Origin of the sequence: Limnobacter humi (assembly GCF_024518835.1) — a bacterium.
Lineage (GTDB): Bacteria > Pseudomonadota > Gammaproteobacteria > Burkholderiales > Burkholderiaceae_B > Limnobacter > Limnobacter humi.
Genome location: NZ_JANIGO010000005.1, coordinates 1 through 54,824, shown reverse-complemented (window position 1 = coordinate 54,824; position 54,824 = coordinate 1). Strand labels below are relative to the sequence as shown.

The 54,824-nt window shown below is 56.2% G+C and carries 63 protein-coding genes and 1 tRNA gene (1 of these 64 running past the window's edge); 44 read left to right on the top strand and 20 right to left on the bottom strand.

The window, feature by feature from the left end; translation table 11 throughout:
- The 7 genes from NQT62_RS13490 to NQT62_RS13460 form a co-directional block, all read left to right on the top strand.
- Positions 1 to 926 carry the 3' portion of a GspE/PulE family protein gene (locus NQT62_RS13490; RefSeq protein WP_256765257.1) on the top strand. The gene continues 49 nt to the left of window position 1, outside the view, so only the last 926 of its 975 coding nucleotides appear in the window; the start codon falls outside the window, past its left edge; its stop codon occupies positions 924 to 926.
- On the top strand, positions 923 to 1,921 hold the full coding sequence (locus NQT62_RS13485) for a type II secretion system F family protein (RefSeq protein WP_256765256.1): 999 nt from the start codon (positions 923 to 925) through the stop codon (positions 1,919 to 1,921). Before NQT62_RS13490 ends, NQT62_RS13485 begins: the two co-directional genes overlap by 4 nt.
- On the top strand, positions 1,918 to 2,811 hold the full coding sequence (locus NQT62_RS13480; protein WP_256765255.1) for a hypothetical protein: 894 nt from the start codon (positions 1,918 to 1,920) through the stop codon (positions 2,809 to 2,811). Before NQT62_RS13485 ends, NQT62_RS13480 begins: the two co-directional genes overlap by 4 nt.
- Positions 2,808 to 3,404, top strand: a complete 597-nt coding sequence (locus NQT62_RS13475) for a hypothetical protein (protein WP_256765254.1) — start codon at positions 2,808 to 2,810, stop codon at positions 3,402 to 3,404. Before NQT62_RS13480 ends, NQT62_RS13475 begins: the two co-directional genes overlap by 4 nt.
- 9 nt (positions 3,405 to 3,413) lie before the next feature.
- Entirely contained in the window at positions 3,414 to 4,571 is a 1,158-nt protein-coding gene (locus NQT62_RS13470) for a hypothetical protein (protein ID WP_256765253.1), read from the top strand.
- The gene (locus NQT62_RS13465) at positions 4,544 to 5,314 is read left to right on the top strand and encodes a type II secretion system protein (protein WP_256765252.1); all 771 of its coding nucleotides are present in this window, start codon (positions 4,544 to 4,546) and stop codon (positions 5,312 to 5,314) included. The genes NQT62_RS13470 and NQT62_RS13465 overlap by 28 nt, the downstream gene beginning before the upstream one ends.
- A gap of 92 nt (positions 5,315 to 5,406) precedes the next feature.
- Entirely contained in the window at positions 5,407 to 6,054 is a 648-nt protein-coding gene (locus NQT62_RS13460) for a type II secretion system protein (protein ID WP_256765251.1), read from the top strand.
- Positions 6,055 to 6,070: 16 nt separating this feature from the next.
- On the opposite strand, the gene NQT62_RS13455 is transcribed toward NQT62_RS13460, so the two are convergent.
- A complete protein-coding gene (locus NQT62_RS13455) occupies positions 6,071 to 8,077 on the bottom strand; it encodes a monovalent cation:proton antiporter-2 (CPA2) family protein (RefSeq protein WP_256765420.1) in 2,007 nt (668 codons plus the stop codon).
- Positions 8,078 to 8,183: 106 nt separating this feature from the next.
- On the opposite strand from NQT62_RS13455, the gene NQT62_RS13450 reads away from it, so the two are divergent.
- The 10 genes from NQT62_RS13450 to rapZ all read left to right on the top strand — a co-directional run bounded on the left by NQT62_RS13450 (position 8,184) and on the right by rapZ (position 15,998).
- A complete protein-coding gene (locus NQT62_RS13450) occupies positions 8,184 to 9,176 on the top strand; it encodes a KpsF/GutQ family sugar-phosphate isomerase (protein WP_256765250.1) in 993 nt (330 codons plus the stop codon).
- 2 nt (positions 9,177 to 9,178) lie between these two features.
- Entirely contained in the window at positions 9,179 to 9,718 is a 540-nt protein-coding gene (locus tag NQT62_RS13445; protein WP_256765249.1) for a KdsC family phosphatase, read from the top strand.
- Positions 9,715 to 10,302: an LPS export ABC transporter periplasmic protein LptC gene (gene lptC / locus NQT62_RS13440; protein ID WP_256765248.1), complete on the top strand. Its 588-nt coding sequence runs from the start codon at positions 9,715 to 9,717 to the stop codon at positions 10,300 to 10,302. The genes NQT62_RS13445 and lptC overlap by 4 nt, the downstream gene beginning before the upstream one ends.
- Positions 10,299 to 10,841: a lipopolysaccharide transport periplasmic protein LptA gene (gene lptA / locus NQT62_RS13435; RefSeq protein ID WP_256765247.1), complete on the top strand. Its 543-nt coding sequence runs from the start codon at positions 10,299 to 10,301 to the stop codon at positions 10,839 to 10,841. The genes lptC and lptA overlap by 4 nt, the downstream gene beginning before the upstream one ends.
- Before the next feature lie 3 nt (positions 10,842 to 10,844).
- Complete coding sequence (lptB, locus tag NQT62_RS13430; RefSeq protein WP_256765246.1) at positions 10,845 to 11,591, top strand: LPS export ABC transporter ATP-binding protein; 747 nt, start codon at positions 10,845 to 10,847, stop codon at positions 11,589 to 11,591.
- Positions 11,592 to 11,608: 17 nt separating this feature from the next.
- Positions 11,609 to 13,144, top strand: coding sequence for an RNA polymerase factor sigma-54 (locus NQT62_RS13425; RefSeq protein ID WP_256765245.1), 1,536 nt, complete (start codon positions 11,609 to 11,611; stop codon positions 13,142 to 13,144).
- Positions 13,145 to 13,187: 43 nt separating this feature from the next.
- On the top strand, positions 13,188 to 13,517 hold the full coding sequence (gene hpf, locus NQT62_RS13420) for a ribosome hibernation-promoting factor, HPF/YfiA family (RefSeq protein WP_256765244.1): 330 nt from the start codon (positions 13,188 to 13,190) through the stop codon (positions 13,515 to 13,517).
- A 147-nt stretch (positions 13,518 to 13,664) separates the two neighbouring features.
- Positions 13,665 to 14,135 (top strand): PTS sugar transporter subunit IIA, encoded by a 471-nt coding sequence (locus NQT62_RS13415; protein WP_256765243.1) that lies wholly within the window; start codon positions 13,665 to 13,667, stop codon positions 14,133 to 14,135.
- Between the two features lie 6 nt (positions 14,136 to 14,141).
- Positions 14,142 to 15,113 (top strand): HPr(Ser) kinase/phosphatase, encoded by a 972-nt coding sequence (gene hprK / locus NQT62_RS13410; RefSeq protein WP_256765242.1) that lies wholly within the window; start codon positions 14,142 to 14,144, stop codon positions 15,111 to 15,113.
- Positions 15,114 to 15,137: 24 nt separating this feature from the next.
- Positions 15,138 to 15,998, top strand: coding sequence for an RNase adapter RapZ (gene rapZ / locus NQT62_RS13405; protein WP_256765241.1), 861 nt, complete (start codon positions 15,138 to 15,140; stop codon positions 15,996 to 15,998).
- On the opposite strand, the gene mutY is transcribed toward rapZ, so the two are convergent.
- Together mutY and mutM are read right to left on the bottom strand one after the other, a co-directional pair.
- Positions 15,933 to 17,069: an A/G-specific adenine glycosylase gene (mutY, locus tag NQT62_RS13400; protein WP_256765240.1), complete on the bottom strand. Its 1,137-nt coding sequence runs from the start codon at positions 17,067 to 17,069 to the stop codon at positions 15,933 to 15,935. The two genes, rapZ and mutY, sit on opposite strands and share 66 nt — an antisense overlap.
- On the bottom strand, positions 17,066 to 17,899 hold the full coding sequence (gene mutM, locus NQT62_RS13395; RefSeq protein ID WP_256765239.1) for a bifunctional DNA-formamidopyrimidine glycosylase/DNA-(apurinic or apyrimidinic site) lyase: 834 nt from the start codon (positions 17,897 to 17,899) through the stop codon (positions 17,066 to 17,068). The genes mutY and mutM overlap by 4 nt, the downstream gene beginning before the upstream one ends.
- A 129-nt stretch (positions 17,900 to 18,028) precedes the next feature.
- Here mutM and NQT62_RS13390 point away from each other — a divergent pair, with 129 nt between their 5' ends.
- From NQT62_RS13390 to NQT62_RS13355, 8 genes are all read left to right on the top strand, one after another.
- Positions 18,029 to 19,807 (top strand): tetratricopeptide repeat protein, encoded by a 1,779-nt coding sequence (locus NQT62_RS13390; protein WP_256765238.1) that lies wholly within the window; start codon positions 18,029 to 18,031, stop codon positions 19,805 to 19,807.
- 3 nt (positions 19,808 to 19,810) lie between these two features.
- Positions 19,811 to 20,404, top strand: coding sequence for a hypothetical protein (locus tag NQT62_RS13385; protein ID WP_256765237.1), 594 nt, complete (start codon positions 19,811 to 19,813; stop codon positions 20,402 to 20,404).
- A complete protein-coding gene (gene ispE / locus NQT62_RS13380) occupies positions 20,391 to 21,326 on the top strand; it encodes a 4-(cytidine 5'-diphospho)-2-C-methyl-D-erythritol kinase (protein WP_256765236.1) in 936 nt (311 codons plus the stop codon). The genes NQT62_RS13385 and ispE overlap by 14 nt, the downstream gene beginning before the upstream one ends.
- A 31-nt stretch (positions 21,327 to 21,357) precedes the next feature.
- Positions 21,358 to 21,434 (top strand) — tRNA-Gln (locus NQT62_RS13375).
- 78 nt (positions 21,435 to 21,512) lie between these two features.
- Complete coding sequence (locus tag NQT62_RS13370; protein ID WP_256765235.1) at positions 21,513 to 22,463, top strand: ribose-phosphate diphosphokinase; 951 nt, start codon at positions 21,513 to 21,515, stop codon at positions 22,461 to 22,463.
- An 83-nt stretch (positions 22,464 to 22,546) separates the two neighbouring features.
- Positions 22,547 to 23,137 carry a 50S ribosomal protein L25/general stress protein Ctc gene (locus NQT62_RS13365; protein ID WP_256765234.1) on the top strand — a complete coding sequence of 197 codons (591 nt, stop codon included), beginning with the start codon at positions 22,547 to 22,549 and terminating at the stop codon, positions 23,135 to 23,137.
- A 144-nt stretch (positions 23,138 to 23,281) separates the two neighbouring features.
- Positions 23,282 to 23,908 carry an aminoacyl-tRNA hydrolase gene (gene pth / locus NQT62_RS13360; RefSeq protein ID WP_256765233.1) on the top strand — a complete coding sequence of 209 codons (627 nt, stop codon included), beginning with the start codon at positions 23,282 to 23,284 and terminating at the stop codon, positions 23,906 to 23,908.
- A complete protein-coding gene (locus NQT62_RS13355) occupies positions 23,905 to 25,014 on the top strand; it encodes a patatin-like phospholipase family protein (RefSeq protein ID WP_256765232.1) in 1,110 nt (369 codons plus the stop codon). Before pth ends, NQT62_RS13355 begins: the two co-directional genes overlap by 4 nt.
- Positions 25,015 to 25,044: 30 nt before the next feature.
- On the opposite strand, the gene NQT62_RS13350 is transcribed toward NQT62_RS13355, so the two are convergent.
- Both NQT62_RS13350 and NQT62_RS13345 read right to left on the bottom strand, forming a co-directional pair.
- Complete coding sequence (locus NQT62_RS13350; RefSeq protein WP_256765231.1) at positions 25,045 to 26,379, bottom strand: hypothetical protein; 1,335 nt, start codon at positions 26,377 to 26,379, stop codon at positions 25,045 to 25,047.
- The gene (locus NQT62_RS13345; RefSeq protein WP_256765230.1) at positions 26,376 to 27,026 is read right to left on the bottom strand and encodes a hypothetical protein; all 651 of its coding nucleotides are present in this window, start codon (positions 27,024 to 27,026) and stop codon (positions 26,376 to 26,378) included. Before NQT62_RS13345 ends, NQT62_RS13350 begins: the two co-directional genes overlap by 4 nt.
- Before the next feature lie 108 nt (positions 27,027 to 27,134).
- Between NQT62_RS13345 and ychF the strand changes: the two genes are divergently transcribed.
- Together ychF and NQT62_RS13335 are read left to right on the top strand one after the other, a co-directional pair.
- Positions 27,135 to 28,226 (top strand): redox-regulated ATPase YchF, encoded by a 1,092-nt coding sequence (gene ychF, locus NQT62_RS13340; RefSeq protein ID WP_256765229.1) that lies wholly within the window; start codon positions 27,135 to 27,137, stop codon positions 28,224 to 28,226.
- Between the two features lie 6 nt (positions 28,227 to 28,232).
- Positions 28,233 to 29,483 (top strand): hypothetical protein, encoded by a 1,251-nt coding sequence (locus NQT62_RS13335; RefSeq protein WP_256765228.1) that lies wholly within the window; start codon positions 28,233 to 28,235, stop codon positions 29,481 to 29,483.
- On the opposite strand, the gene NQT62_RS13330 is transcribed toward NQT62_RS13335, so the two are convergent.
- Genes NQT62_RS13330 through NQT62_RS13310 form a run of 5 tightly spaced genes read right to left on the bottom strand, consistent with a single transcriptional unit; the run spans position 29,460 to position 33,698 of the window.
- Entirely contained in the window at positions 29,460 to 29,741 is a 282-nt protein-coding gene (locus NQT62_RS13330) for a YfhL family 4Fe-4S dicluster ferredoxin (RefSeq protein WP_256765227.1), read from the bottom strand. The two genes, NQT62_RS13335 and NQT62_RS13330, sit on opposite strands and share 24 nt — an antisense overlap.
- Positions 29,742 to 29,749: 8 nt before the next feature.
- Positions 29,750 to 30,250, bottom strand: coding sequence for a pantetheine-phosphate adenylyltransferase (gene coaD, locus NQT62_RS13325; protein WP_256765226.1), 501 nt, complete (start codon positions 30,248 to 30,250; stop codon positions 29,750 to 29,752).
- Positions 30,251 to 30,298: 48 nt separating this feature from the next.
- Complete coding sequence (gene rsmD / locus NQT62_RS13320; RefSeq protein ID WP_256765225.1) at positions 30,299 to 30,925, bottom strand: 16S rRNA (guanine(966)-N(2))-methyltransferase RsmD; 627 nt, start codon at positions 30,923 to 30,925, stop codon at positions 30,299 to 30,301.
- Entirely contained in the window at positions 30,922 to 32,256 is a 1,335-nt protein-coding gene (locus NQT62_RS13315) for a M16 family metallopeptidase (RefSeq protein WP_256765224.1), read from the bottom strand. Before NQT62_RS13315 ends, rsmD begins: the two co-directional genes overlap by 4 nt.
- Before the next feature lie 23 nt (positions 32,257 to 32,279).
- Positions 32,280 to 33,698, bottom strand: coding sequence for a M16 family metallopeptidase (locus NQT62_RS13310; RefSeq protein ID WP_256765223.1), 1,419 nt, complete (start codon positions 33,696 to 33,698; stop codon positions 32,280 to 32,282).
- A gap of 144 nt (positions 33,699 to 33,842) precedes the next feature.
- Here NQT62_RS13310 and ftsY point away from each other — a divergent pair, with 144 nt between their 5' ends.
- From ftsY to NQT62_RS13295, 3 genes are read left to right on the top strand one after another with little or no spacing between them, the layout of a single operon-like run.
- Positions 33,843 to 34,784, top strand: coding sequence for a signal recognition particle-docking protein FtsY (gene ftsY, locus NQT62_RS13305; RefSeq protein ID WP_256765222.1), 942 nt, complete (start codon positions 33,843 to 33,845; stop codon positions 34,782 to 34,784).
- Complete coding sequence (locus tag NQT62_RS13300; protein ID WP_256765221.1) at positions 34,781 to 35,515, top strand: cell division ATP-binding protein FtsE; 735 nt, start codon at positions 34,781 to 34,783, stop codon at positions 35,513 to 35,515. The genes ftsY and NQT62_RS13300 overlap by 4 nt, the downstream gene beginning before the upstream one ends.
- A 41-nt stretch (positions 35,516 to 35,556) precedes the next feature.
- Complete coding sequence (locus NQT62_RS13295) at positions 35,557 to 36,465, top strand: cell division protein FtsX (RefSeq protein ID WP_256765220.1); 909 nt, start codon at positions 35,557 to 35,559, stop codon at positions 36,463 to 36,465.
- A 7-nt stretch (positions 36,466 to 36,472) separates the two neighbouring features.
- On the opposite strand, the gene rfbD is transcribed toward NQT62_RS13295, so the two are convergent.
- Both rfbD and rfbB read right to left on the bottom strand, forming a co-directional pair.
- A complete protein-coding gene (gene rfbD, locus NQT62_RS13290; RefSeq protein WP_256765219.1) occupies positions 36,473 to 37,435 on the bottom strand; it encodes a dTDP-4-dehydrorhamnose reductase in 963 nt (320 codons plus the stop codon).
- 23 nt (positions 37,436 to 37,458) lie between these two features.
- A complete protein-coding gene (rfbB, locus tag NQT62_RS13285) occupies positions 37,459 to 38,493 on the bottom strand; it encodes a dTDP-glucose 4,6-dehydratase (RefSeq protein WP_256765217.1) in 1,035 nt (344 codons plus the stop codon).
- Positions 38,494 to 38,616: 123 nt separating this feature from the next.
- Here rfbB and NQT62_RS13280 point away from each other — a divergent pair, with 123 nt between their 5' ends.
- Positions 38,617 to 39,021, top strand: a complete 405-nt coding sequence (locus NQT62_RS13280; RefSeq protein ID WP_256765216.1) for a hypothetical protein — start codon at positions 38,617 to 38,619, stop codon at positions 39,019 to 39,021.
- A gap of 9 nt (positions 39,022 to 39,030) precedes the next feature.
- On the opposite strand, the gene NQT62_RS13275 is transcribed toward NQT62_RS13280, so the two are convergent.
- The 3 genes from NQT62_RS13275 to gmd are packed head-to-tail and all read right to left on the bottom strand — an operon-like array spanning position 39,031 to position 41,654.
- Positions 39,031 to 39,534, bottom strand: coding sequence for a transcriptional activator RfaH (locus NQT62_RS13275; RefSeq protein WP_256765215.1), 504 nt, complete (start codon positions 39,532 to 39,534; stop codon positions 39,031 to 39,033).
- Between the two features lie 17 nt (positions 39,535 to 39,551).
- Complete coding sequence (gene fcl, locus NQT62_RS13270; protein ID WP_256765214.1) at positions 39,552 to 40,526, bottom strand: GDP-L-fucose synthase; 975 nt, start codon at positions 40,524 to 40,526, stop codon at positions 39,552 to 39,554.
- A gap of 9 nt (positions 40,527 to 40,535) precedes the next feature.
- Positions 40,536 to 41,654 carry a GDP-mannose 4,6-dehydratase gene (gene gmd / locus NQT62_RS13265; RefSeq protein WP_256765213.1) on the bottom strand — a complete coding sequence of 373 codons (1,119 nt, stop codon included), beginning with the start codon at positions 41,652 to 41,654 and terminating at the stop codon, positions 40,536 to 40,538.
- A 147-nt stretch (positions 41,655 to 41,801) separates the two neighbouring features.
- On the opposite strand from gmd, the gene NQT62_RS13260 reads away from it, so the two are divergent.
- From NQT62_RS13260 to NQT62_RS13245, 4 genes are read left to right on the top strand one after another with little or no spacing between them, the layout of a single operon-like run.
- Positions 41,802 to 42,086 (top strand): helix-turn-helix transcriptional regulator, encoded by a 285-nt coding sequence (locus NQT62_RS13260; protein ID WP_256765212.1) that lies wholly within the window; start codon positions 41,802 to 41,804, stop codon positions 42,084 to 42,086.
- Positions 42,083 to 42,865 (top strand): HipA N-terminal domain-containing protein, encoded by a 783-nt coding sequence (locus NQT62_RS13255; RefSeq protein ID WP_256765211.1) that lies wholly within the window; start codon positions 42,083 to 42,085, stop codon positions 42,863 to 42,865. The genes NQT62_RS13260 and NQT62_RS13255 overlap by 4 nt, the downstream gene beginning before the upstream one ends.
- A gap of 51 nt (positions 42,866 to 42,916) precedes the next feature.
- A complete protein-coding gene (locus NQT62_RS13250) occupies positions 42,917 to 43,390 on the top strand; it encodes a helix-turn-helix domain-containing protein (RefSeq protein WP_256765210.1) in 474 nt (157 codons plus the stop codon).
- Positions 43,377 to 44,078, top strand: coding sequence for a nucleotidyl transferase AbiEii/AbiGii toxin family protein (locus NQT62_RS13245; protein WP_256765209.1), 702 nt, complete (start codon positions 43,377 to 43,379; stop codon positions 44,076 to 44,078). The genes NQT62_RS13250 and NQT62_RS13245 overlap by 14 nt, the downstream gene beginning before the upstream one ends.
- Before the next feature lie 44 nt (positions 44,079 to 44,122).
- Here the strand turns inward: NQT62_RS13245 and NQT62_RS13240 are convergent, their stop codons facing one another.
- From NQT62_RS13240 to NQT62_RS13220, 5 genes are all read right to left on the bottom strand, one after another.
- Positions 44,123 to 45,364, bottom strand: coding sequence for an ATP-binding protein (locus NQT62_RS13240; RefSeq protein ID WP_256765208.1), 1,242 nt, complete (start codon positions 45,362 to 45,364; stop codon positions 44,123 to 44,125).
- A 267-nt stretch (positions 45,365 to 45,631) separates the two neighbouring features.
- Positions 45,632 to 46,153 (bottom strand): hypothetical protein, encoded by a 522-nt coding sequence (locus NQT62_RS13235; RefSeq protein ID WP_256765207.1) that lies wholly within the window; start codon positions 46,151 to 46,153, stop codon positions 45,632 to 45,634.
- A complete protein-coding gene (locus NQT62_RS13230; protein WP_256765205.1) occupies positions 46,150 to 46,662 on the bottom strand; it encodes a D-Ala-D-Ala carboxypeptidase family metallohydrolase in 513 nt (170 codons plus the stop codon). The genes NQT62_RS13235 and NQT62_RS13230 overlap by 4 nt, the downstream gene beginning before the upstream one ends.
- Positions 46,663 to 46,665: 3 nt before the next feature.
- Positions 46,666 to 47,004, bottom strand: a complete 339-nt coding sequence (locus NQT62_RS13225; RefSeq protein WP_256765204.1) for a hypothetical protein — start codon at positions 47,002 to 47,004, stop codon at positions 46,666 to 46,668.
- Positions 47,001 to 47,855 (bottom strand): hypothetical protein, encoded by an 855-nt coding sequence (locus tag NQT62_RS13220; protein WP_256765203.1) that lies wholly within the window; start codon positions 47,853 to 47,855, stop codon positions 47,001 to 47,003. Before NQT62_RS13220 ends, NQT62_RS13225 begins: the two co-directional genes overlap by 4 nt.
- 248 nt (positions 47,856 to 48,103) lie before the next feature.
- On the opposite strand from NQT62_RS13220, the gene NQT62_RS13215 reads away from it, so the two are divergent.
- The 9 genes from NQT62_RS13215 to NQT62_RS13185 all read left to right on the top strand — a co-directional run.
- The gene (locus NQT62_RS13215) at positions 48,104 to 48,481 is read left to right on the top strand and encodes a MarR family EPS-associated transcriptional regulator (RefSeq protein WP_256765202.1); all 378 of its coding nucleotides are present in this window, start codon (positions 48,104 to 48,106) and stop codon (positions 48,479 to 48,481) included.
- Positions 48,482 to 48,878: 397 nt separating this feature from the next.
- Entirely contained in the window at positions 48,879 to 49,127 is a 249-nt protein-coding gene (locus NQT62_RS13210; RefSeq protein ID WP_256765201.1) for a helix-turn-helix domain-containing protein, read from the top strand.
- A complete protein-coding gene (locus tag NQT62_RS15545) occupies positions 49,042 to 49,317 on the top strand; it encodes a DDE-type integrase/transposase/recombinase (protein WP_370569188.1) in 276 nt (91 codons plus the stop codon). The genes NQT62_RS13210 and NQT62_RS15545 overlap by 86 nt, the downstream gene beginning before the upstream one ends.
- Before the next feature lie 73 nt (positions 49,318 to 49,390).
- Positions 49,391 to 50,625, top strand: a protein-coding gene (locus NQT62_RS13205) for an IS3 family transposase (protein WP_256765419.1) whose coding sequence is annotated in 2 segments (ribosomal slippage) — positions 49,391 to 49,736 and positions 49,736 to 50,625 — 1,236 coding nt in all. Because the reading frame shifts where the segments join, the coding sequence is not laid out codon by codon here.
- Positions 50,626 to 50,667: 42 nt separating this feature from the next.
- Positions 50,668 to 50,895: an integrase core domain-containing protein gene (locus NQT62_RS15540; RefSeq protein ID WP_370569187.1), complete on the top strand. Its 228-nt coding sequence runs from the start codon at positions 50,668 to 50,670 to the stop codon at positions 50,893 to 50,895.
- A gap of 181 nt (positions 50,896 to 51,076) precedes the next feature.
- A complete protein-coding gene (locus NQT62_RS13200; protein ID WP_256765200.1) occupies positions 51,077 to 52,393 on the top strand; it encodes a lipopolysaccharide biosynthesis protein in 1,317 nt (438 codons plus the stop codon).
- Positions 52,390 to 53,370, top strand: a complete 981-nt coding sequence (locus NQT62_RS13195; protein WP_256765199.1) for an STELLO glycosyltransferase family protein — start codon at positions 52,390 to 52,392, stop codon at positions 53,368 to 53,370. Before NQT62_RS13200 ends, NQT62_RS13195 begins: the two co-directional genes overlap by 4 nt.
- Positions 53,367 to 54,506: a glycosyltransferase family 4 protein gene (locus NQT62_RS13190; protein WP_256765198.1), complete on the top strand. Its 1,140-nt coding sequence runs from the start codon at positions 53,367 to 53,369 to the stop codon at positions 54,504 to 54,506. The genes NQT62_RS13195 and NQT62_RS13190 overlap by 4 nt, the downstream gene beginning before the upstream one ends.
- Positions 54,507 to 54,710: 204 nt before the next feature.
- Positions 54,711 to 54,824 (top strand): transposase (locus NQT62_RS13185; protein ID WP_256765418.1); only part of this gene is annotated, 114 nt, incomplete at its 3' end.

The following is a 54,824-nucleotide window of genomic DNA, read 5'->3' as shown; positions in this document are numbered from 1 at the left end:
CTGACGTGCTGACCTATGCACACGGCGCTGGCGCATCCGACCTGCACTTGACCGCTGGGGACAACCATTACCACGCCAGCCTGCGAATTGCAGGGCATATTGGCCAACGGCAGACACTGCTCCCAACAACGGCCCGGGCGTTGATTCAAACCCTCAAGGCCGCCTGCAACATGAACATTGCTGAAAGTCGTCGCCCCCAGGACGGGCGACTCAGCCATCTTGGCCTTGACATCCGGTTGGCGACCCACCCTGGTCTGCATGGGGAAAGTCTGGTTATTCGGCTGCTCAACACCCATGCCGCACAAGGACTGGGTAACCTGAACTTTCCAGCCCCGCTGGTCCAGAGCCTGCGCAAACTCGCCACGCTCGACCATGGGCTCTTGCTGGTTGCCGGGGCCACCGGTGCGGGAAAGTCCACCACATTGCACGCCATCCTGCATGAGCTCGGCGAACACACTGGGCGGCTGGTGACGCTGGAAGAACCAGTGGAAGTGATTCACCCCAAAGCCCTGCAGACCGACCTCACACGGCTGCCACACCTCGATGTGGCGGCTGGGCTTCGCTCGTTGATGCGCCAAGACCCTGACACCATTCTGATCGGGGAAATCCGGGATGTTGAAACAGCCCAACTCACGTTGCACGCAGCATTGACAGGTCACCGCGTGTTGGCCTCAGTCCACGCGCCGGATTGCACGGGCGCACTGTATCGGTTGATGGAGCTGGGCGTCCCCTTGCCCAGCCTGCTGAATTGTTTGAACGGCGTACTGGCCCAACAGCTTCGCCCCTGCACCCAACGGAACGGTCATCGGCGCCCAGTGGCCGAATTAATGGACTTCACCACTGTGAACAGGGGAGACTTGCTGGATTGCGATCGCTTGTCTGACCTTCACCAACTGCTGCGTAACACGGGGAAGCCAACCCCATGAAGCGGTTTGAGCGACCTATACCGGAGTCCGTCTGGATTGACTGGATGAGCCAATGGGCAGAACTTTGCCACACCGGTCTGAGCGCACTGGAGGCCCTTGAATTGAGCCTGGAATGGATGACCCAACACGGTCAGCACCGCCGCTTGCAAGACCGCCTTGGGCCTTGCATTGAAGCACTTCAAGGCGGTGTTGCACCGGAACAGGTGTTTGGTGCCCAACACAACAACTGGCCGGCGCCGCTTCAATTGGCGGTTCGATGTGCGCAAGTTCATGGCGACTGGAGCCAAGCCTTGACCCGTCAAAGCCAGGAATGGCGACAGGCGCAACAGTTTCGACACAGCCTGCTTCAAAGCTTGAGCTACCCAGCCCTGGTACTGTTCAGTGCCGTGGGCTTGTGGATTTTGCTGGGCTCCACGGTGGGATTCTCCATCCCCCCGCTGTCGCTGGATCTGCCCACCACGCTGATAATGACTGGCGGCGCAATCGCTGTTGTCGGGTTGGTATTGCGCTCACGGGTCAGCCAACACCGTGCGTTGGGCTTTGGTGCATACCTCGGGCGCTGGAAGATTCGTCCGGCACTGCAGGTTCACCAGCATTTTTTCACCATGGCCTGTGAACTTGAAGCAGGCGTGGATCTCCTGAAGGTACTGAACAGACCATTGACGGGTCGATCGGCCATGGAAAAAGCGTTGGCTGAATTCAACCACCATTTGTTAAGAAGCCTGCAGCGGGGCAACCGGTTGTCCAGTGCCCTTGAACAGGCACAGGCACCCGGCTTTCTGGTTAGCCAAGGTCGCCTGGCTGAACACAGCGGCAACCTTCACCAGTGCTTCAACCTGTGCGCCCGTATTTACCTGACCATGGCCCAACAAAGACGCCAACGCCTGAGCACATGGCTCTCGCCCATGGCACTGGGTGTGTCAGGCTTGGTGATCCTGCTGGCGTATCAAACCACCCTGGCACCCCTGTACCAGCAATTGGGGCAATGGCCATGACCAACCCCTCAGCCCCCATGGATTGTTGGTGGATATTCCGCACGGCAGCTCACACTGCTTGGCAAGTGCAGCGGCTTGAGCCGACCAGCCAGGGCTGGCAAGGCCAACCACCTCAGGCATGGGCTGACTTTTCGGGCACAGCAGAGCACATCAACAGCCTGTCCATGCCATCCACGGTGGTGTTGATCAACCTGCCGGACGAACCGTGTGTGGCACAAAACACAGCCCGATGGTGCGCCGTTCGCCAAAGCCCTGTTCGCTGGCATGCGTTGCCCCACACGCCAGAACTGGCTGCGTTGATGGAGTCGCTTCAGCATTACCCGGCGCGCCGACAGGTGGTGTGCGAAGCCCACAGCAAGTCTGGTCCAGACAGTGTGGAGTACCTCTATTTCAAGCGCCATGAACATCGGGTGTTTGAACCATGGGTTCAAGGACTCGATGTGTGGCCACCGTCTCGGTTGGTCCGCCTGCGGTTCAGTATTCAACAAGCCCTGTTTTCCCGCAGGCACTGGCCTGTCCGGCTGCTGCTGGCTTGCGTTGCAGCCAGCGGGGTGATCATGGGCTCCACTTTTCAGACGACATCAAACCAAGCACCCCGTCAACCAACCCAGGCAGCGCCCCCCCAGCGGCTGGACCCGGCATTGACAACCCCTGCAGAAGGCCTCTCGACGGCCCAATGGCAGGCCTGGGGAAACCAGCTTCAACAGTTTGGTGCGCGGGGGAAAAAACACGTTGAGTCGCTGGAATTTGAGTGGCAAGCCGGCGTACCCACCATCAGTGTGTTGCAACTGGACCGCGTTCCGCGTCGCCTTCCCAAAGGATGCACAGCGGCAGGCGATTCAATGGTTGTTTGCACGGCTCCAAACCCAAAAACTGCACCGGCGCAATGACCATGACAACCCGCTCAGCACTGAACAACAGCCTGCGTGAATTTCGATGGTATTCCAAGGCCATCACAGGTCTCAGCACCCTCGGCATGCTTGGGTTGACTGCCTTGTTCACCTTTGATCAAAAACCATCGCCACCTCGCGCATCATCGCCCAGCTTGAATAGCCGGTTTCCGTCGCAGAAGCGGCCCAGCGCCCTGCCACCTGCCGCAGTGTTGATCCATCATGAACAGGTCAACACCGAGCAGGCGGTTTGGTCCGGTGCCTTCCAGTGGATGGCCCAAAACCGATTGGTTTGGGGCCGTTGCACCGTGCAACCTGAGGGCCCCCAGTTCAAGGTGAAGTGCATGTCCAGTGCTTCACCGGGCGGAATGGCCAGCGCGGTGCCGCCGGCTTCCATCCACATCAGCAATGCCTTGTTCAAGCCGTCAACAGTCGTGCAATCCATGGCGGCGAACGCATTGAACGCAACCAACACGACGGATATCGATGTCCACGCACAAGCGCAGCGCAGCGGGTGGATACAAACCCGTGAGGGCCTGCGTCAATACGACGCCCGTCATGAAACATGGCTTGCACCCAAACATCGCCCCTGAACATTCTCCATGAACCTTCTGTCTTCACGCGGTCAAGCCTTGTTGGCAGCCCTGGTCGCCCTGGCCCTGGTCACGGTGTCCAGCACCGGCTTTTGGTCAATGTGGCACAACCAACAACAGGCTCAATTTCAGCGCAGTGCGAATACCCGGCTGCAACTTTGGGCCATGAAACAGACCTTGTTGAACTTCGCTTCACGCCAGGGCATCAACACGTTGACGCAAGCCGGGCATTTGCCCTGTCCTGCCAACACGCCAGGTGGCGCCCCCCGCGTGGTCTGTTCCAATGCGCGCGTGGGCTATTGGCCCGCAACCACCGTGATCAAAACCAATTACCTGGGTAGCGCACTGGGCCCAACCACAGCGCCGGCATCCAGCAAACAACCTGCCCCTGCGTGGTATTACGGCGTCTCATCGCAGTTGGTGCAACCCAATCCGCTGGGCTGGAGCCAGTGGGTGAACTTTGATCTACCCCCACTCACCGTGAATACGCCGGAAGGTATTCAAACCAACATCGCAGCCGTGGCTGCCACAGGAATCCAGGTGCTCGGGCCTGATTATTGGCAAGTAGAGCCACCTTATTTGCTGATTTCTCTGCGTGAACTCCAAAGCGCCGTGCGCTCTGTGGTGCAGCAACAAACCCTGTTCACACTGCAACGCTGGGCGCTTTATGAACAACAGCGCCTGAACAGCGGCCCTGTTGCACCCCAGACCAACGAAAACCTGCAGCCTGCGGGCACCGCAAACCGTTGGCAGGCCATCAACGCGGGTTGCCAATGCCATTGCACAAAAACACGCTGCACCTGCAGTTGCAGTCAAAACGCACACTGGATTTCCCGGGACACCTGCGCAGGGTCGAATGGCTGCTCGGGCTCACAGCTTGAGCCCGATGGAACACCGCTTTTTCATTGTGTTAGCACTGCCTATTCGGCCTGCAGCTTTAAAGGTCCAGCTGGCCTTGATAGCCGGTGGCCAATCAGTCGCTTCAAACCCGAGGCGGGCATCAATCGCCCATGCAACCCCACGGCCGAACCGTTATGCCCCACCAGCCCGGGGGCGGATGCCTGCGACTGTGAGTTTTCCTGGCCATCGGTGGTGTCTGGCCGGTTGAGTCAACTTCAAATTGTTCATGGAGACAGCGGATGGACGGCCACCGTCAACACAGATTAAACGCCCGCAGTGGTTTCACGTTGCTTGAAACCGCATTGGTGCTCATGATTGTGGGTCTGCTTCTGGGCCCATTGATAAAACTCGTGGCCAATCAGCAGGCCAGCGAGCTGGAACTGAAGCGGCAACAGGCCCAACGTGGTCTGCAAGAAGCCCTGGAGGCGTTTGTACTCACCCATGGGCGATTGCCCTGCCCAGCAGATCAGGCCGATGGCTGGGAAGCGCGTCAGGGCGGTACTTGCCTGCAGGCGACAGGCTGGTTTCCATCGCAGAGCCTGGGGTTACCCAAGCCCTACCGCTTACGCATGGCGCTGGCCGATTTGGCCTCCGCCACGGCGCCCGCTGCGGGCGTGCTGCTGCGGGCCCATCCGTTTGAATTGCTGTCACCCCAACAGTTGTCGGAAATTGTATTCAACCCGCCCACCGCCAACCTCGCGGTGGGTCAAGGCCCTTTACCTGCGTTGCACCTCTGCCATCGAACCGGTGCCTCGCCGCCACCGGTGCAGGCTTGGGGCTGTGGCAACCTGCCCACGCTGAGCGAGAGTGCCGTGCTGGTGGCACTGGCGGAACAAGACCTGGCACTGGCGGACAACGGGCAACGCGGTCACCAGTTCATTCTCGACATCGCCGGCAGTTCATCCAACCGAGTGTGGCTGTCTTATGACCGGCTCTTTTGGCTGTGGCTTCAAGGCGGCTGGCTGTCTGGTGGCGCGCCAGCCCCAACAGCGTCCACCCAAACACACTGAACCGATTCCCACACCCGGTTACCCATGCAAAAGGCCTGTGGGCTGACATGCTCCAACTCGATCCAACCACCCACCTACGGAATACACACACCATGAAACACAACACCCGCCCCACCTCGTCTGCCGGATTCTCACTGCTGGAACTGTCCATTGCCATGGCGGTGTTGGCGATTCTGGCCGGGGGGATTCTCAAAGGGCGCGAACTGATCGCCAGTGCCAAAGTACAGTCCGTCATCACCGACCTGGCCAGCCTGGAGACAGCCATGGTCGGTTTCCAAAGCCGGTATGGTGCCCTGCCTGGCGATTTTCCCGCGGCAGATGCAGCGGGGCTGGGCACCACTGGCGGGGATGGCAATGGCCGCATTGAAGGCACAGAAGAAGAAGGCCATGTGTTCACCCAACTTCAGAAAGCTGGCTTCATTCAGGGCGATTACTCGCCACCCGCCACAGCGGATGCCAGCTGCGGACCCAGCAGCTGCATGGCCAGTCGGTTGGGTGGCGTGATGGTGATTAGCAGCACACTGGAGGGACCGAGTACACCAGAAGGTGCGGCTGTGGTGCTGTTTGCAGACCAGGGGCCGGTTCGCCAACTGGCAGAAATTGATCGCAAACTGGACGATGGAAACCCTTTGAAAGGCAGCGTTCAAGTGCTCAACGCCGATGTCGCAGCCTGCACAAGCAACGGCTTCTGGAATGAAAAAGCCGATGTGCAGTGCGGTGCCCTGTATGTGCTGCGTTAAACCCGCCGCCGGGTGCTCACGCGTCCTGTCTGCCTGGTTTTCGTCCCAGTATTTTTGATTCGGCCAGGCTCAAGGCATCGGGCTGCCCTTTCAGCACCAGAATATCGCCACTTTCCAATCGGGTGTCGGGGGACGGGTCTCCACCCCGAATACCCCGACGGCGAATGGCATTGACCTCCACCCCCAAATCCATCAGGCCCAGTTCGGCAAGTGACCGGCCAACACCGGTTGCGCCGGGCTCAATAATGACCGAGTGTAATCGCACCCACTGGTTTTCCGGCGTGTCGGATTCATCATCCACACCGCGGAACACACCCCTGAACATTTGGTAACGGGATTCACGGATATTCCGGATCTGCTTGACCACCCGGGACACCGGTACCCCCAACAACATGAGCGCCTGCGAACCCAGCATCAAACTGCCTTCCAGAATTTCGGGTACCACCTCAGTGGCCCCTGCGGCGGTCAATCGTTCCAGATCACTTTCATCGGTGGTTCGCACAATCACCGGCACAGCGGGTGCCAACTGGCGAACAGCCATCAACACCTTTTCCGCGGTTTTGGTCTCGGCAAAGGTCACCACCACGCAACTGGCCCGTAGCAAGCCAGCGGCCACCAGGGTTTCGCGCTTGGCTGCATCACCAAACACCACAGAATCACCGGCGGCCGTGGCCTCGCGAATTCGGTCTGGGTCCAGGTCCAGGGCCACATAACTCAAGTCTTCCCGGTCCAGCAAACGCGCCAGGTGTTGTCCACTGCGCCCAAACCCGCACACCAGCACATGCTTGCTGGTGGACAGGCTTTTCTGGGCAATCTGGTGCAGCTCCAGGGAACGCTGCAACCATTCCTGACTGGAGAACCGCAACACAATACGGTCTGCATGCTGAATCATGAATGGTGCTGCCAACATCGACAGCACCATGCTGGCCGTGATGGTTTGCAACCACGGGTCGGGTACCAAACCAAACCCGGTTGAACCCGCATTGGACAACAGCACAAACCCAAACTCACCAGCCTGGGCCAGGTAAATACCCGTGCGCATGGCGGTTCCCGTGTTCGCGCCAAATATTTTGGCCAATGCGGCAATCAACACCAGCTTCGCGATCACCGGAACCACAGACAGCAAAATAACCCAGTACCAGTTCGTCACCACCACAGCCGGGTTGAGCAACATGCCCGTGGTTACGAAAAACAGGCCCAGCAACACATCGCGAAATGGCTTGATGTCCTCTTCCACCTGATGCTTGTATTGGGTTTCGGCAATCAGAATGCCGGCCACAAAGGCCCCCAAGGCCAGCGACAATTCAGCAAGTTCCGTTAACCAGGCCAGCCCCAGGGTGATCAACAACACATTGAGCACAAACAGTTCCTGGGACTTGCTGCGGGCGACGAAGGTCATCCACCAGTTCATCATCCGCTGACCAAACACCAGCATCAAACCCAGCACCAATGCAGCTTTCACCATGGCCAAGCTGAGGGTTTGCGGCAAGTGGCTGGCATCCTCCGCCAGGGCTGGAATGATGATCAGCAGTGGCACCACCGCCAAATCCTGAAACAATAAAATGCCCATGATTTGCCGACCGTGGGCTGAATCCAACTCAAGCCGCTCTGCCAACAGTTTGCTGACAATGGCCGTGGACGACATGGCCGCAGCCCCCGCCAGTACAAATGCCGTGGCCATGGACACGTTGAAAATCCAGTTCAACAGCCAGCCCAGGGCCATCACGCCCAAGATGGTGAGCGAGACCTGTGCCAGCCCAAGCCCGAACACCACCCGCCGCATGGCATGCAATTTGGGCAGGCTGAATTCCAGCCCGATGGAAAACATCAAAAACACCACACCGAACTCAGCCAGGTGTCGGGTTTCCGGCACATCGGGAACAAAGCCCAGGGAGAAGGGTCCGATCAGGGTGCCCGCAAACAAATAGCCCAGCATGGCTGGAAGTTTCCAGTGCTTGAACAGCGACACCGCCAAAACGGCGACCAGCATCAGAATCAGAGAGAGCTCGAGAGCGTTGGGCACGTTGAATGCAAAGTTCGGGAAGAGAATTGGCACGGGCTTTGCTATACTGCCGCTAAAACGACACTGTCACAATCCCCCGCCTTGCTTGAGTCTAACAGGGACCACCATGCCAGACCTGCCGAATCCAGCCCATCACACCGATTTTTTGGTCAAAGCCAAAGAGGCGCTGGACATTGAAGCGCAGGCCATTTCGGCGCTGGTGCCCAAACTGAACGGGCAGTTTTCAGCGGCGGTGCAAACCATTCTGGATTGCCGGGGTCGGATCATCCTGATCGGCGTGGGCAAGTCCGGATTGATTGCTCAAAAAATTGCAGCCACATTCGCCAGCACAGGCACACCGTCATTTTTTGTTCACGCCACCGAAGCGTCCCATGGCGACCTGGGCATGATCACCGCCGACGACGTGGTGCTCGCCCTGTCCAATTCCGGGCAGACCGAAGAACTGATTGCAGTCATTCCAGCCATTGCGCGCCGCGGCGCCAAAATTATCGCCATGACCGGCAAGATGGATTCCACGCTGGCCCGCCAAGCCGACGTCGTGCTGGATTGCAGCGTCGAAAAAGAAGCTTGCCCGCTCAACCTGGCCCCCACCGCAAGCACCACGGCCGCGTTGGCCATGGGCGACGCCCTGGCTGTGGTGGTGTTAAAAGCACGAGGGTTCACGGAAGAAGACTTCGCCCTCTCCCACCCCGGTGGCAGCCTGGGTCGAAAGCTGCTGACCCACGTGCGCGATGTCATGCGCCAAGGCGATCGCATTCCGATGGTGTCCCCCAGCGCATCCATTTCCAACGCCATTCTGGAGATCACCAAAAAAGGCCTGGGCATGACCGCCGTGGTGGATTCCAAGCAAACCCTGCTGGGTGTATTCACCGATGGGGACTTGCGCCGTTTGATTGAACAGGGCCTGGACCTGCGCGGCTTGATCGTCTCCGAAGTCATGAGTGCAAACCCCCATTCCATTTCACCCGACAAACTGGCGGTCGAAGCCGTCCGCATGATGGAGGTGAACCACATCAGCCAAGTGGTGGTCACCGATACCGAAGGTCGAGTGGTGGGGGCATTGAACTTTCACGACCTGTTCGAAGCCAAGGTGGTGTAAGCATGGCGACCAACGATTCCCACCAAACAGCCACCGCACAGCGTGCAGCCACCATTCGCCTGCTCGGCCTGGATGTCGACGGCACACTGACCGATGGCGGTTTGTACTTTGGCAACGACGGCGAAGTCATGAAACGGTTTTCCGTGTTTGATGGGCAAGGCCTGCGCCTGCTGATGGACCACGGTGTGAAAGTGGTCTGGATCACCGCCCGGTCCAGTCTCATTGTCGAGAAGCGGGCCAAAGATCTCGGTATTCACGCATTGGTACAAGGCTGCAAAACCAAACTGGAGGCCCTGAACAACATCCGCCAGGAATTGGCACTGGACTGGTCACACTGCGCATTCTTTGGTGACGACTGGCCCGACTACCCCGTGTTGAAAGCTGTGGGTTTGGCCTGCACCACGCCCCACTCGCCTGAACCCATGAAAGCTGTTGCACACTGGATCAACACCCGCCCCACGGGCCAAGGGGCGGTGCGCGAGCTGTGTGACTTCATCCTGAGCCACCAGGCCGGTTACGCCAACCCCTGGATGAACGCATGAGCCTGATCCGTTCCTTCGCTGCTGTGCTGTCGCAGTTCATTCCGCTGCTGCTCACCTTTTTGCTGGCAGCCAGCTCGTATTGGTACGCCATGCAATCTGAACTCAGCCTGTTCAGCTCGCAAGGCAAAAAAGACCCCACCGTGGCGGACTACTACCTGCGCAATTTTTCCGTGCAAAGCCAAGACCTGGTCTTGAACCGCTATTCCCACATTCGGAGCAAATCGGCAGAACACATTCCACAAGGCAATCTGTGGAACATCACCCGCCCGAACATTGAACAGTTTGAGCCACAAGGCACCACGGTGCAGGGTCAAGCGCTGGAAGGGGTCTACGAACTGGACAGCGATCAGCTCACCCTGCGCAAACAAGTGTCCGTGCTGGCCGAACGCGATGGGGTCACCACCCAACTGCGATCGGACAGCCTGGTGATGGACAACCCAAAACAGATGATCCGCAGCCGTGATCAGGTCACCATCGACCGGCCTGGCCAGCACATGGTGGCCAGCGGCGTGGAATTCAACAACAGCACCGGCGAACTCAAATCGGTTGGGCCGGTAAAAATCAGGATTGAGGCCAAACCATGAACCACCCTCCATTGCCCCTGGTGTGGGCGCTGGTGTCACTGCTGATGATCACCACCACGGCATGGTCCCTGGAGTCGGACAAGAAGCAGCCGACCACCATCGACGCCAACCAGATGAATTACAACGAAAAAGCCAGCGTGAACGTGTTCACCGGCAATGTGCTGCTCACCCGCGGCACCTTGGTGGTTCGCGGGGACAAGCTCACCTTGCGGGAGACCAAAGACGGCACACAACACGCCACCATCGAGGGCAGCCCAGCGCGGTTCAAGCAGCAGCGAGACTCCGTCAAACCCGGTGAGGTGTTGCTGATCAACGGCACCGCCAACCTGATTGAACTCGATGGCGCCACCTCGGTGGTCACATTGACAGGCCAGGCCAACCTCCAAAAAAGCGCCAATGGCCAACTGACAGAATCGATCACTGGCAACAAAATTGTGTACCAACAAAATTCCGAAACCCTCAATGTGGTGGGCGACGGCAATGGACCAGGGAAAAGCCGTGTGCAGGCGGTGATCAAACCCCGGGACAAGGCGGAGTAAGCCATGCTTTCAAAAACACTGACCGGTCAAGGGCGTCTTCAGGCCTTGAGTTTGAGAAAAGCCTACCGCAGCAAACGGGTTATTGAGGATGTATCGCTGCATGTGGACACCGGCGAAGTGGTTGGGCTGCTTGGCCCCAACGGCGCTGGTAAAACCACCTGCTTTTACATGATCGTGGGGTTGGTGGCGGCCGATGAGGGTTACATCTGCCTGGAAGGCAGCGACATCACCCTCAAGCCCATTCACGACCGGGCGCGGGCTGGCTTGTCCTATCTGCCGCAAGAAGCATCTGTCTTTCGCAAGCTGACCACCGAAGAAAACATTCGGGCGGTGCTGGAAATCAATCCACCGGCCGATAAAACCGTTGACCAGGCTGTGGAAGACCTGCTCAATGACCTGCAAATTGCCCACATTCGCACGTCGCTGGCGGCATCATTGTCGGGTGGTGAGCGTCGCCGGCTTGAAATTGCGCGCGCCCTGGCCAGCTCCCCCCGTTTTGTGCTGCTGGACGAACCCTTTGCTGGCGTCGACCCAATTGCTGTCTTGGAAATCCAGAAAATAGTGGCCTTCCTGAAATCCAAAGGCATTGGCGTGCTCATCACCGACCACAACGTCCGCGAAACACTGGGCATCTGCGACCGGGCCTACATCATCAGTGCTGGCCGAGTGCTGGCCTCGGGTACACCATCCCAAATCATCGAAAACGACGATGTGCGGCGGGTGTATCTGGGCGAACACTTCCGGATGTAAGGCCGCTTAACCACGCCATGAAACAGTCGCTTCAACTCAAAGTCTCACAAAACCTGACGCTGACACCTCAATTGCAACAGTCCATTCGGCTGCTGCAATTGTCCACGCTGGAACTGCAACAGGAAATTCAGCAAGCCCTGGCCGAAAACCCCTTGCTGGAAGTGTCCGATGAGGACGGCGATGAAAATGGCGCAGACCAAACCGTGAGCCTGGGTGCCAACAGCGAACTGGACGACACACCCACCGACAGCTTTGACCCCGGCGAAACCGAGCCAGCGCGCGCAGAGCCCGTGGCTGAGCAGGTCCAGGAACTGGCGCCCGATGCAGACCGGGACGGCGAAGACCAGGTTCAACGCGACAGCATCGACGCCATTCAGGACAACTGGGAAGGCGATTGGCGTGACAACAGTGGAACCCATCCCGACGGCGATGAAGAAAAACCCGGGTTGCAGCTGGCGGCCCCTGAGAGCAGCCTCTCGCAACACCTCATCGACCAGCTCCGCATGACCAATGCGTCCGAGCGCGACAAAAACCTGGTGCTGTGGCTGATCGACTACCTCAATGACGACGGTTACCTCACCGTCGAGCTGGAAGACCTGTGGGACACCCTGCAGGAAGTGCCCGATCTTGAATTTGAGGAATTGCAGGCAGCCCTCAAATTGCTGCAAAGTTTCGACCCGCCAGGCGTGGGGGCCCGCAACGCATCCGAATGCCTGCTTCTGCAGCTAAAAACCCGGCAACACCTAGCCAACGACACGCAACTGTTCAATACCTGCCGCCTGATCATCTCGGAACACCTGAGCCTTTTGGCCCAACGCGACTACACCAAGCTGAAAAAAGCGCTCAATGTGGATGAAGAGCTGCTCAAGGAATGCCACCAACTCATCCGCTCGCTGGAACCATTTCCCGGGGCCAAATTCCGCCGCGTGGACGACGACCATGTGGTGCCCGATGTCATCGTGCGCAAATCCGGTGGCAAATGGCATGTCCAGTTGAACCCCGATGTGATGCCCCGCATTCGCATCAACGAGGTTTACGCGGCCATTTTGCGTTCCAATCGCGGGCAAAGCGCCCAACTGAGCGCCCAATTGCAGGAAGCCCGGTGGTTATTGAAGAACGTTCAACAGCGATTTGACACGATTTTACGGGTCTCTCAAGCCATTGTTGAACGGCAAATCGGCTACTTCAACCATGGTGAAATCGCCATGCAACCTTTGGTTCTGCGAGAAATAGCGGATCTTTTGGGCCTTCATGAATCGACTGTTTCGCGAGTCACCACGCAAAAATACATGTTGACGCCGCATGGGTTGGTTGAGCTAAAGTATTTCTTCGGCAGCCATGTTTCCACCGACTCGGGCGGACAGGCTTCCAGCACGGCCATCCGTGCGCTCATCAAGCAACTGATTTCCTCGGAGGACCCGAAGCAGCCAATATCCGATAGCCAGATTGCCGAACTACTCGGTCAGCAGGGCATCGTGGTCGCAAGACGCACGGTGGCTAAATACCGGGAATCACTCAAGATACCCCCGGTGAACATGCGCAAATCGCTCTGACTTTTGCACGGGGCCAATGCGCAGCAACGTAAGGAGAGTCTGTATGAACTTGAACATCAATGGTCATCATCTCGAAGTTACCCCAGCCATTCGCCAGTATGTGATTGAAAAACTCGATCGGGTGAAAAGGCACTTTGACCATGTGATTGACGCATCGGTCACGCTGTCGGTGACCAAACTGGTTCAAAAAGCAGAAGTAACCCTGCATGTGCGCGGAAAAGACATTCACGCGGAGTCCAGTGACGAGAACATGTACGCCGCCATTGACTCGCTGGCCGACAAGCTCGACCGACAAGTGCTGCGTCACAAAGACAAACTGACCAGCCACAGCCATGCCCCCATCAAACACTCGGCAGTCGAGGAAGCGGAATAACACACTGCAAACAGAGCCCCATCGGCAAAACACCTAAATCCCTGTATTTTCAGGGAAATCCAAAAGGCGGACCCCGTTCCGCCTTTTTTGTTTTTATGGCGTATAATCGGCCCACAATTTTTGAAGCGGGTATCGGGAATCAATCCGATGAACTTAATCGCAAATCTTCTGCCGTCATCCAACATCGTGTTGGATGCGCAAGTCACCAGCAAAAAGCGCGTATTTGAACAAGCCGGTTTGGTGTTTGAAAACAACCAGGGCATTGCCCGGGCCAAGGTATTCGACAGTCTGTTTGCGCGCGAACGTCTCGGGTCCACAGGCCTGGGGCAGCAAGTGGCAGTACCCCATGGTCGCATCAAAGGCTTGCGCGAACCGGTGGCCTGCCTGGTCCGAGTGCAAGACCCGATTCCCTTCGATGCGCCCGACGGCCAACCCGTCAAGCTGCTGATGTTTTTGCTGGTGCCCGAAAGCGCAAACCAGCACCATCTGGATATACTGTCTGAACTGGCTCAAATGTTGTCTGACCGCGAATTCCGCGAAAAGCTGCTGACAGAATCCAATCCGGAACTGACCCATCAGCTCATCGCCAACTGGGAGCCCTACCAACCGGCGAGTTAAGCACCCGTGAAGCAACTGAGAGAACTCATCGAAGCCAACCGCGACAAACTCAAACTGGAGTGGTTGGCAGGCCTGAATGGTGGCAGCCGGGGCCTGGATCTTCAGTGCTTTGCATCCTCAGACCTGGTCGGTCACCTCAACACCATTCACCCAGGCCGCATTCAGGTGTTTGGCCGGCAGGAAATCGAATACTTCGCCCGAATTTCCGATGACCGCAAGCGCCATCAAATAGAAAAACTGATTGAAGGCAACCCGCCCGCCATCATTGTGGCCGAGTCGTTCAATCCACACCCCTTGCTGTCCGAGGCCTGCAACACGGCCAACATTCCGCTGCTGACAACCCCCTTGCCCGCCGCTGAAATCATCGATTTCCTGCGGGTCTACATCAACAAATGGCTGGCTCCCACCACCATGATGCATGGCGTCTTCATGGACGTGCTGGGCATGGGTGTTCTGATCTGCGGCGAATCGGGTTTGGGCAAAAGTGAACTCGGTCTGGAACTGATTTCCCGTGGGCAAGGTTTGGTGGCCGATGATGTGGTGGAGTTTTCCCGCGTGGCGCCCAATTACATCGAAGGGCGTTGCCCAGAACTCATTCGCAACCTGATGGAAGTGCGCGGGGTGGGCCTGCTGGACATCAAAGCCATTTTTGGTGAAACCGCCGTGCGGCGCAAAATGCGCCTGAAGCTGATTGTTCACCTGGTGCGCAGGGCGTCACTCGAACAACACCAGGATCGTTTGCTGACCGAAACCCAATTCCAGGAAGTGCTGGGCCTTCCCATTCGGAAAGTGATGCTGCCAGTGGCTGCAGGCCGCAACCTGGCCGTGCTGCTGGAAGCCGCCGTGCGCAACACCATTTTGCAAATGCGGGGCATCAATACACTGGACGAATTCATGGTGCGCCAGCAAAAAGCCATGTTGAGCGAATTGGGTGGCGAAGAACCCCCCACCATTCCCGATGCCGATCTGGACCACTGAACGCACCCACCCAAGGAGCAACCCATGAAAGTGGTTTTGGTCACCGGCATGTCAGGCTCCGGCAAATCAGTGGCCATTCGGGCGCTGGAAGATTCCGGCTTTTATTGCGTCGACAACCTGCCACCCAGTTTCATTGCGGATGTTCTGAAGCGACTGGAATCCGAGGGCATTGGCCAAGTGGCCATTGCAGCCGATGCACGCACCGGCAAAGACATTGTGGACGTACCTGAACTGCTGCTGAACCTTCGCAAACAAGGCACCGATGCGCGGCCCATCTTCCTGGATGCCGATGATGAAACACTGGTCACGCGCTACTCCGAAAGCCGTCGCCGCCACCCCATGAGTGCGCGCCTGGGCGAGCAGGCCACCGTGCAGGAATGTGTGGATGCAGAGCGTTTGGCCCTGGCACCGCTGAAAGCCATCTCCAACAGCATCGACACCTCGGGCTTGCTGCCCAACACCTTGCGCCGCTGGGTGCTAGACACCGTGGAAGGCCAGAAAGCCCGCCTTACCCTGGTGTTTGAAACCTTTGGATTCAAAAAAGGGCTGCCCACGGATGCAGACCTGGTGTTTGATGTGCGCTGTTTGTCCAATCCGTATTACGACAAAAACCTGCGCCCGCTGACCGGCAAAGACGCGGAAGTGGTTGCCTTCATTCAAGCCGACAACCGAAGCCATGAACTGGTTGGGGACATTGAGCACTACTTGCGCAAATGGTTGCCTTCCTACCTGGATGAGCACCGTAGCTATGTCACCGTGGCCATCGGCTGCACGGGTGGCCAACACCGCTCGGTGTATGTGGCCGAGACACTGGCCCGCCTATTTCAAAGCCAACCCCTGGCCGACATCGAGAGTATTTTGCTGCGCCACCGCAGCCTCGGTTAACTTGTGAACCACCTTGGGCAAGGGCAGTGCATCGGCCGCTTTGCACAAGTCCAGCACCCCGTCATGACGCAACAACACGGTTTTAAAATGCATCTTGCGGTGCGTCAACTCATGCACCAGCCACGGTTGTGCAGCCGCTGAATTCAATGCTGTGCGCAGTGCATCGGCATTCACTTGCAAACCGGTACTCTGCACCAATGCACGCACAAGCTCATACCATGAGCCTGAATCAGAATTCACGGGAACCGGAATACACGGTGGCATCCACAGGTCTTTCCAGAGCCCGCGTTCGGTCTGCTGTTGCAACCAGACACAACCACGGGCATCCACAAGCCAAATCGCCACAAAATGCAATTCAGGCCTGGGCTTTTTGAGTTTGGGCGATGGCAGTTGCTCAACACGCCCCTGCCGCAAGGCCACGCAGGTGGACATCAACGGGCACTGGCCGCAGCGTGCATTGCGCGGCGTGCATCGCGTAGCGCCCAAATCCATCAAAGCCTGGTTGTATCGCCCAGGCTCTACCGCGGGCACATTGTGCTGGGCGATCTCCCACAGTCGCTTCACCACGGGCGTGGACATCGGGTCACCCTCAATGCCGTAATAGCGGCAAAACACCCGCTTCACATTGCCATCCAGAATCGGCGCCTGCACGCCATGGGCCAGGGAGGCAACCGCGCCCGCGGTGGAACGGCCAATACCAGGCAGCGAGGCCAAGGCCTCCACATCCCGCGGAAACTGTCCACCAAACTGCGCCACCACCGCTTTTGCACACGCATGCAAATTGCGCGCACGGCTGTAATAGCCCAAGCCTGCCCACAAGGTCATCACAGCCTCGCTGGGGGCAGCAGCCAGGTCGGCCACTGTTGGAAAAGCATCCAGAAAACGGGCGTAGTAATTCAGCACCGTGCTGACCTGGGTCTGCTGCAGCATGATCTCGCTCAACCACACTTTGTAGGCATCCCCAGTGTATTGCCAGGGCAAGTGTTGCCGGCCTTCCCGCTTTTGCCACGCCGTCACTGCATCTGCAAAAGCCTTGGCCTGTAGAGGCGCGGGAGTGGCCTGCGCACTCATGCCTGGCACCCAGGGCAGTAAAAGGTGCTGCGCTGGTTCATCACCCGGCGCTTCACGGTGGCCCCGCAGCGTTTGCACGGCTCGCCCTCTCGACCATACACATCGCAATGGGTCTGAAAATGTCCAAGCTCACCATTCACCGCTGAAAAATTGCGCAGGGTTGAACCGCCCCGTTCAATCGCCTCGCCAAGCACCGCCACCACCGCCTGGTGCAATCGGACACAGTCGGCGCGGCTCAACCGGCCTGCTGCACGTCCAGGTCGAATGGCACTTCGAAACAAGGCCTCGCAGGCGTAGATATTGCCCACCCCCACCACAGCATGGCCAGCCAGCAGCAACGCCTTGATGGACACGCGCTTTCCCCGGGTGGCTTTGAACAGCCCCTGCGGCGTGAAGTCTGCGCTGAAAGGCTCGGGGCCCAAGGCGGAAAATCGCTGAAAGCGCGCCTCCCAACCCGCCGTCACCGCCACATGTTCCACACTGCCGAAGCGTCGGGGGTCGTTGTAACGCAAGGCACAGTGGCGGCCATCCGCGGCGCGAAATAACCACTCAATGTGGTCATGTTTTTCCAGGGGTGCCGCAGGGTCTACCACCTTCAGTGAGCCAGACATCCCCAAGTGAACCACCAAAGCCTGTTGGCCAAACTGCATCACCAGGTACTTTGAGCGACGGGTTACCGAATCCAGTGTCCACCCGTTGCACAGGTTGACGGCATCGGGCACCGGCCAGCGAAGTCGTCTTTCCAGCACCGTGGTGCGTTCAAGGAGGTGACCCAACACATGCTGCCCCACACCACGGGCCGTGATTTCCACTTCAGGCAATTCCGGCATGGTGATCAACCTTGAAGAACAGACACATCTGGGGGAGTGGGGTCTTGTGGCCCCAAAGCGATTGGGTCATGTGATAATAATAAGCACTGCATTGGCATTGGCCTTGGCCTACACATCGGGTAGTAAATCATGACATCTCTGAATCGGGTACTGACATGCACGGCCGGCCTGTTAATGGCCAGCATTGTAGCAGGCTGTGCCACCGCACCGCAGTCAGACCAAAATGCGTTCGCCAATACCCCCGATGGCGCCCGCCAAAGCTATCAGCAGCGTGTGGCTCAACTGGTGGAGCAAAATCCGCTGTTTGCGCTGCTCACCGCCGAAATTGCCAGCCAGCGGGGCGATGCCTATTCGGCCACCCTGGCCTACACCGAGGCAGCCAAACTCGAAAAAAATCCCGAACTGGCCAAACGAGCCCTGGAAATTGCCTTGGGCGAAAGCCAATTGGAACCGGCACTGGAAGCCGCCCGCCTGTGGCAACAACTGGCCCCCAGCGACAAACAGGCCAGCCGCTCTGTTCTGGTGTTGCAACTGGGTACCAATCGGGTCGATGAGGCCATGCCAGCCCTCAAGACCTACCTGAACGAGGTCAAGGCCGCCGAGCAATCCCACCCCGGACTCAGCAGCGCCACACCGCAAAAGGTGGCGCTGGAAATGCTGCTGCGCATTCCAGACAAAACCAAGGCATACAACACGGCCATCACCCTGTTCGGCAATCAACCCCAAGACGCTGACACACAACTGTTGTTGTCCCAAATCGCGGAGTCGTCCGATCAATTTGCACTGGCTGCCGACCACCTGAACAAGGTGATTGCAGTATCACCACAGGAACGGTATTACGTTCAACTGGCACAAATCATGGAACGCCGGGACGCAAACCCCGACGCAGCCCTGCAACTGATGGCCACCAAAGCCGACGAGAACCCCCGCTGGTTTGGCGCCCGACTGTACCTGGCCCGCACCTACACCCAGCTTGAGCAATGGCCGCTGGCACGCGACCGCTTTCGGGAAATGATTGCGCTTCAACCCGACAACACACCGCTGTATTCCAGCCTGGGTTTTGTGCTGTCAAAAACAGGCGATCGCCAGGGTGCTGAGGCCAACTTCAACACTTATTTGAAACGCACCCCAACCACCGAGCGCCAGAATGAAACCCTGATTTACCTGACGCTGGCTGAACTGGCGCAAAACGACAAAGACACCGCTGGCGCCTTGCGCTGGCTGGACAAAGCGCCCAACGCCCGAGACGACATCGACATCCAGTTGAAAAAATCGGCGGTGTACGAACAGCAAGGCAACTACCGTGCAGCAGCCCGGGTGCTCAATGCATTCAAACCAGCCAACGAAGACCTGGCGGTGCGCCTAACCCTGGCCAAAAGCCAATTGGCCGAAACGCGGAAAATGCCCGAGCAGGCTGTGGCTGAACTGGACAACAGCCTGAGGGCTTACCCCAACCAACCCGACCTGCTTTATGAACGGGCCATGGTGGCCGAACGGCAAAACGACCTGGCCACCGTCGAACATTACCTCAACGCCCTGATTTCGGTCCGCCCGGACAACCCCCACGGCTACAACGCCCTGGGTTATACCCTGGCCGAGCGCAACCTGCGACTGCCCGAAGCACTGACACTGATCACCAAAGCCGTTGAACTGGCCCCCAACGATCCGTTCATCCTGGACTCCCTGGGCTGGGTGCACTACCGCATGGGCAATCTGGACAAAGCCGTGGAAACCTTGCGCAAAGCCTATGCCCTTCGGCCCGACGAAGAAATTGGTGCCCACCTGGTTGAGGTGCTGTCCAAAAACGGCGAGCAACAGGAAGCCCGCCAGCTGGGCGACAAACTCAAGCAGCGCTTCCCCAACAGCGACAAACTGGGCCGCCTGCTTCAAACCCTGTCAGGCGTATAAACCATGCAGCACGTCCACACACACCAAGCCGGCTGGCTCCGCTGGACGGCCCCAGTTCTTCTGGGTTTTCTGCTGTCGGCCTGCAGCACCCTGGGCAAACCGGCTGGCGGCATCGACTGCACCGCCAGTGATGCCAGCTGTCACTACGGGCGTTTCGGGTTGCTGTGGAAGGCGGTCGACGATCAAGGCCAGGTCAAGGCCGAATCGGTGTCCGGGTCCTATGAATGGCGTTCTGGTATTGCCGTGAAGGGCGATCACCCACCGGTGGAGCTGGCCTACCTGGAAGTGAATTCAACCCTCGGCCCCAGCCTTGGTCAAGCCCAGCGCAACGGCAATTACTACGAGGTGCGTGCGGCCGACGGGCGGGTGTATTTGGCGCAAGACTGGCAAAGCCTGTTTGACCTGATGTTCCCGGTCACACTGCCCGCCGATGCCTTGGTGAACTGGATGAAAAACCCAAATCCAAACCAGCTGCCCACACTGCCCGAACACTGGAAATGGCAAAACAGCGATGGCCATTACCGGGTGTTGTTTGTTCAAAACAATACCTCTGGCCGCATCGACCTGATTCCGCAAGGCAAAATTGGGCGCGAGTAGCCTGCTCGACACCACCCTGGCCTCACCCGCCAAAATCAACCTGTTCCTGCACATCACAGGTCGGCGGGCCGATGGTTATCACCTGCTGCAAAGCGTGTTCTGTCCCATCAGCCTGGCCGACACGATCCAACTGCGCGTGCAACGCTTGGCCACGCCCGCCCTGCACATCGAACGCACCGGCGACCTGCTGCACATTCCACCGGACAAAGACCTCACCGTCCGCGCCCTGCAGGCTGTCTACGCGGCCTGGGCACAACACCAGTCACAGGGCTTGCGCATTTCACTGCACGTGGACAAGCGAATTCCCGAAGAAGCGGGGCTGGGCGGCGGCAGCAGCAACGCAGCCACCGTCCTGAAGGCCCTGAATACCGCGTTGGGCTGCCCGCTTGATGCGGATTTGCTACACCACAGCGCTCTGCAACTGGGGGCGGACGTGCCCTTCTTTCTGGCCCAAAAACCAGCATTTGTCGAGGGCATTGGCGAGAAAATAACCCCCATGCCGGGCTTACAAGGGCAGGTGCTGGTGTTCAAACCACCCATTTCCTGCCCCACCCATGAAATTTTTCGTGATCCGGAATTGACACGCGACTCGAAAGACGTCAAAATTGCGGTCTTCGATTCGGCCAGCCGTCTCGAAAGCGGTGTAAACAACCAGTGCCTGTTGAGCTTTTTAAGTTCCAGCACCTGCAACGTGTTACAAACTGTGGTTGAAAAACGTCGGCCCGAGTGGCAACAGTACTTCAACAGTTTCAAACAACTGGTTGCAACGGCCAACCCGCTTTTGGTTCGAATGACCGGTTCCGGATCCGCCATGTTTGCCGTGTTTGCCAGCCCAAGCCAACTCAGCAGCGCACAACAGGCGGTGTCTGGCAACCCGCTCATGCAGGCAGGTCAGGTGTTTGGTTGTTCCCTCCTTTCATAAAGGGTTTAACCAGCCGGTCGAAAAAAGTTTTAGGGGAGTCGCCAAGTTGGTTAAGGCACCGGATTTTGATTCCGGCATGCGAGGGTTCGAGTCCTTCCTCCCCTGCCAAACCACCAAAAGGGCCAGCCATCGGTTGGCCCTTTTTTATTGTTTGCTTCAACCCTCACGTTTAGCCCCGGGGACACCATGGCCAGCGACAGTTTGATGATCTTCACCGGCAACGCCAATCCGACCCTGGCAGAGTCTGTGGCCAAACAACTGAACATTCCACTGGGCAAGGCCACCGTGGGCCGCTTCTCCGACGGCGAAGTGATGGTGGAAATCAACGAAAATGTGCGCGGCAAGGATGTGTTTGTCCTACAGTCCACCTGTGCCCCCACCAACGACAACCTGATGGAAATGATGGTCATGATCGATGCGCTGAAACGCGCCTCGGCAGGCCGTATCACCGCAGCCATCCCTTACTTTGGCTATGCACGCCAGGACCGCCGCGTGCGCTCCTCCCGCGTGGCCATCACGGCCAAAGTCGTGGCCAACATGCTGCAGGTGGTGGGTGTTGACCGCGTGCTGACCATGGACCTGCACGCCGATCAAATTCAAGGCTTCTTCGACATTCCCGTGGACAACATCTACGCATCACCCGTTTTGCTGGGCGATGTGTGGAAACAAAAATTTGAAAACCTGATGGTGGTGTCGCCGGACGTGGGTGGTGTGGTTCGTGCCCGCGCACTGGCCAAACGCCTGGACTGCGACCTGGCCATCATCGACAAGCGCCGTCCCCGTGCCAATGTGGCCGAAGTGATGAACATTATTGGCGACGTGAAAGACCGCACCTGCGTGATCATGGACGACATGGTCGACACGGCGAACACCCTGTGCAAGGCAGCTTCCGCGCTCAAGGCGCATGGCGCCAAAAAAGTGCTGGCCTACTGTACACACCCGGTGTTGTCCGGTGGAGCCATTCAGCGGGTTGAAGAATCTGATCTGGATGAACTGGTGGTCACAGACACCATCCCATTGTCCGACGAAGCCAAAAACAGCAAGAACATTCGAGTGCTGAGCGTGGACGAACTGCTGGCCGAAACCATTCGCCGCATCGTCCGCTCCGACTCGGTGTCCTCGCTGTTCATTGATTAAACAGGGCCATTTGCAGCCGCCCTTACCCAGTGCTGCATACCTTGGGTTCACTGGTCGCGGTGAATTCAAATTTGGAGATCAACATGAAAGTCGTCGCAACATCCCGCACAGAGCAGGGTTCCGGAGCGAGCCGCCGCCTGCGTCGTGCTGGCCAGGTACCTGGCATTGTCTATGGTGGCAACTCGCAAGCCGCTGCCATCGCCATCGAGCACAACCCACTGTGGCACGCCCTGCAGAAAGAGAAGTTCCACTCATCGATTCTCGACCTGGAAATCGATGGCAAGGCCGAAAAAGCCGTGCTGCGTGACTACCAGATGCACCCTTACAAGCAGCAAATCCTGCACATGGATTTCCAGCGCGTAGACCCAAATCAGAAAGTTCACATGCCCGTGCCCCTGCACTACTCCGGCCACCTGGAAAGCCCAGCTGTGAAGCTGTACGCCGGTCAGGTAACCTTTGTGGCCAACCAGGTGGAAGTGGAATGTCTGCCCGCAGACCTGCCAGAATTCATCGCCGTGGATTGCAGCACCTTGGACATCACCAAGCGCTCCATTCACGTGACTGACCTGCAGTTGCCCGCTGGTGTGTCCATCCCCAACCACGGACAAGACGACCTGTCGCTGGTAACCGTGAAGATCAAGAACGCAGCCGCCAAGGCGGGTGGCGACGAGTAAACACACCGGTTTTTCGGTTGTTGAGAAAGCAGACCGCTGAAAGGCGGTCTGCTTTTTTTACGCCTGAGCTTGTTTTGTGTTGCCCCCACATCGCACAGCTTCTGCGCGTATACTCGCCCTGAGCACACACAGCCATACACCCTGATGTCCAGCAACACTCCCATCCGTCTTATCGTGGGCCTCGGCAACCCTGGCCCCCAATACGAAACCACCCGCCACAATGCTGGTGTGTGGTACCTCAATGACCTCGCCCGCGCGAACAATGTTTTCCTGCAATCCGACAAACGGTTCTTTGGTGACATCGCCCGCATCAAAGCCCACGGGGAAGACGTGTGGCTATTGTTTCCCACCACCTTCATGAACCGCTCTGGTCAAGCGGTGGGCGCACTGGCCAAGTTCTTCAAGATCAAACCAGAAGAAATCCTGGTGGCCCATGACGAGCTGGACCTATTGCCCGGCCAGCTCAAGATCAAGAAAGGCGGCGGCCATGCCGGCCACAATGGCTTGAAGGACATGGTGGCCCACCTGGGCAGCAACGAGTTCTGGCGCGCGCGCATCGGCATTGGCCACCCACGTAGCCTGAACCTGCAACAAGGCGTGGCCGACTTTGTGTTGCACAGGCCCAGCAACGATCAACAAATCGCCATCGATAAAACCATCGATATTTTGCTCAAGCACACCGACCTGGTTCTAAAGGGGGACATGGCCCAAGCCACCACGCGGGTGCACACGGAGGTGGACCAAGCCTATCAAGCGGTGAAGTCTGCATGAAAGCCCTGCGCATCATTGCAGGCGAGCGGGCGCGCAAACACATCGCGCAACATGGCCTATCCCCCTTTGATGTCCAGGCAATTCCCGGCGCTGCTGGCGGCCCCAAAGGCCTTATTCTGCAGGGCCTGGACCACTTTCTGTTTGGTCAATGGTTCAATGCAGCGCACCTGGAACAACGGGCCGCCAGTGGCACCAAGCCCTTGCAATTGCTGGGTGCCTCCATTGGTGCCTGGCGCATGGCTGCCGCGGCCAGCAGTGAGCCCGTGGAGGCCCTGAAGCGACTTGCCTGGCAGTACTGCGAGGCGCAGCGTTATGGCAAACAGGTGAACCGCCACCAAATCACCGAAGTGTGCCACAGCATGGTTCAACAGCTGGTGGCTGATCAGGCTCACAGCATGAGCCTGCCACAGCACAAACAACTTTTCGTGTGGGTAAACCGCGGTTTAAGCCCCCTCCACCATGCCCAGCAACAGCGGGAACGCAAACGCGGCTTTGCTGCCGCAGTGTTGGCCAACAGCATCAACCGCAACCACCTGTCCCGCTATTTTGAGCGTTGGATATTCCATTCACCCGGTGCCGCCACCGCCTGGCTGGATCAACCCTTCGATGCCATCCCCACCCACCGTGCCGAACTGCACCCGCTAAACATTCGAGATGCACTGTTGGCTTCCGGCAGCATTCCCTTTGTGCTCAACCCGGTACAGCACATTGTGAAAGCCATGCCCGATGATGCACACACCGTGCAGCACCATGAAGGTCCGTTTTGGGATGGAGGCCTGACCGACTACCACCTGGCCTTGCCCTATCACCGGCTGGATGGGCTGGTGCTCTATCCACATTTCGCCAGCACGGTCACCCCGGGTTGGCTCGACAAGTTTCTCAAACTTCGAAAAGCGCGCCCAGACTGGATGAGCAACGTGGTGCTGCTGTGCCCCACTGACGAATTCGTCAACAGCCTGCCGGCCAAAAAAATACCGGACCGCAGCGACTTCAAGCGTTATGGCCTGGACCATGATCAACGCATTGCCCACTGGAATGCCGCAATTGCAGAAAGCCACCGACTGGCCGACGAGTTTGCCAATTGGCTTGAGCAACCGCGACTTTAAACACAGGCAACAGGTCGACCCACTGCACTGCTAACTGTAAATCCGGAATTGGTTGACTGCGGAAAATTCAGGCCTTAGCAGCGCCAAGCTGGATGCACTTTGACAGGATGAGCACATGGGATAACGTGAAAACATGGTAATTTCAATGGGACCCGCCAAATGGGAACCATGGTTTTGCAACACCATGCTAAGAGCAGACATCACCGCGTATTCGGTGTCACGGGCACGATCATGAAAATCGTCGCTGGACGTCCGCGTGAATGTTCTGGGTAAAATTCGGGCTTCCTCACGAGGCTTGCTGGGCCCACCAATTAACAGGTCATCCCAGGATACAAAGTACACCGGCGCACCGACCATTGGCTTTAATCTGCCCATGTTGGCCTCAACATTACACCGCCTTTCATCCAGGGAAGGCTCCAAGGTTGGCATGCACGCCGTAACGCCAGGATGATTGACTGATCCATCGGTCAGTCGAAGCTGGATTCGGCCTTTGGGGTGTTGATCAACGTCACGGCGCGCGCCAGAGGCCGATACCCAACGCAGAACGGGCTGCCCGGCGTTTCGCACCACAGTGATTAGAAAATTTCGCTTGTCCTTGATCTGATTAGTCCACTGTCCCTGGATCAAACGCCAGTTCTCGGCATTCGCACAATATTGTTTGCCAAGAACAGACTGCAACACGCTGCACAAGTCTTGATAATCTCTGGGGTGTTCTGCTCGAAGTGTGTTTCGGGAGTGTGTCGCAATACGCACATCACCATGACGTTTGAGCATTTCATCAAACACCGTACCGTATACAGTCGGCGCAGAAGCCAGGGTCAGAAGTGACTGAGCCTTGTTCGAACTGGACCAACTCTCGCCAGCCTGCTGCAACACGGCGAGCTCTGATCGGTGCGGTTTGCGACCGGCAATCGTCTCGAAATTGGCGTCCAAAGAACGGCGTGCCGATTGTGCCACCGATGATGCCACCGGTGGTGCCTGGCTCTCATTGAGCAAATCGCCCACCACACGCAACAAGGCCGGTTCATTCAGCATTTTTTGTAAGCTGACTGGTGAGATGAATTGCTGGACGGCACCACGAACGGCTGGTGCCGTAAATTGTTGCGTGAAACAAGCATTGGTGATTTGCGCCATAATCCCGGCTGGTGGGGTTCCCAGTTGAGTCGCGCCCTGGGGCGTCACTGTCAGCGCACCTGTGTCGGCATCCACCCCAACGGCTCGCGGAGGTAATGCCAACGGTTTCACCGGCACTCCAAACAATACATTGTCAGTGGGTGCCGGTGAGGCTCGACTGGAACGGTCAACTGCTTGGCTCGATTGCGACATGACTGGCGCTTTCAATGCCTGGGCATAACTTTTGGTCATGGCCGACTCGCCAGCAGCTTGTTGGCCGCTTTTACAAATGCCCTCACGCAATGGGACTCGTCACCATAGCGTGGGCAGGCCAAATGCCAAGCGCTGGTGGGGTCAATCAACAAAGGGGCGTTGGCCTCAGAAGGTTGATCACTCTGGGCATTGCTCAGACCCGTTTGCTGTTGCGTCTGCTTTTTTTCCTTGATGCGCACCAATGTTTTCAAAACATCGGTGCCAACACCTTGAAACACCATGGACGCAGACGAATCGGTCGATTGTGCATGCAGTGTGGCGTAAATCACCTGATCAAAAATCTCGGCTGCTGCATACAGGCGGGCCGGCGGGCTGTCCTGCGCGATTCGAATAAGGTCTGGGTGAATCACCAACTTGCGCTCTGCCGGCTGATAAGCAGCTGGCCAGCAAGCCCTGTCTATGCAGACCAACAAGGGTTTGGCTGGATTGGCGCTCATACTCTCCAACAACTGCTGAAGCTCACCGTCCAATCCTTTTGCGCTGGACAATACTTGGGCCAAGGCCACAAACTGCTGATTCAAGCGCGGATTGCTGGCCGGATTGATGGCCTCCGAATACAGTGCTGAATTGACCTCTCGGTGGGTTCTCGTTGAGGGAAATAGGCTTGTTTGAGCGGCTAGAGGCATTGGACTTTACCAATTCAAATTGATAAGTAGTCCACCCAGCCCTGAAAGTTCCAGCAGCAAAAGCGTTACAATTCAACCTGTTTCGCGTCCCTCAAAGCACTTCTCCCTATGACACTCAAATGCGGCATCGTTGGTCTGCCCAACGTTGGCAAATCCACCCTGTTCAATGCACTCACCAAAGCAGGCATTGCAGCTGAAAACTATCCCTTCTGTACCATCGAGCCCAATGTGGGCATTGTGGAAGTTCCAGACGCCCGCCTGCAGCAACTGGCCGACATTGTAAAACCGGAGCGCATTGTGCCGGCCACGGTGGAGTTTGTGGACATCGCCGGCCTGGTGGCGGGCGCCTCCAAAGGCGAGGGGCTGGGCAACCAGTTCTTGGCGCACATCCGCGAAACCGATGCCATTGTGAATGTGGTGCGCTGCTTTGAAGACGACAATGTGGTGCATGTCAACGGCAAGGTCGACCCACTGTCCGACATTGAAACCATTGAAACCGAGTTGTGCCTGGCTGACTTGGGCACGGTCGAAAAGGCAGTCATTCGCTATGCCAAACAAGCGCGGGCCAACGACAAAGAAGCCGCCAAAGTGCTGGCCATTCTCGAGAAATGCCAGGCACAGCTCAATGAAGTCAAACCCGTGCGCGCCTTGGGCCTGGACGCCGAAGACCTGTTCGCCATCAAAAGCTTCGGCCTGATCACCGCCAAGCCAGCCATGTATGTGGCCAACGTGGCTGAAGACGGCTTCGAGAACAATCCATTCCTGGCGCGCCTACAGGAATACGCTGCCAAACAGAATGCACCGGTGGTGGCTGTCTGTGCAGCCATTGAAGCCGAAATTGCCGACCTGGACGATGCCGACAAACTGGAATTTCTGGAAAGCATCGGCATGAGCGAACCCGGCCTAAATCGGGTGATTCGAGCCGGTTTCAAGCTGTTGGGTTTGCAAACCTACTTCACGGCCGGGGTGAAGGAAGTGCGCGCCTGGACCATCAAGATTGGCGACACCGCGCCCAAAGCAGCCGGGGTCATCCACACCGACTTTGAACGCGGTTTCATTCGCGCCCAAACCATCGCCTTTGATGACTTCATCGCGTTCAAAGGCGAAAACGGCGCCAAAGAGGCTGGCAAGATGCGTGCTGAAGGCAAGGAATACGTGGTTCACGACGGCGACGTCATGAACTTCCTCTTCAACGTGTAAATCAGCATGCGCAGGCTGACCATCCTCACGGCAATCGTTGGGCTGGTTGGCCTGTTGTACACCCTGGCCACCCATGGCTTGGCGGTGCCCCGGGGCCTCTGGGCCCACCACCTGGCAGCGCTGCAGCAGCAGTTTCCCAACCGAAACACCCAGATAGACCGGGTTGTGCTGGCATTTGGGCGTCATCCTCAGCTCATTCTCAGCGGGCTGTCTCAGCACAACGTCCGCACAGGCGAGCAATTGCGCGTTGCCGTGGTTCGTCTCGAACTGGAAGACTACGGTTTCTTGCAGGGCGAAGCACCCCGGGTCACCAGCATCACCGTGAAAGGGTTGGACAGCCTGGTCAACACCCCCGGCGATTGCCTGAGTTCACTGCGAACCTGCATGCCCACTATCCCCCTGGAATGGGTGAATTACTGGCATCAGGCCGATCAAACCCGCCTGGGCAACTGGCCCAAACCCGTGTTGAACATCCAGCAGCTGCGCATCGACAAGGCGCAATGGCACGCCTCGGGAAAATCCATGGCGCAAGCGCAGCTGGATGATTTCCGGTACAACACAGGCTCATCGAATGAGCCTGAAACACTGGCCCTGGCCTGGCGATTTTCCGCCAACAACGGCACCAAGGCGTATGTGGCCCTGCAAGCGTCGCCAGCGCGTTATGAATCGGCCGATGGAACAGTTGCCTGGTCACTGAGAAACCTGCACACGGAATTCAATGGCCAGTGGCAAGGTTTCCCGTGGACAGGCACGCTGGCCCAGGAACAACTGCTGCTCAGCGCTGCGCAAGCAGGTGAGCACAACACCGGCGCCCCCATTGTCCGCTTGAGTGGTCAAAAACTGCGGTTCTACCTGCGCCGAGACGATGACCCCGACACCCACCAAGCTGCATTTTCAGCCGGCGATTTTTCCGGCGGCTTGCCCCTGCAACGCTGGTCGTTCCGGCAAGCCGAGTGGACCTTCACCCACCAGGATGCCCAGGCCTGGACCTTTAACCTGCAATTCAACCCAGCCACGCAGCGGTTGCAAGTCGAGCCCGTTGCCATTGAAGGCAGCGAGGGCTTGCCTGCACCCGCACATGTTCGCGGGCCAGACTGCAGTCAACTGGCCTTTGCCAAAAGCATGCGGCCCGACAGCGCCGCCATCTGGCAATGGCAGCAATCGTGGTTCCATGTGGAAGATGTGGGTGAAGGGCCAGCCAGCACCGCCGCGGCCCATTCGGACGGCTTGCGCCTATGTCTTCAACCCACCCTGTAGATACGGGGTTTTGTCAGGGTGCAACCTGAAAAACTTGCCCAGCAGTTGCTGCTGGTTTTCCGGGTGTTCAGGGTCTTTGGGAATGCAGTCCACCGGGCACACCACCACGCACTGGGGCTCATCGAAATGGCCCACGCATTCTGTGCATTTCAAGGGGTCAATTTCGTAAATTTCCTCGCCCATGGCAATGGCCCCGTTGGGGCACTCGGGCTCGCAAACGTCGCAATTGATGCACTCATCGGTGATGATCAGGGCCATGCTGCTTTTTACGGTTGGTCATCGCCTTGCCGGGCTTGTAGCTTTTGGTTCAACCACTGCTCAACAGACGGGAATACAAACTTGCTCACATCGCCGCCCAGCGAGGCAATTTCTCGAACAATGGTTCCAGAAATAAACTGGTACTGGTCTGACGGGGTCAGAAACATGGTTTCCACATCGGGCAGCAGGTAGCGGTTCATGCCCGCCATTTGAAATTCGTATTCAAAGTCGCTGACCGCGCGCAGGCCACGAATAATCACACTGGCCTCGTTGGCGCGCACAAAGTCTTTCAGCAAGCCGCGAAAGCCTTTCACTTCCACATTGGGATAGTGGGATAACACTTCACCGGCAATGCGCACCCGCTCATCCATGGAAAAAAATGGACGCTTGTTGGGGCTGTCGGCCACGCCGACCACCAGCTTGTCGAATATTTTTGCACCGCGTCGAACCAGGTCTTCGTGGCCGCGCGTCAGTGGATCAAACGTACCGGGATACACAGCAATGCGCATCGCTGATCTCCAAAATGCCAGGGTTTTATTGTGGATAACCGCTTTGTATCACAGAGCTGGCAGGGCGAACAAATGCGCATGCACTTGGCCGGCTTTTAAATGACGCAGGGCATCAATTTTTGCAATTCCGAGTTGTTGCGCCAAAGCCTGCTCGTCGGCAAACAGGTTTTCATGCCATTCGATGTAAACCAGACCGCCGGGTTTCAGCAAACCGGGCACATGGGGCGCAATCTGAACCCATTGGTTGGTGCGAAACGGCGGGTCCAGGGCTACCAGGTCAAATGCTTTTGTACCGCCCTGGCGAGCGTACGCCACCGCATCGCCCACCTGCACCTGAATGTGTGGGGCCTTGCCTTGCGCAGCATCCCATTTGCTGAGCAAGTAGGTTCTGTTCTGATTCAGCTGCTGGGCCACCACCCGGTGGGCTTCCACCTGCACCACCTCAGCCGCGCCGCGCGAGGCCGCTTCAAAACCCAGGGCGCCAGTGCCGGCATACAAGTCCAGCACGCGCCAACCGGTGCAATCCTGCCCCAGCCAATTGAACACGGTTTCGCGGACACGGTCAGGCGTGGGCCGCAACCCCTCCACCGGTGCAACCGGCAACTGCAGGCGGCGCCAGTGGCCTGCAATAATCCGCAAGCTGCCCGGTGCAGCCTTGCCCGGTGCAGCCTTCATTTGGGCTGGCCGCCCACCACCACAGTCACCAATTTATCGGCCTTGACGGCATTGGCAAAGGCCTTGCGCGCACTGTCCACCGTCACCTTGTCGATGTTGGCGGTCCAGGTGTCCAGGTAGTCCAGCGGCAGGTTGTACAGGCCCATCATCGAGATGTTGGTGATCAGCTTGCTATTGCTGTCCACGCGCAAGGGAAACCCACCCACCAGGTTGGCCTTGGCTGCCTTCAGCTCGTCAGCGCTTGGCCCTTTGGTGATGAAGTCGAGAATGGTTTTGCGCATCAGTTCCAGCGCCTGCCCGGTTTGCTCCCGCTTGGTTTGCACACCGGCCTGGAACGGCCCGGCATCACCGGACGGCATGAAATACGAATACGCACTGTAAGCCAGGCCGCGCTTCTCGCGAATTTCGTTCATCAACCGGGAATTGAAGCCGCCACCGCCCAGCACATGGTTGGCCACCAGCAAGTCAAAATACTGGGGATTACCGCGCGCCAGGGTGGGCAAACCCATCAGGATGTGGCTTTGCGCAGCCGGGTGGTCAATCTGGATGGTTTTGCCCTGCATTTGCGCTTGCAATTGCGCTGCGTTTGCACTGCCCAAGGCGGGTTCTGCCAGGGTGCCGGTGGGCAAGGTAGCTGTCAGTTCATTGGCCAGCTTTTCAGCTTGCGCACGGCTGATATTGCCCACAATGCTCACCACCGCCGCATTGCCCAGGTAATGGGTTTTGTAAAACTGGCGAATATCCTCAATGCTCACCGCCTTGATGGATTGCTCGGTTTCCACATAGCCATAGGGGTGCTGTGGGTAAAGCGCTTGCGAAAACGCGCGCTGGGCCAGGGTGTCGGGCTTGGTCAGGGCTTCTTTCAGGCCGGCAATGCTGCGGGCCTGTTCACGGGCATACACCTGCGCATCAAACACCGGCTTTTGCAGCACGGTTTTGAACAAGGCAATCGACTTGGAAAACTCGGGCTCCGAGGTCAATGTGCGCAGCTGCAAACCGGCGGAGTCCTCGCCCGCTGCACTGCCAAACACGGCCCCAGTGTCGGCAAAACCATCGGCAATCCGGTTTTCATCCAGGCCTTCGGCGCCACGGCCAATCATGTCAGCCGTGGCACTGGCCAGCCCCACCTTGTTGGCGGGGTCGGCACGGTTGCCGGCAAAAAAATCAATGCGCAAGTCCAGAATGGGCAGCGCCTCGGCGCGCATGTACATCACCTTCGCACCGCTGTCGGTTTTCCAGGTTTCAATGGGCAAGGCGGCGTTGGCTTGGGCGCTCAGGGCCACAAAGCCTACTGCAAGCGCGGTTTTCAAGGGGTTCATCCAGTGTTTCATGCTGTACTTCCTGAGCGTGCTGGTTAGTGGGTCAGGCCCTTGGGCTTGTTGTGCTTTTCATTGGGGTCGATCGGCAAGGGGAACAGGGTGCCCACGGTCATTTGGTCGGGCGAGAAATAGCGCTGCGCCACGCTTTGCACTTCAGCGGGTGTTACCGACTTTACTTTCTCAATCATGGTGTCAATGTCTTTCACTGAAAAACCGATGATGAGGTTCTGGCCAATTTCCATGGCCTGACCAAACACGGAGTCCCGCTTGAACACCTGCGCGGCCACCAACTGGGCTTTAACCCGCGCCAATTCCTGCTCGGTCACGCCCTGCTCGGCCACTTTCTTCACCTGGGCCAGCAGCAGCGGCTCCAAATCGGCCACGGTTTTACCGTCCGACGGTGTGGCATCCAGAAAGAACATCGACGGCCCGCGCCCGGTCATGTCGTAACTGGCGCCCACCTGCGTGGCCACTTTGCTGTCCTGTACCAGTTCACGGTTCATGCGCGCTCCGGAATAACCATCCAGCACCGCGGCCAACACCGACAAGGCATAGGGGTCGCGGTCTTTGTCCACGTTTTCCAACTTGGGCGCCTTAAAACCCATCATCACATAAGGGTTTTCAGCCGGTGCCTTCACCTCAATGCGGCGCACCCCTTCCTGCTTGGGTTCTTCCTGGGGTTTGCGCTCTTCAAGCTGTTTGGGTTTCACTTGGCCGTAGGTGCCTTCCGCCCAGGTCTTCACCTGCGCGGGTTTTACATCGCCCACCACCACCACCACGGCATTCTGGGGGGTGTACCACGTGTTGTACCAATGCCGAGCGTCTTTGTAAGTGAGGCTCTCCAGGTCGTTCATCCAGCCAATCACCGGCGTGCGGGTGGGGTTGGCCTGGTAGGCCGTGGCCATGAAGGCTTCGTACAGTTTGCTCTGGGCCTGGTCATCGGTGCGCCAGCGGCGCTCTTCCATCACCACTTGAATTTCTTTTTTGAACTCAGCCTCGGTCAGTTGCAGGTTGGCCATGCGGTCGGCCTCCAGCTCAAACACCCGCTTCAGGTTTTTGGCCTGCAGTTGTTGAAAGTAGGCGGTGTAGTCACGGCTGGTAAAGGCATTGTCTCGCCCGCCCAGGCCCGCCACAATCTTCGAGAAGTCGCCAGGCTTCAGGGTTTTGGTGCCCTTGAACATCATGTGTTCCAGCACGTGGGCCACACCCGTGGTGCCGTTGTATTCATCGATGGAACCCGCCTTGTACCACACCATGTGGGCCACCGTGGGCGACCGGTGGTCCTCTTTCACCACCAGCCTCAGGCCGTTTTTCAGGGTGTACTGGGTCACCTCGCCATCGGCTGCGCGGGCTGCCAGCGGGGCCAGCAAGGTGGCACTCAGGGCGATTGTGCCCAAGGTTGCTGTCATGCGGGCCATCCAGGGGCCAGAAGAGTATGTGCCGGGTTGCTTCATGCGTCATCCATCCGTCTGCATTGTGGAGCCTCGCCAAAGGAGGCCTTTTGCCGCAATGGTAGAATAAGTTCTTCACCACGCCAGCCTGTGACCGCGTGAATCGCGATTTGTTCACTGGCCACCCTGTTTTATGGAGCGAATTGAATGCACATCCCCGGGCAGCGACAGGACTGGCTAGGCCGTCTGAAGTCGGGCTTGACCAAAACACGCTCCGGCCTGGCCTCCATGTTCACCGGCGAAAAAGTGGACGATGCTTTTTTCGAGGACCTGGAAGAGCGCTTGCTGCTGGCCGATTGCGGGCTTCCTGCCACCGAACTGCTGATGCAAAAGGTGCGTGACCAGGTGTATCAACACGGCATCACCAGTCCGGAAGGCGTGCGTTTGGTGCTGCGCGATGCGGTGTTCGACCTGCTGCGCCCACTGGAAACCAGCATGGGTGTCGACCGCGCCCGCCCGCTGGTCATGATGGTGGTTGGGGTCAATGGAGCCGGCAAAACCACCAGCATTGGCAAGCTGGCCAACCACTATGCCGAAATTGGTTACTCCGTGCTGCTGGCTGCTGGCGACACCTTCCGGGCGGCCGCGCGCGAGCAGTTGGATGTGTGGGCCCAACGCAGCAATGTGGATGTGATTTCTGCCGAGGGCAGCGACCCCGGTGCCGTGGCTTTCGACTCGGTGCAGTCGGGTATTGCCCGCAACAGCCACATCGTGATTTGCGACACCGCAGGCCGGCTGCCTACGCAGCTGCACCTCATGGAAGAGCTGAAAAAAATCAAGAAGGTGCTGGGCAAAGCCAAGGTTGATGCACCGCATGAAATCGTGCTGGTGGTCGATGCCACCAATGGTCAAAATGCGCTTCAGCAAATCAAGGCGTTCAACGATGCATTGGGGTTGACTGCGCTGGTGGTCACCAAGCTTGACGGCACCGCCAAAGGTGGCATCCTGGCCGCCATGAGCATGAGCACCCGTGTACCGGTGGCCTTTATTGGCGTGGGCGAAAAACTCGGCGACCTGCGCCCGTTCAGCCCCCGGGAATTTGCCAACGCCCTGGTGGGCATTGATGCCGAAGGAAACACTGCGCCATGATCGTATTCAAGAATGTGTCGCTGAAATATGGCGAACATGCAGCTCTGAAGGGCGTGAACTTCCAGTTGCCCAAAGGCTCATTCACCCTGCTGGAAGGCCATTCCGGCGCTGGTAAAAGTTCTATTTTGCGGCTGCTGGCCACTTTCGAAACACCCAGCAGTGGCGATATTTTTGTGGGCAAAAGCTCGATTGCCAAACTGAACCGCCGGGAGCGGGCACACTATCGCCGTTCGGTGGGCTACACCGGGCTGGATGTTCAGTTGCTGCAAAACCGCACCTGCTTCGACAATGTGGCCCTGCCGCTTCGCGTGGTAGGCCAGTCTGAAACCGACATTCAAAGCCGGGTGAAAGCGGCCTTGGCGCGGGTGGGGCTTAGCCACACCGACCACATGTTGCCCACGGAACTGTCCGGCGGCCAACAACTGCGCCTGCAAATTGCCCGGGCAGTGGTCAACCGGCCGGCACTGGTCCTGGCCGACGAACCCACCGCGCAGCTGGACGATGAGTCGGCATCGCGTGTGGTCACCTTGCTGGAAGAATTCAACCGGGCCGGCGTCACTGTGATGGTGGCCACGCATGAATCCCATCGTTTCAACCGGGTCACCCACCGCCTTCGCCTGGGGGACGGGCAAGTGCTGCCCACACCGGCAGACCTGTCTCAAGCCGGCGGGCGCGAAGGTGGCGTGCAGGAATTCTCGAAAGACTTTTTGAACAAGGCTTATGGTGCGTAAGCAACCCTGAGTAAAGCCCACACCACACCGGAAATACACACATGCGCTGGTTACGACTGCAATGGTTTTCAATTTCAGCTGGTCTGAAGCTGTGGCTGGACGAGCCCCTTGGCCACCTGTTCAACGCCCTGGTGCTGGCCATTGCGCTGGCCATGCCCTGGGCCATCGCGCAGGGCTTAAGCGCACTCATTCCCTCCATGGACCGGGCCGTGGGCGACCCCGAAGTCAGCCTGTATTTCCGCACCGACGCATCCGAAGACAGCGTGCAAACCGCGGCCACCAAGCTGAAGCGGGATTTTGATCTGGAGTCGGTCAAGGTGGTCACGCCGCAACAGGCCCTGGCGCGGCTGCGCGAGCAAAGCCAAACGCCCGACCTGGCCTCCGCCTTGCCCGAAAACCCCCTGCCCTACACGGTGGTGGCCACCTTGCGTGTGGACGCCAAAACCGACACCAACCTTATCGACAGCAAAATTGCCGAATGGAAGAAATACGCTGGCGTTGAATTTGTTCAGTACGATGCCCAATGGGTTCGCCGCCTGCAAGGCCTGCTCAACAGTGCCCAACTCATTGCGGGTGCCTTGGCGGTGATGATCGCTGGCATGGTGCTGGTGGTGACCTTCAACACCGTGCGCCTGCAACTGGTGCGCAACCAGGCCGAGGTGCATGTGCTGAAAGCGCTGGGCGCCACCGATGCCGAGGTGGGCCGCCCCACGCTGTGGTGGTCGGTCAGTCTGGCCCTGGTGGCGTTTGGCCTGGCCTATGGCTTGGTTAGCGGCGGCATGGGTCTGGCCGACGATGCAGTCGGCCAGTGGATCCGACAATTCGACAGCGGCTTTCGCTTTCAGGCACCCAGCATGGTCACTGCGCTGGGCATGGTCTCGGTGTGGGTGGTGCTGGTCATGCTGGGCGCCTGGGCTTCCGTGCGTTCAACCGTGTGGCGCATTCACTAAAGCAGGCTCACTGAAAATCCGGGCCTAGGTTCACCACCAGGTTGCGCACCGCTTTTTGCCAGTCTGGCTGGTTCACGCGAAACACCGATTTCAATTTGGTGTTGTCCAACACGGAATAGGCTGGCCGTGCTGCCTTGAAGTTCATGTCGGGCGTTTTGGCACGCAACACGGTGGGCACACGCGTCAACAAGCCCTGCTGGTGGGCCTGCTCAATGGCAAAACAGGCATAGTCATACCAGGTGGTTTCACCAGCAGCCGTGGCATGAAAGGTTTCGCCACTGGGCACTTCCGACGGGTGGTCTGGCAAAAAAGATGGTGCCAGTTTGCCCAGCTGTTTGTACCGGCTCATGGCCACCACACCGGCCACTTGCAAACCCAGTTCCGCCAGAAAATTGGCGGGTGTTGGGGCACCGCGCTGGTCGTCCACCACCTTGAGCTCGTCGCGCTCGCTGGCAGCCTTCAAGATGGTTTTGCAGAAATTGCCGCCCCGCTGGGCAAACACCCAACTGGTGCGAAAGTTGACCCAATGGCCGCCCACCTCTTCCAAAAACTGCTCGCCCTGTAATTTGGACTGACCGTACACACTCACCGGGTTTACCGCGTCGGTTTCAACATAAGGGCGCGTGGCTGTGCCATCGAATACATAGTCGGTGCTGTAATGCACCAGCACTGCACCCTGCTTTTTGGCTTGCTCGGCCAGCACGCCCACGGCGTGCGCATTCACGGCAAAAGCGGCGTGCGCATCTTTTTCAGCCTGTTCCACCGCCGTGTACGCCGCGGCATTGATGATCACATCCGGCCGCACATCCTTCAACGTTGAAATCAACTGGTCGGGGTCGGTCATGTCCAGGGTGTCGCGGTCCACACCCACGTACGCGTCCAGCGTGTCCAGCAACGCGGGTTTGGCGTGCTGCCCTAGGGTGTGGCCCAGTTGTCCATAACTGCCCAACACCAATACGCGTATTCCCACGATGTATCCCTTGCCTTAAAAAATTATTGGTCCCGGCGCTGCACCATCTGCGCAACCCAGTCCTGATTGTTCAAAAACCACTGCACGGTTTTGCGGATGCCGGTTTCAAAGGTTTCCTGGGGTTTCCAGCCCAGCGTTCGTTCAATTTTGCGTGCATCAATCGCATAGCGGCGGTCATGGCCCGGCCGGTCGGTCACGAATGCAATCTGGTCCACATAACTGCCGCCCCGGGCTCGTGGCATGAGCTCGTCCAGCAAGGTACAAATCAGCCGCACCACATCCAGGTTCGCCATCTCGTTCCACCCACCCACGTTGTAGGTTTCACCCACCTGCCCTTGCGCCAGCACGGTGCGAATGGCCCGCGTGTGGTCTTCAACAAACAACCAGTCGCGAATTTGCTGGCCATCGCCATACACCGGCAAGGGCTTGCCCGCCAGGGCGTTGCTGATGCACAGGGGAATCAGCTTTTCCGGAAAATGGTAAGGCCCGTAGTTGTTGCTGCAGTTGGTGGTCAACACCGGCAAGCCATAGGTGTGGTGCCAGGCCCGCACCAAATGGTCGCTGGCGGCCTTGCTGGCGCTGTAGGGGCTGTTGGGTTCGTAACGGTTGGTTTCTGCAAAAGGGGCGTCGCTGGGGCCCAATGTGCCGTACACCTCGTCGGTGCTCACATGCAGAAACCGGAAGGTGGCCTGTTCATTGTGGGGCAAGGCTGCCCAGTAAGCGCGGGCGCATTCCAACAGGCGGTAAGTGCCCACCACATTGGTTTGAATAAAAGCCTCCGGCCCCAGAATGGAACGGTCCACATGGCTTTCAGCCGCAAAGTTCAGAATGGCGCGGGGCTTGTGGGTGCGCAGCACCGCCTGAACAGCGTCAGTGTCGCCAATGGAGGCATGCACGAAGGTGTGCAACGGGTTGTCCATCACCGGGGCCAGGGTGCTGAGGTGGCCCGCGTAGGTGAGGGCATCCAGCGACACCACAGGCTCGCTGTGCGCGGCCAGGTGCTGACGGACAAAACAGGAGCCAATAAAACCAGCCGAGCCGGTTACCAGTAGGGTCATGATTCAGGAAAAGTTCGGGTTACACTTCAGGGATTACAGAAAAATACTGATCCAGCCTAAGCAGGCCTGCATTCACCGCCAAGCCTTGGGCCGATTATATCGTTGACAGAGGACTGCAAACCCATGACACGCACGAACTTCTCCCGCCTTGTGGCGCCCCTGGCGCTAACCCTGTCTGCCCTGGCATTAAGCGCCTGCGTGGCAGTGGTGCCAGCACCCGGCCAATCGCCAGCCTCCGGCGAAAACACCACCCAACCCGCCTCGTTGTGCAACATGGAAGGGCCCGCCACACAAAAACTGCAGGACGGTACCACCCTGGCTGAAATCACCCAAACCTGCGAACAAACGGAAGTGAAAATCACCAACAACCACGCCAAGCACCCCAAACGGTGCAATGTGGTCATTGGTGGCCAAGGCAGCGAGTTGTACATTCAGCCTGGCGAAAGCCGCAGCCTGACCCAAACCGGCCCAGTGGCCAAGGCCGATGTGCGCATCAACTGCCTGAACGACTGGAACCGCCCAAAGTAAGCACGGCGCCTAGGGTGATTGCAGCTGGGTGGCCGACAACACCACCCGGCGCTCGCCACCCAACACATTGAGCAGCACCAGCACCCGGTCTGCACCCTTGTGCTGGGCAATGGTGGCCATCAAGCCTTCAAACGGCCCGTCGGCCACCCGCATACTGCTGCCCACCTTGGGCATGCCGTTCAGGGCTTCCAGGTGGAGCAAACCATCATCGGCCAACTGGCTTTGAATCAAGTCCACCAGGGCTTGCGGCACGGGCGTGGCCTTGCCGCCAAACTTCACCAGGTCAATGCAGCCTTTGGTGGACCGCAACTTCGAAAAATCATCCACCCCGCTTTCCAGCCGAACAAACAGGTACCGAGGGAACAACGGTTCAACCACCTCGGCCAAGCCTGTGGACCGGCGCTTTCGCACACGGGCCTGCGGGTAAAACACCCGGTAATTCTGGCGCTCCAGGTTTTCCACAGCCTGGGTTTCCAGGCGGGGTTTCGTGTACATCACATACCAGTGGGCCATGTGGCTGCTTGCCCCCTTTACAATTGCCTCACCTGGTCCACATTCTGCTGGTACCAGGCATACGTCCGTTTCAAGCCATCCTCCAGATTAATCGTATATTGCCAACCCAGTGATTTCAACCGGGTTACGTCCATCAGCTTTCTGGGGGTGCCATCGGGCTTGGTGGTGTCAAAGCTGAGGCGGCCCTCAAAGCCCACCACACGGGCCATGGTGTGCGCCAACTCGGCAATGGTGCAGTCCACGCCGGTGCCCACATTGATGTGGCTCAGCATGGGCTGGGTGTTGGCCTTGTAAGTGGCCTCGTCCAGCAGCAGAACGTGCACGCTGGCAGCCGCCATGTCATCCACATGCAAAAATTCCCGCATGGGTTTGCCAGTTCCCCACACCACCACCTCGGCATCGCCGCGCAGCTTTGCCTCGTGGAAGCGGCGCATCATGGCCGGTATCACGTGGCTGTTGTCCGGGTGGAAGTTGTCATTTTCGCCGTACAGGTTGGTGGGCATCACGCTGCGGTAATCCCGGCCGTGTTGGCGGTTGTAACTTTCACACAACTTGATACCCGCAATTTTGGCCACGGCATAGGGCTCGTTGGTGCTTTCCAAAATGCCAGTGAGCAGGGCGTCTTCCCGCATGGGCTGTGGCGCCAGTTTGGGGTAAATGCAGCTGGACCCCAAAAACAGCAAGTGCTGGCAACCACTGTGGTGGGCAGCACGCACCACGTTGCATTCCATCAACAGGTTGTCCATGATGAAATCGGCCGGGTAGGTGTTGTTGGCGTGAATGCCGCCCACCTTGGCTGCCGCCAACACCACCGCATCGGGCTTTTCTGCATCAAAAAAAGCCTGCACATCGGCCTGGTTGCACAGGTTCAATTCCGCGTGCGTGCGCACCACCAGGTTGTGGTAACCCAAAGTGTGCAGGCGGCGCACAATGGCGCTGCCCACCATGCCGCGGTGGCCTGCCACATAAATTGTTGAATTCAGGCTCAGCATGTGAGCCCCTTATTCGCGGCTAACCGCCACGCTGTAGCCGTGCTGCTTCAGCAAGGCATGGCGCTTGGCTGTTTCAAGGTCGGCAGCCACCATTTCGGCCACCATCTCTTGCAGGGTAATTTGGGGCACCCAACCCAGTTTTTCCTTGGCCTTGGTGGGGTCGCCCAGCAGGGTTTCCACTTCCGCCGGGCGGAAATAACGGGGGTCGATGCGCACAATCACATCGCCTTCTTTCAAGGCTGGTGCGTTGTTGCCGTCTACTTTGGCCACAATGCCGCGCTCATCCACACCGGTGCCTTCCCAACGCAGGGTCACGCCCAGTTCCTTTGCACTCATCTCAATAAACTGACGCACGCTGTACTGCACGCCGGTGGCAATCACAAAGTCTTCAGGCTGGTCCTGCTGCAGCATCATCCACTGCATCTCCACATAGTCTTTGGCGTGCCCCCAGTCCCGCAGCGCATCCATGTTGCCCATGTACAGGCAAGGCTCCAGGCCCACTGCAATGTTGGACAAACCACGCGTTACCTTGCGGGTTACAAAGGTTTCGCCGCGGCGCGGGCTTTCATGGTTGAACAAAATGCCGTTGCAGGCGTACATGCCATAGCTTTCGCGGTAGTTCACGGTAATCCAGTACGCGTACATTTTGGCCACCGCATACGGGCTGCGAGGGTAAAACGGCGTGGTTTCCTTTTGGGGAATTTCCTGCACCAAGCCATACAATTCCGACGTTGATGCCTGGTAAAACCGGGTCTTCTTTTCCAGGCCCAAAAAGCGAATGGCTTCCAGCAAACGCAAGGTGCCCATGGCGTCCACATCGGCGGTGTATTCCGGGCTTTCAAAGCTCACGGCCACATGGCTTTGCGCACCCAGGTTGTACACCTCATCGGGCTGCACTTCTTTCAAAATGCGGGTCAAGTTGGAGCTGTCGGTGAGGTCGCCATAGTGCAACTTAAAGCGGGCGTTTTCCATATGCGGGTCTTCGTAAATGTGGTCCACCCGCTGGGTGTTGAACAGGGACGCCCGGCGCTTGATGCCATGCACCTCGTAGCCCTTGGCGAGCAAAAATTCTGCAAGGTAGGACCCGTCTTGTCCGGTAATGCCGGTAATCAGCGCAACTTTGGCCATGGTGTGTGCATGTATTGATCAATAACGAGCCAAAGCTTAGGTCAAAGCCCTGAACACTGGCTAGTGCCCGCAAATCAAAAAACGTCTGATATATTCATTAAATAATCCGTATACGGATTATTTATTGAATTTTTCATTTTATTTGAAATGGTTGAAAACCTGAAAAACCCGCTGGACTTGGCCCACTTGGTGAAAACCCACCGGAAAACCGCTGGTGCCCAAGGCCGAAAAATGACCGCCGACACACTGGCCGAACTGGCTGGCGTGAGCCGGGACACGATTTTCCGCATTGAACGGGGAGAAGACGTGTCGTTTGCCACCGCCATGCGGGTGCTGCGCGTGTTTGGCTTGGCGCTGCATGCGGGAAAGCCTGAGGCACCCGACCTGTATTCCGCGGCTGATTACTTCAAAACCGACGGGCTCACACCGTGAGCCTGGAGCAGTATCCGCTATTGCGGCAACTGCCCCGCCTGGGCGGGCCAGTCAAGCTGCTGCAAGTGTTCAATGCTGGCCGCCCCTGTGGTTGGCTGGGCTGTGAAGACAGCGGTGAATACTGGTTTCACTACGCAAGCGGAAGCATCGAGCAAGCCGCCGTGAGCGTGCTCATGCCCCCCAGCCGAAACCTGTACCGTTGGCCTGAATTGTTTCCGGTGTTTGAGCAACACCTGCCCAACCCGGCTGGCTGCGCCCTGCTGCAAAGCCTGTACCCAGAGGTGCCGCTGGGCCCACTGGAGTTGCTAAGCCTGGTGGGGGCCAATACTTTGGGCACGCTTACCTTTGCCAACCCCGATGCGCCGTTTGTTCAAGCCCGAAGTTGGACCACTGAGGCAGAACTTGCCAGGCGGCCATTGGATACCTTGGGCAGCGCTGCAGTGCCGCTATTGAGCAGCCTGAATGCACAGGGGGACTGTGCTGCGCTGGTGTATGCACACCGCGCTTTCAATGTGCCCAGCGTGGTGGCTTGGGCGGGCACTTTGGCTGCACAAACCCCATGGCTTGAAGACCTGCCTTTGCGACAGCGCAGCTTTCAAACCGGGCAACACCTGCAGTGGGCGTTGCGTGCCGATGTGGATGCGCAGGGCTTGCGCCAGCCCTGGGAAGCACCGCACAGCCGGCTGGGGCTTAGCCGGGCTGGGTTTGCTGCGGTAAAAAAGGACCCACGCCGCTGGCGTTGGGTTGCGCAGGAGTTGGGTTACCTCAAAACAGTTTAGTTGTTTCTTATTATTTACAATACAATATTTTTGCATATAATAAGAAACATTATGTCGAAAAACATTGCTCACACCTTCGAACAATCCGCCGCAGCCGCACAGCGGCTTGGCGCATTTATCGCCAACCGCCGCAAAGCGCTCAAGGTGCCGGCCACGCAAACCGCGCTGGCGGCAGGTATATCCCGTGTCACCTTGCATCGCCTGGAACAAGGCAGCACCAGCATTACGTTGGGCGCCTGCCTGAATACCATGGCTGCACTGGGCCTACTGGGCGCCTTACCTCCGCAAGAGAACAGCCATTCACCCATGCTGCCGAGCCGGGTTTGCGTCACTCAATATCCTGAATTGCAAAAATTGGCATGGCAGCACCATGACAATGCGGAAATCAGCTTGCAGGCTGCGTTCAAGCTGTATCAAAACAACTGGCGCCATGTTCAAGTTGCAACACTGGGCGAAGCCGAAATACAGTTCATCACCCTACTTGAGCAAGCTTTCGAAGAGGCCTTGTTGCATGTTCAGCCGTAAACACCATCAATTGATTGCACTGGCGCTGCAAGGCCTTAACGCCCCCAAACTGGCAGAGCACCAGTGCTACTTTGGTGGGGGCACAGCCATTGCCCTACAGTACGGCGAATATCGCGAGTCCGTCGACCTGGATTTCATGGTGTCGAATACCGACCACTACCGGCAACTTCGGCAGTTGTGCAAAGTCGGTGGAAGCGTTCAGGATTTGTTTTTGCCAGCAGCCAGTCAGTGGGTTCAATTTGGCGAACTGCGGTCCGATCAATACGGCATTCGCACCCGCCTACTGGTGATGGGGACACCCATAAAATTTGAAATCGTGCTGGAAGGTCGGATTGAGTTGGACACCCCAGGCCCGGATGAGCACATACTCGGCGTTGCCACACTGCGTAAAACAGACCTCATTGCAAGCAAACTGTTGGCCAATTCCGACCGCTGGGCAGACCCCTCCGTCAATACCCGAGACCTGATCGACCTGGCCATGATGCACCCTACACATGCTGAGTTTGAATTGGGCCTCCAGAAAGCCAGACGCGCCTACGGCGACTCCATTCTGAGTGACCTGAATAAGGCCATCCATGCGGTGCAACAACAACCAGAACGGCTGTTAAAAGCCTGTGAACGCATGGCGATACAAATACCGCCCGCGCAGTTGATGCAACACATATTGGCCTTGAACAGTTTGCAATAGCGCTTTGCGGGGCAGCACTTGGCCCGCCAAAACTCCACTCCCCTCTACGGTCGCCCCCACAAAGTAGCCAGCGGCGCAGCCCAAAGGTTATTGCCCAACGGCAATGTGTCATCGCCGTCGTACAACACAATACCCATCTTGAATTTGCTACCTGCCAGGCCAGAGAGTTTTCTCAAACCCCGCAGGTCACTGTCCTTTACGGTTGCAGAGGCCTTTACTTCCACACCCACCAAATCCCCGACAGTATTTTCAATCACAATATCGACCTCCACCTGGTCAGCATCGCGGTAATACATCAAGGAATAAACGCCTTCCGAAGTGGTTGTTGCCTTCAATAACTCACCATAAACAAACGATTCGAGCACATTACCAAACCGTGTTCTGTTTTGTTGAACCTCATTGGCTGTCAAACCCTGCAACATTGCCAAAAGGCCGGAATCAATGAATTGCAATTTGGCCGTTTTAAGAACCCGATTGAGTCGATTGTGAGCCCACACTTCTATTCGCTTTAGCAAATACATTTGCTCAAATACACCGACGTACTTCGATGCGGTTTTGTTGTCCAAGCCAAGCTGTGCGCCAAGCTGGGTGTAATTGCACATTTGGCCAGCCATCTGGGCCAGAGCACTCAGAAAGCGCGGTAAATGATCCAGCTTTTCAATAGCCGCAATGTCACGAACGTCACGCTGAATGAGTGCATTGATGTACTGTTGTGCCCAAACGGTTCGGCGCCTGGATGTTGGCCTTGCAATCGCTTCAGGATAGCCACCGCGCAGCACACGATCGACCAAATTCATTTCAGCCAAATATTGACCAGGTTGGGGAATTCGACCGTCAAACACACTGTCGATCCAATTTGTAGAATGCCCCTCGACCTCACACTGGGACAGAGGCATCAACAACAGGTTTTCCATGCGACCAGCCAGCGAGTCGGCCACAGTCGGCAAGGCCATTAGGTTGGCCGAACCAGTAAGCAAAAATCGCCCAGGCCGCCGGTCCTCGTCTACACTTTTTTTGATCGCCAACAACAATGCTGGCGCACGTTGTATTTCATCAATGACCGCACGGTCCAAGGCCCGGATGAACCCGACGGGGTCTTGTTGGGCAGACATCAAGGTCAGTTGGTCGTCCAATGTCAGGTAGCGCATACCCTCAGCGGTGATTCCCCTCACCAAAGTGGTTTTGCCCGACTGACGCGGGCCAGTCAACAGCACCACTGGGGTATCGGCCAGGGCTTCTATCAAACGCGACTGAATGCGACGCGGGTAAAGTGAGGGGTTGCCCATCGGTTTTAATTTTTCGTAAATTAAGGAATATGGTACCGTAAATCAAGGAATGAAACCCTGTTAATTTTGGAATATAAACCGTTAGAAGCGAGGAATTACAACACGCTTCAAGTCATGATTAAGGCAGGGCGTCAAGCCCAGTTGACCCTGCGGTGAATAACCCATGCAATCACCGCATGAAAAGCGGCGGTTATTCCTACATTCGGCCGCATGCAGCCGCTGGGGGCCGCAGCACCAGCTATGAATTGGCAGATTTCTAAAACACCCCTAGCTTCTAGGCCTGTCAATAATGCCCGGTTCAATGTTGTCGTACTTGGGTGGGGTGGGTGCCACATCGGCGGAATACGGAATGGGTGAAGACGGGCATTTGAACAACAAAGGCGATCGATTCGGATATTTCCAATCCACCATCTTCACAACATTCTCCGCCACTTTCTCAAAATACATGAAACCGTCTTTTTGAACATAGGCACTGCGGCTTGTTTGTGTTGAAACGTGCGCCTTAACCAACCCACCTTCTATCCGATATTCGTCAACCTTGTTCAACTCCTCATCGAGATCACCCTCAACCTCATCGCGCCAGTAAAGGTATTGTTTTCCAAACTGGCTATCGGGCCTTTCGCAGGCTTTTGTTAAGTCAAACCCATCATCGGTGTACGTAGCCCATTGGCCAAACAACCAGTTCTCACTTTTTTGTGCAGCATGAACACTGCCCTCTAAAGGCTTGTTGCATGACAAAAGGCCAACAGCAGCAAATGAAATCACGATGTGTTTAAAGCGTCGAATCACGATAACTTCCTGATGATGTTGGCTGGCTCGGTAAACAATATTCCATCATGTAGCTTGCGAGAATTTTTGAATTTGGTCTTTTCCTCACGTTGCCCCCGAACAGGCTGAAACGAACAATGGACCCAACCCGAGGAATGCACTCCGGGGGTGAAGTGTTCCAAAATCAACTGGCCATGATTTAGATTGTCCCGCACCCAACACGCCAAGTCATAATTGCTCATCCCCCGAACCTCAAAGTCAGCCGCTTGGCCAGTGAGGTGCTGCGAGGTGTCTGAGCCGCCTACAGCCCTATTCACCGCAGCGCTTCTATACGCGCTGTTGATGGTCAGCCGCGGGCCAAACTCCTCAAACAGCGGGTGAAGAATGTTCATCGCCAATTCACGCAAATTGGCGATGATGATTGGGGATTCGGGTTGGTTTGCTAAGCCCGTACTGGTCACTGTAAGCTCGCGCAATGTGAAGTACTGCGTGACACAGGCGGGAAATTTTGCGGTGCAGGTTTGGGGCATGCTTTACCCCACCCACTTCAACACATCGCTCAGTGCATCCAGACCTTTGGCCACGGTGGTCAACACATCCGTCGTATGCTTGGCTTTGTCAACGCGCTGAGCCAGGCTGGCCATGGCAGCTTGCAACGCCACCAAATTCGCTTTCGCTTCCTGGGTGAGTTGGCTCAATTGGGCGTTCTCAAGCTTCACCAAAGCCATGTAGGCCATGCTGAGCTGCTGCTGGTGTTGTTCGCGCTGGCTTGGGTTGAGTTCAGCAATGTCAATTCGGTAGAGGGCCGCAAACACATCCTGGGTGTGCTTGCGCAGTTGTTGAAGGTCGGTGTTGACGGTGGAGTTGCTCATGGGTTTGCCTGCCGCGTTTGAAGGGTTTGAATGCTGGCTTGCAGCTCGGTGAACACGCCGCTCAACTGGTTCATATTGCCCTGGCCGCGCAGCACGTCCAGCCAAGCTTGCTGCATGCGCAGGCTAGCTTGCCGCGCCTCTTCCAGCAGTGCAATGTTGGGCGGCGGTTTGATGCTGCTCATCCACGCCTTCTTCCAAGCTTCACCCAGTTTTTTCTCGGCCAGGTAGGGCTTTTCCACGTTGTCGCGATAAGCCACTTCGCGGGCCAGTTGCTCCCGAAAGGTCATCCACTGTATTTGCTCGTCCAGCACCTGCTGATTGAACAGCAAAGCCTGCCCCACCACACTGGCATCCCGTTGCAACACCAATGCCACTTCGCGGTTGTGTGCAGCAGTGGCCACATGCCCCGCCAGGCTGGCCACACTGTTTTTAATGGGTGCAGCCAAACCCGGTAGATTGGGCACCACCCCCAAGGCATCGGCCAACGCCTTTACATTTTTTTGGGTGGCAGCGGTTTGGTCCCCTTTGGCCAGGGCTTGAAGTTGTGCAAAGTATTGGGCTTGCAAATCAAGATAGGCATTGACCAGGCTCACCGCTTGAGCCCGTTCGCGCATGGTCTGGGTTTGCTCCTCCAAAGTGCTCTGGGTGCGCTGCAGGTTGGGTAGCAGGTCGGCGGTAAATTCCAGAGAATGGTCCAGCGCCAAAACGTTGACCTTTTTGAGGGTGGACACATACTGCTGTCCACCTTCAGCCACCTGCTGTGCAGTGGATGAAACGGGCGATGTTGAGCAAGCCGCAGTGGTAGAAACCAGCACCGCCACAGCCAAGTTTTGGAGACATTTGAGTGGCACGAAGCACCTTCCAGGCATTGTAGAAGGCCAAACTGTAAGGAAATTTCTGACAGGGTGAGAAGTGCTGCGTTGGGTGTCACCGAAATATGGGACGCAAAAAAGCACCGATTTAGTGCGAAAAATTAGAGTCTGACCCCAAAGTGCCGCACGGGCGTGATTTAATTGTTCAAGTTTGTACAAAAAGTATTGCCCCCCAAACCGTATTCTTATTTCCGCGAATGCCGACCGCGACACTGCAGGGCGGTAGCGTGCCCAACACTGGAAATACCCGCCCCAACATGGCCAGCCGGCAACAACAACTTCAAGAAGACACTGCGTACAGGGTGATGCGAATTCTGGATGAAAACCCGGACCTTACCCAGCGTGAACTGGCCGAACGCCTGGGCGTGAGCACCAGCGGACTGAATTATTGCCTGAAGGCCCTGAAGGAGAAAGGGTTGGTGAAGATGCAGAACTTTGCGCAGAGCAAGAACAAGTTTGGGTATGTGTATGTGCTGACCCCAAAGGGTATCGCAGAGAAGGCGGCGCTGACTGGGCGGTTTTTGAAGCGGAAACTGGCAGAGTACGAGGCGCTGCGAATGGAGATCGAAAATCTCAGGTCTGAAATAGAACAAGTCGGGGATTAACAACTCTCAAAGCTTTAATCTTCCTCGTATTGCCCAGAAATGCGATGTGTACCCACCCAAATTGCACGTGGAAAGCCGATTTGCTGCAAGGTGCTTCCTAAGTTTAGGGTGCCTCCGGAGGCCCAGAGCCCACAGCCGATGAGAAAGTGTTGTCTGCAAAAATTGGTGAGCTGAAACTGGAGAACGATTTTTTAGAAAGCGCGCAACCAGGGCTGCGTTGCTGAGCGCAAAGCGCTTATTGACCCGAACCATGAGTTGCCGGTAGATGGGCAGGCCAAGATTCTTTGTATGGCTAGGTCGATGCGTATACAAGCCTATGCCGGCTTCTGATGCTAACCTCTCGCTGATGGCAGCGATGGATCGTTTGAATTTGGACCGACCGTATGCGAGCAGTTGCATGATGAGTGACTTGTTGCTGCGGCAGGGATTTGCAGGTGTTGGTGAGCACAAAGTCTTCACCTTGATGCGCAGAATGGGCATTCAAGCTATTTACTGCAAGCCTAACACCAGCAAGCCCCCCCAAGCACAAGATCTGTCCGTATTTGATTGGAACACTGCCAATGGATCGGACCAATCAGGCCTGGGCACTGGACATCAGCAACCTTCCCACGAAACGCAGCCCCTTTTATTTATGTACAGTAATTGATTGGTTTAGCAGGAAAGTGCACATTCGGAGGCTGTCCAATACCATGCATGCGGATTTCCGCGTTGAAACGTTTCAAGAATCGATAATCAAATATGGCAAGCCCGAGATCGGCAACACTGATCAGTGCAGTCAATTTACCAGCGTGGATTTAATGGAAATGCTTAAAGGTCTCGGTCTCTATATACATTGAACTTGCCCCCTGAATGACAGTGCCGGAGGTATTCCTTAAACTTAGGACTAGGAATACATCTATGTTTACGACTATGAGTTCAGATGGCAAGCCCGAGCGGGTTGAAGTGATTACGGGTGTCCAGCGCCGACGGCGCTGGACACCCTCGGAGAAGTTGGCTTTGGTCCAGGAAACATACCAAGCCGGTAAAACGGTTTCCTTGGTGGCCCGCGAAGCGGGCATCACTGCCAGCCAGTTGTTCCAATGGCGCAAATCATATACAGACGGTTCTTTGGTTGCGGTTGGCGCCAACGAACCAGTGGTACCAGCTTCTGAAATGAAAGAAGCTTTGAAGCGCATCAAACAATTGGAAGCTGCGCTGGGCCGCAAAACGCTTGAGAACGAAATTCTCAAGGAAGCGGTTGAGTACGGTAAAAGCCGAAAGTGGATTGCGCACTCGCCCTTGTTGCCCGGGGACGACCAGTAAGAGAGGTCTGTTTTGTCCTTGGCATTTCGCGCAGTCACATAACCGCTCTGAGAACCAGAAAAGCTGATTGGGTTGACCGTCGAAAGGCGCACCCCAGGCCTGATGACGACCAGTTGTTCAGTGACATCATCAGCGTTGCCAAAGACCTGCCCACTTACGGCTATCGCCGTGTGTGGGCGATTCTGAAGTTTCAAGGGGTCGATGGTAGTCCACGACTGGTTAACCATAAACGGGTTTACCGAGTAATGCGAGACAACAATTTGTTGTTGTTTCGGCATGGCAGTAAGCCTAGGGATACGCGTAGGCACGACGGAAAAGTGGCTGTTCAAAGCAGCAACACTCGTTGGTGCTCGGACGGATTTGAACTGTCTTGCGACAACGGTGAGAAAGTTCGAGTGGCCTTTGCCTTGGATTGCTGTGACCGTGAGGTCATGAGCTGGGTTGCAACCACCAAAGGCATTGACGCTGGCCTGGTTGGAGATTTGATGATGCAAGCAGTGGAATATCGGTTTGGCGCGGGCAGTACTGCGCAAACTCCCATTGAATGGCTGTCGGACAATGGCTCTTGTTACACCGCGATTGAAACCAGAACCTTTGCAAAACAACTGGGGCTCAAACCCGTCAGAACGCCGGTGGAAAGCCCGCAAAGCAACGGCATGGCCGAGAGCTTTGTGAAGACGTTCAAACGTGACTATGCTCGTCTGGCCAATCGGCCTGACTCGCAGACGGTCATGCGTGATTTAAAGTTGTGGTTTGAACATTACAATGAAAAGCACCCTCACAGTGCTTTGGGGTACCTGCCTCCTCGGAGATTCCGGGAAAAGCCGAAGTCAATTAACTAATACCGATGGCCCTGTAATACGGGGGCGAGTCCACAAATCAGCATGGATGGCAAGGGATGTTGGCGTGGCAATGTGGTGATCGAGCGATTCTGGCGCGCGATCAAATACAAAGAGGTGTACCTTCGGGCCTATGAAACAACATCGGAGGTCAAAAAACTCCTACATGAGTACGTCGAACTTTACAATGTAGCTCGAGGCCCTCAAGCCTTAGATTGCAAAACCCCAGACGAGGTGTATTTCGTCAACCAGGTTGCAGCATTGGCTGCTTAATCCGCAGGGCTAGGTATTTATTAACATTTCACAAAAATGGTCCGACTAAACGAGGTCTGCTCTAGACGGAAACTGTCAGATCAGATCGGGGCCACCATAAGTAATCACAGTCAATCAGAAATCTATCTCAAGCCATGGGAAACTTTTGTGTGTTTAAATCAAGCCAAATCGGTAGTCACCAATGAGATCAAAATATCTTGCTGACCGCCGTCAGCACCTTATTGACAAAGCTGCCAAGACAGGTCTTCTGGCGCGAGCTTTATCAATCGGGGCAAACTTAGCCACGGTGCCATTAGTAATGTCAGCGCTAAGTATCAGTGACTTTGCAATATGGGCAACAACCACATCATTGCTGACAATGATGCAATTCCTAGATTTCGGAATTGGAAATAGCGCCATGGGCAGAGTTACAGAAGCATTGGCCCATGATGATCACGAACGGGCTACACGGATAGTTCGCCATGCTTATCTTGTACTAGGTAGCATCGCCGTTTTTTTTCTGTTCGTCGGTAGCTTATTTTACTTTTCTGGAATGTTGGAGGCGATGGCCTTGCGTTCCGGATCTTTCCTGGCAAGCCATATCGACTTAGTGGCCAGTTTTGTAATGTGCTACGGACTTGTGATTCCTGCGACTTTTGTGCAGCGTCTGCTCTTTGCTCATCAACGAGCGGGCTCAGCTACGATCCTACAACTTGCATTCTCCCTTTCATATTTAGGTTTCGCAGCACTATTAGCTTGGCAAGCAGCCGACTTGGCCGTCTTCGTGCTTGGCTATGTGTTGTTAATGGTAGTGGTATACGGGAGCTATAGCTTGCATCACCTACGACAACATTATCCCGACATAAAGTTAAGTGGAAACATTGATTATGATTTAACTACCTCTCTTCTTAAGGGGGCTGGTCTGTTTTTCCTACTGCAGATTACTGTCTCAATCGTATACAACTCCGATAACGTTATTTTGACTACTGTGGCTAGCCCAGACGATGTGGCGACCTATGCTACTACATGGCGCATGTTTAGTATTGTTGTGATGGTTAACAGTTTGATCTTAGGGCCCTTGTGGCCTGCAGTGGCTGACGCGAAAGCCAAAGGAGATTTTAATTGGCTCAGAAGTGCCTACCTAGAAAACCTCAAACGTAGTATGATCGCAAGCATTTTTTTGGCAACCTTACTCGTAATGATTGGCAACATAATTCTTGATATATGGACGGGTGAAAAAGTTCAAGCTCCCGCTCAATTATTGTGGCTGCTAGCTATTTGGGTAATACTCGAAGGGTATGGACAGTGCATGGCCATGCTGCTCAACGGCTTACAAATTTTACACCTACAAATAGCAGTGGCATCAGTAATGTTAATTGTCGGGACAGGATTAAAAATTTATCTCGCAGGTTCTATCGGACTTTACGGACCAATAATAGGAACAATCATCTCATTTACGCTCATCGTTGGCATCACAGAAACAGTTTTTATTCATCGACTATTAAAGAGTAAATTATGAAGAAATGGATTGTCATAACAACAATCAACTCGCCCACTAAGGCGATTCACCGCATAAGCGAAATGACCAAGTTAGGTTGGCGTTGTGTGGTAGTTGGTGATCGAAAAACGCCAGCAGACTGGTCAAGCCCAGGCATCAACTATTTTTCGTATGAACAACAACTTAAAAACTTTGGTGACCTTGCTAGAGATACCCCCGCAAATCATTACTGCCGAAAAAACCTTGGGTACTTGTATGCAATTCAACAAGGAGCAGATGTCATTCTAGAGACTGATGATGACAACATTCCTGGACAATATTTTGGAACTAATATTTCGCGTGAAGTTACAGGTCAACGTCTGGGTGGAACTCGATGGTCGAATGTTTATAAACACTTTTCAGATCAGCTCATATGGCCTCGAGGGAATCCTTTAGACTCCATTCACGAGGGTGGTCATTTAACTGAAGAAGTAGTCACTGAATCGGCACCTATTCAGCAGTTTTTAGCTGATGGCGATCCGGATGTGGATGCAATTTATCGACTGCTTTTCAAAAAACCACTTATTTTCAGACAGCGCACACCGGTGTTACTTGACAACGGTACATGGTGTTCATTTAACTCGCAGAATACTCTATTCTTCAAAGAGGCCTTTCCTGCGCTGTATCTGCCATGTCATGTGAGCTTTCGTATGACGGATATTTGGCGATCATTCGTAGCCCAGGCCGGACTCTGGAAACAGGGCAAGAAAATTGCTTTTCGGGCTGCCACAGTGGTACAGGAACGCAACGAGCATAATCTCATGCGGGATTTTAGTGACGAGGTGGTTGGCTATCTACGCAATGAAGAAATTGTCACTGCACTTGAAACAATTGAAGCAATGGCTTTGGACGAATTTGTTCTAACCGCCTGGGAGAAGTTGCGCCATATTGGAGTGGTAATTAATGAAGAGGTACACCTCGCTAATGCATGGATGAAAGAAGTAAAGAAATACCTATGAAAATTGCGATATACGTAAGTGAGCTAGATGTCAAGGGTGGGACACACAAGCAGGTATTGCGGCTTACACAATATTTAGTTCAACAAGGACATAAGGTTCAACTATTTACACCCATATTTAATCTCGTCAAGACTTTTCCAGATTTTGAAAACATTGATATAGTGACATTGTATGATGAACGACCAAAATCCCGTTTAAGCAGGCTATTCCGACGCCTTGCGCCGATTCTACTTGCATTTAAACTTACCAAATTTGATGTATTGAATATTCACGACAACGGTGGATTATTATTTTTCTTCACTTCATGGCTTCGTAAACGAGCCCGCTGCTACGTCTGGCAGATCAATGATCTTCATCATTCTTTTCGATTGGGAAACAGCGCGAAATTATCTGCTCGTTGGCATCACCCGATTGCTCGACTGTTCAACCAGTTAATGGCCCGTATGGTTGATCACATCACCGTAAATGTTGGCAAAAATGTGATGCGTGTTCATCAGCACCTAGGTATTAATGCTGAGCTGCTGTACTGTGGCGTCGATTTACCTACGCAAGCCCTAAACACGTCACTGCCACACATGTCACCGTTTCGCGTACTGTCTACTGGTGTTTTCTTTGGTTACCGCAATTACGAACGCCTAGTAGAGGCTTGTGCAATTGCGGCTGCAAAATCAAGAAGGAGTGTTGAGTTAACTATAGTAGGCGATACTCGCGCTCGACCTGAATATGCTGAAAAAATTCGTAATCTAGCGATCTCACATGAGCTTCCTCTCACCGTCCGAGAAAATATAAGCGATGAGGAGTTAGATCACGAAATAGCAAACTGCCATATTTTTGCATTCATCAATATCGATCAAAGCTGGGGATTAGCAGTATTTGAAACAGCAGCACGTAAAAGACCTGTAGTTCTGTCTAATAGCGTTGGCGCTGCGGAACTCTTGAACGGTCTGCCTGGTTTTCAAATGGTTGATCCAACATCAACAGACCAAATTGCTCAAACTCTACTACGGTTCATTGACAACCCAATGCTCTGTAGCGAACTCGGTGAGGCCGCCGCACTCACCGTTAGTGGCATGAGCTGGGATAAAATGTACAGCTCTAAAGTCGAATTTATTTTTAACAAATATGATGATAATTAGCAGGCCTTGCGAAATCCCCGTAACCCTCATAAATATTTGATTTGAGTGTTTGATGACCCTTAAATCCCCACAGAAAGTAGAACATGAGTATTCGAAACCTGAGGCATTTTCATCTAAATTTACGTATTGCCACTTGAATTGCCCTAGAGCTCTCTACCCGACGTGACTTAATTACAATGGTCTCTCAACGAAGTGAGAGACGACATGAAACGAGCCCGATTCAGTGATGAACAGATTGTTCGAATCCTGAGAGAAACAGACAAAGACACGGTCGTGGAAGTGGCCAAACGCCACGGTGTTAGCAAACCGACGATTTAC

What these genes read in the sequence shown, in the direction of transcription:
- NQT62_RS13485 (WP_256765256.1), top strand. Translation starts at nt 923, where the DNA reads ATGAAGCGGTTTGAGCGACCTATACCGGAGTCCGTCTGGATTGACTGG.
- NQT62_RS13480 (WP_256765255.1), top strand. Translation starts at nt 1,918, where the DNA reads ATGACCAACCCCTCAGCCCCCATGGATTGTTGGTGGATATTCCGCACG.
- NQT62_RS13475 (WP_256765254.1), top strand. Translation starts at nt 2,808, where the DNA reads ATGACCATGACAACCCGCTCAGCACTGAACAACAGCCTGCGTGAATTT.
- NQT62_RS13470 (WP_256765253.1), top strand. Translation starts at nt 3,414, where the DNA reads ATGAACCTTCTGTCTTCACGCGGTCAAGCCTTGTTGGCAGCCCTGGTC.
- NQT62_RS13465 (WP_256765252.1), top strand. Translation starts at nt 4,544, where the DNA reads ATGGACGGCCACCGTCAACACAGATTAAACGCCCGCAGTGGTTTCACG.
- NQT62_RS13460 (WP_256765251.1), top strand. Translation starts at nt 5,407, where the DNA reads ATGAAACACAACACCCGCCCCACCTCGTCTGCCGGATTCTCACTGCTG.
- NQT62_RS13450 (WP_256765250.1), top strand. Translation starts at nt 8,184, where the DNA reads ATGCCAGACCTGCCGAATCCAGCCCATCACACCGATTTTTTGGTCAAA.
- NQT62_RS13445 (WP_256765249.1), top strand. Translation starts at nt 9,179, where the DNA reads ATGGCGACCAACGATTCCCACCAAACAGCCACCGCACAGCGTGCAGCC.
- lptC (WP_256765248.1), top strand. Translation starts at nt 9,715, where the DNA reads ATGAGCCTGATCCGTTCCTTCGCTGCTGTGCTGTCGCAGTTCATTCCG.
- lptA (WP_256765247.1), top strand. Translation starts at nt 10,299, where the DNA reads ATGAACCACCCTCCATTGCCCCTGGTGTGGGCGCTGGTGTCACTGCTG.
- lptB (WP_256765246.1), top strand. Translation starts at nt 10,845, where the DNA reads ATGCTTTCAAAAACACTGACCGGTCAAGGGCGTCTTCAGGCCTTGAGT.
- NQT62_RS13425 (WP_256765245.1), top strand. Translation starts at nt 11,609, where the DNA reads ATGAAACAGTCGCTTCAACTCAAAGTCTCACAAAACCTGACGCTGACA.
- hpf (WP_256765244.1), top strand. Translation starts at nt 13,188, where the DNA reads ATGAACTTGAACATCAATGGTCATCATCTCGAAGTTACCCCAGCCATT.
- NQT62_RS13415 (WP_256765243.1), top strand. Translation starts at nt 13,665, where the DNA reads ATGAACTTAATCGCAAATCTTCTGCCGTCATCCAACATCGTGTTGGAT.
- rapZ (WP_256765241.1), top strand. Translation starts at nt 15,138, where the DNA reads ATGAAAGTGGTTTTGGTCACCGGCATGTCAGGCTCCGGCAAATCAGTG.
- mutY (WP_256765240.1), bottom strand. Translation starts at nt 17,069, where the DNA reads ATGAGTGCGCAGGCCACTCCCGCGCCTCTACAGGCCAAGGCTTTTGCA.
- mutM (WP_256765239.1), bottom strand. Translation starts at nt 17,899, where the DNA reads ATGCCGGAATTGCCTGAAGTGGAAATCACGGCCCGTGGTGTGGGGCAG.
- NQT62_RS13390 (WP_256765238.1), top strand. Translation starts at nt 18,029, where the DNA reads ATGACATCTCTGAATCGGGTACTGACATGCACGGCCGGCCTGTTAATG.
- NQT62_RS13385 (WP_256765237.1), top strand. Translation starts at nt 19,811, where the DNA reads ATGCAGCACGTCCACACACACCAAGCCGGCTGGCTCCGCTGGACGGCC.
- NQT62_RS13370 (WP_256765235.1), top strand. Translation starts at nt 21,513, where the DNA reads ATGGCCAGCGACAGTTTGATGATCTTCACCGGCAACGCCAATCCGACC.
- NQT62_RS13365 (WP_256765234.1), top strand. Translation starts at nt 22,547, where the DNA reads ATGAAAGTCGTCGCAACATCCCGCACAGAGCAGGGTTCCGGAGCGAGC.
- pth (WP_256765233.1), top strand. Translation starts at nt 23,282, where the DNA reads ATGTCCAGCAACACTCCCATCCGTCTTATCGTGGGCCTCGGCAACCCT.
- NQT62_RS13355 (WP_256765232.1), top strand. Translation starts at nt 23,905, where the DNA reads ATGAAAGCCCTGCGCATCATTGCAGGCGAGCGGGCGCGCAAACACATC.
- NQT62_RS13350 (WP_256765231.1), bottom strand. Translation starts at nt 26,379, where the DNA reads ATGACCAAAAGTTATGCCCAGGCATTGAAAGCGCCAGTCATGTCGCAA.
- NQT62_RS13345 (WP_256765230.1), bottom strand. Translation starts at nt 27,026, where the DNA reads ATGCCTCTAGCCGCTCAAACAAGCCTATTTCCCTCAACGAGAACCCAC.
- ychF (WP_256765229.1), top strand. Translation starts at nt 27,135, where the DNA reads ATGACACTCAAATGCGGCATCGTTGGTCTGCCCAACGTTGGCAAATCC.
- NQT62_RS13335 (WP_256765228.1), top strand. Translation starts at nt 28,233, where the DNA reads ATGCGCAGGCTGACCATCCTCACGGCAATCGTTGGGCTGGTTGGCCTG.
- NQT62_RS13330 (WP_256765227.1), bottom strand. Translation starts at nt 29,741, where the DNA reads ATGGCCCTGATCATCACCGATGAGTGCATCAATTGCGACGTTTGCGAG.
- coaD (WP_256765226.1), bottom strand. Translation starts at nt 30,250, where the DNA reads ATGCGCATTGCTGTGTATCCCGGTACGTTTGATCCACTGACGCGCGGC.
- rsmD (WP_256765225.1), bottom strand. Translation starts at nt 30,925, where the DNA reads ATGAAGGCTGCACCGGGCAAGGCTGCACCGGGCAGCTTGCGGATTATT.
- NQT62_RS13315 (WP_256765224.1), bottom strand. Translation starts at nt 32,256, where the DNA reads ATGAAACACTGGATGAACCCCTTGAAAACCGCGCTTGCAGTAGGCTTT.
- NQT62_RS13310 (WP_256765223.1), bottom strand. Translation starts at nt 33,698, where the DNA reads ATGAAGCAACCCGGCACATACTCTTCTGGCCCCTGGATGGCCCGCATG.
- ftsY (WP_256765222.1), top strand. Translation starts at nt 33,843, where the DNA reads ATGCACATCCCCGGGCAGCGACAGGACTGGCTAGGCCGTCTGAAGTCG.
- NQT62_RS13300 (WP_256765221.1), top strand. Translation starts at nt 34,781, where the DNA reads ATGATCGTATTCAAGAATGTGTCGCTGAAATATGGCGAACATGCAGCT.
- NQT62_RS13295 (WP_256765220.1), top strand. Translation starts at nt 35,557, where the DNA reads ATGCGCTGGTTACGACTGCAATGGTTTTCAATTTCAGCTGGTCTGAAG.
- rfbB (WP_256765217.1), bottom strand. Translation starts at nt 38,493, where the DNA reads ATGACCCTACTGGTAACCGGCTCGGCTGGTTTTATTGGCTCCTGTTTT.
- NQT62_RS13280 (WP_256765216.1), top strand. Translation starts at nt 38,617, where the DNA reads ATGACACGCACGAACTTCTCCCGCCTTGTGGCGCCCCTGGCGCTAACC.
- NQT62_RS13275 (WP_256765215.1), bottom strand. Translation starts at nt 39,534, where the DNA reads ATGGCCCACTGGTATGTGATGTACACGAAACCCCGCCTGGAAACCCAG.
- fcl (WP_256765214.1), bottom strand. Translation starts at nt 40,526, where the DNA reads ATGCTGAGCCTGAATTCAACAATTTATGTGGCAGGCCACCGCGGCATG.
- gmd (WP_256765213.1), bottom strand. Translation starts at nt 41,654, where the DNA reads ATGGCCAAAGTTGCGCTGATTACCGGCATTACCGGACAAGACGGGTCC.
- NQT62_RS13260 (WP_256765212.1), top strand. Translation starts at nt 41,802, where the DNA reads ATGGTTGAAAACCTGAAAAACCCGCTGGACTTGGCCCACTTGGTGAAA.
- NQT62_RS13250 (WP_256765210.1), top strand. Translation starts at nt 42,917, where the DNA reads ATGTCGAAAAACATTGCTCACACCTTCGAACAATCCGCCGCAGCCGCA.
- NQT62_RS13245 (WP_256765209.1), top strand. Translation starts at nt 43,377, where the DNA reads ATGTTCAGCCGTAAACACCATCAATTGATTGCACTGGCGCTGCAAGGC.
- NQT62_RS13240 (WP_256765208.1), bottom strand. Translation starts at nt 45,364, where the DNA reads ATGGGCAACCCCTCACTTTACCCGCGTCGCATTCAGTCGCGTTTGATA.
- NQT62_RS13230 (WP_256765205.1), bottom strand. Translation starts at nt 46,662, where the DNA reads ATGCCCCAAACCTGCACCGCAAAATTTCCCGCCTGTGTCACGCAGTAC.
- NQT62_RS13225 (WP_256765204.1), bottom strand. Translation starts at nt 47,004, where the DNA reads ATGAGCAACTCCACCGTCAACACCGACCTTCAACAACTGCGCAAGCAC.
- NQT62_RS13210 (WP_256765201.1), top strand. Translation starts at nt 48,879, where the DNA reads ATGATGAGTGACTTGTTGCTGCGGCAGGGATTTGCAGGTGTTGGTGAG.
- NQT62_RS15545 (WP_370569188.1), top strand. Translation starts at nt 49,042, where the DNA reads ATGGATCGGACCAATCAGGCCTGGGCACTGGACATCAGCAACCTTCCC.
- NQT62_RS15540 (WP_370569187.1), top strand. Translation starts at nt 50,668, where the DNA reads ATGGATGGCAAGGGATGTTGGCGTGGCAATGTGGTGATCGAGCGATTC.
- NQT62_RS13200 (WP_256765200.1), top strand. Translation starts at nt 51,077, where the DNA reads ATGAGATCAAAATATCTTGCTGACCGCCGTCAGCACCTTATTGACAAA.
- NQT62_RS13195 (WP_256765199.1), top strand. Translation starts at nt 52,390, where the DNA reads ATGAAGAAATGGATTGTCATAACAACAATCAACTCGCCCACTAAGGCG.
- NQT62_RS13190 (WP_256765198.1), top strand. Translation starts at nt 53,367, where the DNA reads ATGAAAATTGCGATATACGTAAGTGAGCTAGATGTCAAGGGTGGGACA.